This window comes from Shinella sp. BE166 (assembly GCF_051201095.1).
GTDB classification, from domain to species: Bacteria; Pseudomonadota; Alphaproteobacteria; order Rhizobiales; family Rhizobiaceae; genus Shinella; species Shinella lacus.
This window is the reverse complement of sequence record NZ_JBPEHL010000009.1, coordinates 55,041-108,011: the sequence shown is the minus strand read 5'-3', so window position 1 is coordinate 108,011 and position 52,971 is coordinate 55,041. Positions and strand designations below refer to the sequence as shown.

At 63.6% G+C, this 52,971-nt stretch carries 60 protein-coding genes (2 of these 60 running past the window's edge); 26 read left to right on the top strand and 34 right to left on the bottom strand.

The window, feature by feature from the left end:
• Positions 1–281, bottom strand: the 5' portion of a protein-coding gene (soxR, locus tag J2Y63_RS21620) for a redox-sensitive transcriptional activator SoxR (RefSeq protein WP_435267759.1). 190 nt of this gene lie to the left of the window's left edge; only the first 281 of its 471 coding nucleotides appear in the window; the start codon lies at positions 279–281; the stop codon falls past the left edge of the window.
• A 73-nt stretch (positions 282–354) separates the two neighbouring features.
• Between soxR and J2Y63_RS21615 the strand changes: the two genes are divergently transcribed.
• Positions 355–927, top strand: coding sequence for an NADPH-dependent FMN reductase (locus J2Y63_RS21615; protein ID WP_435267758.1), 573 nt, complete (start codon positions 355–357; stop codon positions 925–927).
• Complete coding sequence (locus J2Y63_RS21610; protein WP_435267757.1) at positions 924–2,132, top strand: MFS transporter; 1,209 nt, start codon at positions 924–926, stop codon at positions 2,130–2,132. Before J2Y63_RS21615 ends, J2Y63_RS21610 begins: the two co-directional genes overlap by 4 nt.
• Position 2,133: 1 nt before the next feature.
• Here the strand turns inward: J2Y63_RS21610 and J2Y63_RS21605 are convergent, their stop codons facing one another.
• Positions 2,134–2,595, bottom strand: a complete 462-nt coding sequence (locus J2Y63_RS21605; RefSeq protein ID WP_435267756.1) for a tRNA (cytidine(34)-2'-O)-methyltransferase — start codon at positions 2,593–2,595, stop codon at positions 2,134–2,136.
• Between the two features lie 351 nt (positions 2,596–2,946).
• Between J2Y63_RS21605 and J2Y63_RS21600 the strand changes: the two genes are divergently transcribed.
• Positions 2,947–4,800 carry an ABC transporter ATP-binding protein gene (locus tag J2Y63_RS21600; RefSeq protein WP_435267755.1) on the top strand — a complete coding sequence of 618 codons (1,854 nt, stop codon included), beginning with the start codon at positions 2,947–2,949 and terminating at the stop codon, positions 4,798–4,800.
• Positions 4,801–4,839: 39 nt separating this feature from the next.
• On the opposite strand, the gene J2Y63_RS21595 is transcribed toward J2Y63_RS21600, so the two are convergent.
• Together J2Y63_RS21595 and J2Y63_RS21590 are read right to left on the bottom strand one after the other, a co-directional pair.
• Positions 4,840–5,133, bottom strand: coding sequence for an addiction module antidote protein (locus J2Y63_RS21595; protein WP_435267754.1), 294 nt, complete (start codon positions 5,131–5,133; stop codon positions 4,840–4,842).
• Position 5,134: 1 nt separating this feature from the next.
• Positions 5,135–5,434: a type II toxin-antitoxin system RelE/ParE family toxin gene (locus J2Y63_RS21590; RefSeq protein ID WP_435267753.1), complete on the bottom strand. Its 300-nt coding sequence runs from the start codon at positions 5,432–5,434 to the stop codon at positions 5,135–5,137.
• Positions 5,435–5,553: 119 nt separating this feature from the next.
• Here J2Y63_RS21590 and J2Y63_RS21585 point away from each other — a divergent pair, with 119 nt between their 5' ends.
• The 5 genes from J2Y63_RS21585 to J2Y63_RS21565 all read left to right on the top strand — a co-directional run bounded on the left by J2Y63_RS21585 (position 5,554) and on the right by J2Y63_RS21565 (position 11,103).
• Positions 5,554–7,422 carry an ABC transporter ATP-binding protein gene (locus J2Y63_RS21585; protein WP_435267752.1) on the top strand — a complete coding sequence of 623 codons (1,869 nt, stop codon included), beginning with the start codon at positions 5,554–5,556 and terminating at the stop codon, positions 7,420–7,422.
• A 263-nt stretch (positions 7,423–7,685) separates the two neighbouring features.
• A complete protein-coding gene (petA, locus tag J2Y63_RS21580) occupies positions 7,686–8,264 on the top strand; it encodes a ubiquinol-cytochrome c reductase iron-sulfur subunit (RefSeq protein WP_256117523.1) in 579 nt (192 codons plus the stop codon).
• Positions 8,265–8,278: 14 nt separating this feature from the next.
• Positions 8,279–9,547 carry a cytochrome b gene (locus J2Y63_RS21575; protein ID WP_256117521.1) on the top strand — a complete coding sequence of 423 codons (1,269 nt, stop codon included), beginning with the start codon at positions 8,279–8,281 and terminating at the stop codon, positions 9,545–9,547.
• Positions 9,548–9,571: 24 nt separating this feature from the next.
• Positions 9,572–10,450 (top strand): cytochrome c1, encoded by an 879-nt coding sequence (locus J2Y63_RS21570; protein WP_256117519.1) that lies wholly within the window; start codon positions 9,572–9,574, stop codon positions 10,448–10,450.
• 110 nt (positions 10,451–10,560) lie between these two features.
• The gene (locus tag J2Y63_RS21565; RefSeq protein WP_256117518.1) at positions 10,561–11,103 is read left to right on the top strand and encodes an adenine phosphoribosyltransferase; all 543 of its coding nucleotides are present in this window, start codon (positions 10,561–10,563) and stop codon (positions 11,101–11,103) included.
• Between the two features lie 12 nt (positions 11,104–11,115).
• Here J2Y63_RS21565 and J2Y63_RS21560 read toward each other — a convergent pair whose 3' ends face one another.
• Both J2Y63_RS21560 and J2Y63_RS21555 read right to left on the bottom strand, forming a co-directional pair.
• Positions 11,116–11,583, bottom strand: coding sequence for a MaoC family dehydratase (locus J2Y63_RS21560; RefSeq protein ID WP_435267751.1), 468 nt, complete (start codon positions 11,581–11,583; stop codon positions 11,116–11,118).
• A complete protein-coding gene (locus tag J2Y63_RS21555) occupies positions 11,570–12,049 on the bottom strand; it encodes a MaoC family dehydratase (protein ID WP_435267855.1) in 480 nt (159 codons plus the stop codon). The genes J2Y63_RS21560 and J2Y63_RS21555 overlap by 14 nt, the downstream gene beginning before the upstream one ends.
• Before the next feature lie 131 nt (positions 12,050–12,180).
• Between J2Y63_RS21555 and J2Y63_RS21550 the strand changes: the two genes are divergently transcribed.
• Positions 12,181–13,299 (top strand): hypothetical protein, encoded by a 1,119-nt coding sequence (locus tag J2Y63_RS21550; protein ID WP_435267750.1) that lies wholly within the window; start codon positions 12,181–12,183, stop codon positions 13,297–13,299.
• A 43-nt stretch (positions 13,300–13,342) separates the two neighbouring features.
• Here the strand turns inward: J2Y63_RS21550 and ychF are convergent, their stop codons facing one another.
• A complete protein-coding gene (ychF, locus tag J2Y63_RS21545) occupies positions 13,343–14,446 on the bottom strand; it encodes a redox-regulated ATPase YchF (protein ID WP_435267749.1) in 1,104 nt (367 codons plus the stop codon).
• Between the two features lie 159 nt (positions 14,447–14,605).
• Between ychF and clpS the strand changes: the two genes are divergently transcribed.
• Together clpS and J2Y63_RS21535 are read left to right on the top strand one after the other, a co-directional pair.
• Complete coding sequence (clpS, locus tag J2Y63_RS21540) at positions 14,606–14,917, top strand: ATP-dependent Clp protease adapter ClpS (RefSeq protein ID WP_256117514.1); 312 nt, start codon at positions 14,606–14,608, stop codon at positions 14,915–14,917.
• A gap of 39 nt (positions 14,918–14,956) precedes the next feature.
• Positions 14,957–15,340, top strand: a complete 384-nt coding sequence (locus tag J2Y63_RS21535) for a hypothetical protein (protein ID WP_435267748.1) — start codon at positions 14,957–14,959, stop codon at positions 15,338–15,340.
• 3 nt (positions 15,341–15,343) lie between these two features.
• On the opposite strand, the gene pth is transcribed toward J2Y63_RS21535, so the two are convergent.
• The 4 genes from pth to J2Y63_RS21515 form a co-directional block, all read right to left on the bottom strand.
• Positions 15,344–16,060, bottom strand: a complete 717-nt coding sequence (pth, locus tag J2Y63_RS21530; RefSeq protein WP_435267747.1) for an aminoacyl-tRNA hydrolase — start codon at positions 16,058–16,060, stop codon at positions 15,344–15,346.
• 72 nt (positions 16,061–16,132) lie between these two features.
• Entirely contained in the window at positions 16,133–16,882 is a 750-nt protein-coding gene (locus J2Y63_RS21525; RefSeq protein WP_435267746.1) for a substrate-binding periplasmic protein, read from the bottom strand.
• A gap of 20 nt (positions 16,883–16,902) precedes the next feature.
• Positions 16,903–19,296, bottom strand: a complete 2,394-nt coding sequence (locus J2Y63_RS21520) for a putative bifunctional diguanylate cyclase/phosphodiesterase (RefSeq protein WP_435267745.1) — start codon at positions 19,294–19,296, stop codon at positions 16,903–16,905.
• A gap of 231 nt (positions 19,297–19,527) precedes the next feature.
• Entirely contained in the window at positions 19,528–20,139 is a 612-nt protein-coding gene (locus J2Y63_RS21515) for a 50S ribosomal protein L25/general stress protein Ctc (protein ID WP_256117508.1), read from the bottom strand.
• A gap of 243 nt (positions 20,140–20,382) precedes the next feature.
• Here J2Y63_RS21515 and J2Y63_RS21510 point away from each other — a divergent pair, with 243 nt between their 5' ends.
• Complete coding sequence (locus J2Y63_RS21510; protein ID WP_435267744.1) at positions 20,383–21,837, top strand: hypothetical protein; 1,455 nt, start codon at positions 20,383–20,385, stop codon at positions 21,835–21,837.
• A gap of 4 nt (positions 21,838–21,841) precedes the next feature.
• Here J2Y63_RS21510 and J2Y63_RS21505 read toward each other — a convergent pair whose 3' ends face one another.
• The gene (locus tag J2Y63_RS21505; protein WP_435267743.1) at positions 21,842–23,026 is read right to left on the bottom strand and encodes a benzoate/H(+) symporter BenE family transporter; all 1,185 of its coding nucleotides are present in this window, start codon (positions 23,024–23,026) and stop codon (positions 21,842–21,844) included.
• A 205-nt stretch (positions 23,027–23,231) separates the two neighbouring features.
• Here J2Y63_RS21505 and J2Y63_RS21500 point away from each other — a divergent pair, with 205 nt between their 5' ends.
• The 3 genes from J2Y63_RS21500 (at position 23,232) to J2Y63_RS21490 (ending at position 26,361) form a co-directional block, all read left to right on the top strand.
• Entirely contained in the window at positions 23,232–24,191 is a 960-nt protein-coding gene (locus J2Y63_RS21500; protein WP_435267742.1) for a helix-turn-helix domain-containing protein, read from the top strand.
• Between the two features lie 153 nt (positions 24,192–24,344).
• Positions 24,345–25,853: an aldehyde dehydrogenase gene (gene adh, locus J2Y63_RS21495; protein ID WP_435267741.1), complete on the top strand. Its 1,509-nt coding sequence runs from the start codon at positions 24,345–24,347 to the stop codon at positions 25,851–25,853.
• A gap of 133 nt (positions 25,854–25,986) precedes the next feature.
• On the top strand, positions 25,987–26,361 hold the full coding sequence (locus J2Y63_RS21490) for a DUF779 domain-containing protein (RefSeq protein ID WP_256117501.1): 375 nt from the start codon (positions 25,987–25,989) through the stop codon (positions 26,359–26,361).
• A gap of 55 nt (positions 26,362–26,416) precedes the next feature.
• Here the strand turns inward: J2Y63_RS21490 and J2Y63_RS21485 are convergent, their stop codons facing one another.
• The 7 genes from J2Y63_RS21485 to lgt form a co-directional block, all read right to left on the bottom strand.
• Positions 26,417–26,980, bottom strand: coding sequence for a Kazal-type serine protease inhibitor family protein (locus J2Y63_RS21485; RefSeq protein ID WP_435267740.1), 564 nt, complete (start codon positions 26,978–26,980; stop codon positions 26,417–26,419).
• 88 nt (positions 26,981–27,068) lie between these two features.
• Positions 27,069–28,001: a ribose-phosphate pyrophosphokinase gene (locus J2Y63_RS21480; RefSeq protein ID WP_256117499.1), complete on the bottom strand. Its 933-nt coding sequence runs from the start codon at positions 27,999–28,001 to the stop codon at positions 27,069–27,071.
• A 124-nt stretch (positions 28,002–28,125) separates the two neighbouring features.
• A complete protein-coding gene (locus J2Y63_RS21475) occupies positions 28,126–28,902 on the bottom strand; it encodes a hypothetical protein (RefSeq protein WP_435267739.1) in 777 nt (258 codons plus the stop codon).
• Positions 28,903–29,017: 115 nt separating this feature from the next.
• Positions 29,018–30,169, bottom strand: coding sequence for a M24 family metallopeptidase (locus J2Y63_RS21470; RefSeq protein WP_435267738.1), 1,152 nt, complete (start codon positions 30,167–30,169; stop codon positions 29,018–29,020).
• A gap of 37 nt (positions 30,170–30,206) precedes the next feature.
• Positions 30,207–30,998 carry a peptidoglycan editing factor PgeF gene (gene pgeF, locus J2Y63_RS21465; RefSeq protein ID WP_435267737.1) on the bottom strand — a complete coding sequence of 264 codons (792 nt, stop codon included), beginning with the start codon at positions 30,996–30,998 and terminating at the stop codon, positions 30,207–30,209.
• Between the two features lie 101 nt (positions 30,999–31,099).
• Positions 31,100–32,200 carry a class I SAM-dependent methyltransferase gene (locus J2Y63_RS21460; RefSeq protein WP_256117495.1) on the bottom strand — a complete coding sequence of 367 codons (1,101 nt, stop codon included), beginning with the start codon at positions 32,198–32,200 and terminating at the stop codon, positions 31,100–31,102.
• Between the two features lie 7 nt (positions 32,201–32,207).
• Entirely contained in the window at positions 32,208–33,020 is an 813-nt protein-coding gene (gene lgt, locus J2Y63_RS21455; RefSeq protein WP_435267854.1) for a prolipoprotein diacylglyceryl transferase, read from the bottom strand.
• A 242-nt stretch (positions 33,021–33,262) separates the two neighbouring features.
• On the opposite strand from lgt, the gene J2Y63_RS21450 reads away from it, so the two are divergent.
• From J2Y63_RS21450 to J2Y63_RS21435, 4 genes are all read left to right on the top strand, one after another.
• Positions 33,263–33,520 (top strand): accessory factor UbiK family protein, encoded by a 258-nt coding sequence (locus J2Y63_RS21450; RefSeq protein ID WP_117366739.1) that lies wholly within the window; start codon positions 33,263–33,265, stop codon positions 33,518–33,520.
• Positions 33,521–33,911: 391 nt separating this feature from the next.
• Positions 33,912–34,412 (top strand): YbjN domain-containing protein, encoded by a 501-nt coding sequence (locus J2Y63_RS21445; RefSeq protein ID WP_256117491.1) that lies wholly within the window; start codon positions 33,912–33,914, stop codon positions 34,410–34,412.
• A gap of 2 nt (positions 34,413–34,414) precedes the next feature.
• Positions 34,415–35,233 carry a pyrroline-5-carboxylate reductase gene (gene proC / locus J2Y63_RS21440; RefSeq protein ID WP_435267736.1) on the top strand — a complete coding sequence of 273 codons (819 nt, stop codon included), beginning with the start codon at positions 34,415–34,417 and terminating at the stop codon, positions 35,231–35,233.
• A gap of 17 nt (positions 35,234–35,250) precedes the next feature.
• Positions 35,251–35,592: a tRNA-binding protein gene (locus J2Y63_RS21435; protein WP_435267735.1), complete on the top strand. Its 342-nt coding sequence runs from the start codon at positions 35,251–35,253 to the stop codon at positions 35,590–35,592.
• On the opposite strand, the gene J2Y63_RS21430 is transcribed toward J2Y63_RS21435, so the two are convergent.
• The 4 genes from J2Y63_RS21430 to J2Y63_RS21415 form a co-directional block, all read right to left on the bottom strand.
• Positions 35,593–36,177, bottom strand: coding sequence for a DUF1349 domain-containing protein (locus tag J2Y63_RS21430; protein ID WP_435267734.1), 585 nt, complete (start codon positions 36,175–36,177; stop codon positions 35,593–35,595).
• A 16-nt stretch (positions 36,178–36,193) separates the two neighbouring features.
• Positions 36,194–37,576: an ATP-binding protein gene (locus tag J2Y63_RS21425; RefSeq protein WP_435267733.1), complete on the bottom strand. Its 1,383-nt coding sequence runs from the start codon at positions 37,574–37,576 to the stop codon at positions 36,194–36,196.
• Between the two features lie 133 nt (positions 37,577–37,709).
• Complete coding sequence (locus J2Y63_RS21420) at positions 37,710–38,417, bottom strand: response regulator (RefSeq protein WP_256117484.1); 708 nt, start codon at positions 38,415–38,417, stop codon at positions 37,710–37,712.
• 22 nt (positions 38,418–38,439) lie between these two features.
• Positions 38,440–38,874, bottom strand: a complete 435-nt coding sequence (locus J2Y63_RS21415; RefSeq protein ID WP_256117783.1) for a MarR family winged helix-turn-helix transcriptional regulator — start codon at positions 38,872–38,874, stop codon at positions 38,440–38,442.
• A 310-nt stretch (positions 38,875–39,184) separates the two neighbouring features.
• Between J2Y63_RS21415 and J2Y63_RS21410 the strand changes: the two genes are divergently transcribed.
• Positions 39,185–40,072 carry a branched-chain amino acid aminotransferase gene (locus tag J2Y63_RS21410; protein ID WP_435267732.1) on the top strand — a complete coding sequence of 296 codons (888 nt, stop codon included), beginning with the start codon at positions 39,185–39,187 and terminating at the stop codon, positions 40,070–40,072.
• 238 nt (positions 40,073–40,310) lie between these two features.
• Here J2Y63_RS21410 and J2Y63_RS21405 read toward each other — a convergent pair whose 3' ends face one another.
• Positions 40,311–40,574, bottom strand: coding sequence for a hypothetical protein (locus tag J2Y63_RS21405; protein WP_435267731.1), 264 nt, complete (start codon positions 40,572–40,574; stop codon positions 40,311–40,313).
• A 267-nt stretch (positions 40,575–40,841) separates the two neighbouring features.
• Entirely contained in the window at positions 40,842–41,948 is a 1,107-nt protein-coding gene (gene hppD / locus J2Y63_RS21400) for a 4-hydroxyphenylpyruvate dioxygenase (protein ID WP_435267730.1), read from the bottom strand.
• A 129-nt stretch (positions 41,949–42,077) separates the two neighbouring features.
• Here hppD and J2Y63_RS21395 point away from each other — a divergent pair, with 129 nt between their 5' ends.
• From J2Y63_RS21395 to J2Y63_RS21385, 3 genes are all read left to right on the top strand, one after another.
• Complete coding sequence (locus tag J2Y63_RS21395; protein WP_256117478.1) at positions 42,078–42,536, top strand: Lrp/AsnC family transcriptional regulator; 459 nt, start codon at positions 42,078–42,080, stop codon at positions 42,534–42,536.
• 118 nt (positions 42,537–42,654) lie between these two features.
• Positions 42,655–42,819, top strand: a complete 165-nt coding sequence (locus J2Y63_RS21390; protein WP_256117477.1) for a hypothetical protein — start codon at positions 42,655–42,657, stop codon at positions 42,817–42,819.
• A 74-nt stretch (positions 42,820–42,893) separates the two neighbouring features.
• Positions 42,894–43,535, top strand: coding sequence for an MBL fold metallo-hydrolase (locus tag J2Y63_RS21385; RefSeq protein WP_256117782.1), 642 nt, complete (start codon positions 42,894–42,896; stop codon positions 43,533–43,535).
• 58 nt (positions 43,536–43,593) lie between these two features.
• Here the strand turns inward: J2Y63_RS21385 and J2Y63_RS21380 are convergent, their stop codons facing one another.
• From J2Y63_RS21380 to J2Y63_RS21360, 5 genes are all read right to left on the bottom strand, one after another.
• Positions 43,594–44,079, bottom strand: a complete 486-nt coding sequence (locus J2Y63_RS21380; protein ID WP_256117476.1) for a BA14K family protein — start codon at positions 44,077–44,079, stop codon at positions 43,594–43,596.
• A gap of 137 nt (positions 44,080–44,216) precedes the next feature.
• Positions 44,217–44,432 (bottom strand): cold-shock protein, encoded by a 216-nt coding sequence (locus J2Y63_RS21375; RefSeq protein ID WP_064330734.1) that lies wholly within the window; start codon positions 44,430–44,432, stop codon positions 44,217–44,219.
• A gap of 416 nt (positions 44,433–44,848) precedes the next feature.
• A complete protein-coding gene (locus J2Y63_RS21370; protein ID WP_435267729.1) occupies positions 44,849–46,018 on the bottom strand; it encodes a PQQ-dependent sugar dehydrogenase in 1,170 nt (389 codons plus the stop codon).
• Between the two features lie 74 nt (positions 46,019–46,092).
• Complete coding sequence (locus J2Y63_RS21365; protein ID WP_256117474.1) at positions 46,093–46,293, bottom strand: hypothetical protein; 201 nt, start codon at positions 46,291–46,293, stop codon at positions 46,093–46,095.
• Between the two features lie 175 nt (positions 46,294–46,468).
• On the bottom strand, positions 46,469–47,377 hold the full coding sequence (locus tag J2Y63_RS21360; protein ID WP_256117473.1) for an EAL domain-containing protein: 909 nt from the start codon (positions 47,375–47,377) through the stop codon (positions 46,469–46,471).
• 325 nt (positions 47,378–47,702) lie between these two features.
• Here J2Y63_RS21360 and J2Y63_RS21355 point away from each other — a divergent pair, with 325 nt between their 5' ends.
• The gene (locus J2Y63_RS21355) at positions 47,703–48,905 is read left to right on the top strand and encodes a pyridoxal phosphate-dependent aminotransferase (protein WP_256117472.1); all 1,203 of its coding nucleotides are present in this window, start codon (positions 47,703–47,705) and stop codon (positions 48,903–48,905) included.
• A 118-nt stretch (positions 48,906–49,023) separates the two neighbouring features.
• On the top strand, positions 49,024–49,272 hold the full coding sequence (locus J2Y63_RS21350; RefSeq protein WP_435267728.1) for a hypothetical protein: 249 nt from the start codon (positions 49,024–49,026) through the stop codon (positions 49,270–49,272).
• Between the two features lie 19 nt (positions 49,273–49,291).
• On the opposite strand, the gene J2Y63_RS21345 is transcribed toward J2Y63_RS21350, so the two are convergent.
• The 3 genes from J2Y63_RS21345 to J2Y63_RS21335 form a co-directional block, all read right to left on the bottom strand.
• Positions 49,292–50,386 (bottom strand): calcium:proton antiporter, encoded by a 1,095-nt coding sequence (locus tag J2Y63_RS21345; RefSeq protein ID WP_435267727.1) that lies wholly within the window; start codon positions 50,384–50,386, stop codon positions 49,292–49,294.
• Between the two features lie 156 nt (positions 50,387–50,542).
• Positions 50,543–51,664 (bottom strand): alkene reductase, encoded by a 1,122-nt coding sequence (locus J2Y63_RS21340; protein WP_435267726.1) that lies wholly within the window; start codon positions 51,662–51,664, stop codon positions 50,543–50,545.
• Positions 51,665–51,693: 29 nt separating this feature from the next.
• Positions 51,694–52,005 (bottom strand): ArsR/SmtB family transcription factor, encoded by a 312-nt coding sequence (locus J2Y63_RS21335; RefSeq protein WP_435267725.1) that lies wholly within the window; start codon positions 52,003–52,005, stop codon positions 51,694–51,696.
• 18 nt (positions 52,006–52,023) lie between these two features.
• Between J2Y63_RS21335 and J2Y63_RS21330 the strand changes: the two genes are divergently transcribed.
• The gene (locus J2Y63_RS21330; RefSeq protein ID WP_435267724.1) at positions 52,024–52,536 is read left to right on the top strand and encodes a hypothetical protein; all 513 of its coding nucleotides are present in this window, start codon (positions 52,024–52,026) and stop codon (positions 52,534–52,536) included.
• Here the strand turns inward: J2Y63_RS21330 and J2Y63_RS21325 are convergent.
• A protein-coding gene (locus J2Y63_RS21325; RefSeq protein WP_256117466.1) for a LysR family transcriptional regulator VtlR crosses the window boundary here: on the bottom strand, positions 52,533–52,971 show its 3' portion. The gene runs 458 nt beyond the window's last position; 439 of the gene's 897 nt are visible here — the last part of the coding sequence; its start codon lies beyond the right edge, outside the window; the stop codon is at positions 52,533–52,535. The genes J2Y63_RS21330 and J2Y63_RS21325 overlap by 4 nt on opposite strands.

Below are 52,971 nucleotides of genomic sequence, written 5' to 3'. Positions count from 1 at the left end.
CGCCAGTCCTGTGCCGTCAGCGGGCGGTCGTGCGGCAGCACGGACAGCGCGTCCGCGATTTCCGACAGGGGAATGCCGGTGCGCTGCGCCACCTTGATGACCGCGACGCGGCGCAGGATGCTGCGCGGATAGCGCCGCTGGTTGCCGCGGTTGCGCTGGCTGCGGATCAGCCCTTTCGTCTCGTAGAAATGCAAGGTGGACACCGCCACCCCGCTGCGTTCGGCGACCTCGCCGACGCTGAGTTCCCGGGGGATGGCGTCGCGCGCGTTTTTTTCAGTCATGGCTGTTGACCTCAACTTTGCTTGAGGTTTTATACCAGCGGCTCCCTGCTTTTCCAACATGGAGCTGAACCGCATGACAGACAGACTGACCATCGCCCTCATCTATGGCAGCGGCCGCGAAGGGCGTTTCGCCGATACGATCGCGGGATGGCTGGAACCGGCGCTGGCGGGCTTCGGGCAATACACCATCATCCGCATCGATCCGGTGGAGCTGACCTTCACGCCCGGCGGCCTCGACGAGGCCTCGGCACAGCTGGTCGAAAGCCGGATCTCGCAGGCGGATGCATTCCTCATCGTCACGCCGGAATACAACCACGCCTATCCGGCGGCGCTGAAGGCGATCATCGATTGCTGCTTCAGGCCCTGGCATGCCAAGCCCATCGCCTTCGTCTCCTATGGCGGCGTTTCCGGCGGCCTGCGCGCCGTCGAGCAGCTCCGCCTGGTCTTCGCCGAGCTGCACGCCGTGGCGATCCGCGAGACGGTAAGTCTGGCGCACGCCTGGACGCAGTTCGACCCGGTCGGCAATCCCTTCCGCCCCGGCCAGCTCAACGGCCAGCTTGCCGTGCTGATGAAGCGGCTTTCCTGGTGGGCGCATGCGCTGAAGGCGGCGCGCATCGCGACGCGCTATGACGAGGTGGCGGCATGAAGCCGGACTTTTATGCGACGGCGGAAGTCGCCCGTTCCCGCGACGAACGCCGGCGCAATGCGACGCTGCTCTTCATCAGCACGCTGACCATCATGTCGGGCGCGACGATCTCCGCCTCGCTGCCGGGCATCGCCGCGCGGTTTGCCGATGTGGAGAATGTCGCGCTGCTGAGCCGGCTGGTGCTGACGCTGCCGGCGATGTTCATCGCGCTGTTTTCCCCGGCGGCGGGTTTCCTCGTCGACCGTTTCGGCCGCAAGCCGCTGCTGCTTGCCTCGCTCGGGCTGTTCGCTGTCGCGGGTGCCTCCGGCCTCGTCCTCGACACGCTGCCGGGCCTGCTCATCGGGCGCGCCGTGCTGGGTCTTGCCGTCGGCGGCATCATGACGGCGACCACGGCGCTGGTCGGCGATTTCTTCCAGGGGCCGGCGCGTGATCGCTACATGGGCCTGCAACAGGCCTTCGTCGGCATCGGGGGCACGATTTTTCTCACGGGCGGCGGGTTCCTGGCGGAAGTGCACTGGCGCGGGCCGTTCTTCATCTACACGGTGGCGATCCTGCTGGTGCCGGCCGCACTCGCCTTCCTGCCGGAGCCGCGTCGGGTTCGCCCGGCCGGTCCCGCCACGGGGGAGGGCAGGCTCGACGGGCGCACGACAGCGCTTCTCGCCCTGCTGTTCCTCGCCGCCGCCGTCAACATGATCGCCTTCTACATGATCCCGACGCAGCTTCCCTTCTATCTCGAATCCCTTGGCTTCGCCGCGCCCAGCCTTGCCGGCACGGCGATCGGCGCTGGCCAGCTCGTCGGCGTGGTGAGCGCGCTCGCCTTCGCGCCGTTCCGCCGCCTGCTCGGCATCATGGGCGTCTTCGGCCTCGGCTTCGTCTCGGCCGGGCTGTCGTTCCTGCTGCTTTCGGGGGCGGAAAGCTATGGCAGCGTGCTGGCGGCCATGGCGGTATCGGGCATCTGCATGGGCACGATCATGCCGAATTTCGCCGCCGCCGCCATGCTGCTGGCGCCGCCAGCGCTGCGCGGCCGCATCTCGGGCCTGCTGGTATCGAGCATCTTTGCCGGCCAGTTCCTGTCGCCGATCGTCTCGCAGCCGCTGATCACCGCCACGGGTTATGACGGCGCCTATATGATCGTCGGCTCGGTGGTGCTGGTCTTCGGCGTCACGGCCGCGGCTGTGCGGCTGGCGCGGCCGGGCCATGGCTAGGTCAGATGAAACCCGTCTGGCGCAGCGCCTCGCCGCAGATCATCGCGGCGGAGAGCGCGACATTGATGGAGCGCTGGCCTTCGACCATCGGAATGAGCACCCGGCCTTGCGCCGTGTCGTGCACGCGGTCCGGCACGCCCGCACTTTCGCGGCCGAAGAGCAGGATGTCGTCCGGCCGGTAGGTGAAATCCGTATAGCACTCCGCCGCCTTGGTGGAGGCGAGCACGAGGCGGCGGCCGCTTGCCGCCCGCCACGCCTCGAAGTGCTCCCAGCTCACATGTCGCGTCAGCGTCACGGCGGCGAGGTAGTCCATGCCGGCGCGTTTCAGGCTGCGGTCGGAGATGTCGAAGCCGGCCGGCTCTATAATGTCGACCGACAGGCCGAGGCAGGCGGCGAAACGCAGGATCGTGCCGGTATTGCCGGCAATATCGGGCTGGTAGAGGGCGATGTGGAGCGCGGACATGGGCTGTCGCCTATTCCAGATGTGGCGACAAGGCAACAGAATTGGCCGGAGCGATGAAATTGCGACAAAGTCACTGGCAAATTGCGTCGTTTCAGGCTAACCAAGGCGCATCTACAACGCGAGAAGAGGGAGGATCATGATGGATACCACGCATCGATTGCGCCTCCCGGCTGGAATCACGCCTCTTCTCGCTTAGGCGCCTCGCCGCACAAAATCCCATCGCATACCTTATTCAATTCGCTGTGTGACGTTTTTCATCGCCGCGCGGCAGTCCTGCCGGAACTCCGTTCCTGACCGCGCCGTTTTGCGTCGTCCGTCTCGGTTCCGTCTTTATGTATTACGGAGAAAGCCATGTTCGGCTGGTTCGAAAGACGTTTGAATCCCTATCCTTCCGAGGCGCCCTCGCTGCCGCCGAAGGGCCTTTTCGCCTTCTTGTGGCACTATACCAGGCCGGCGGGCCTGTGGCTCTTCGTGCTCGGCTTCTGCTCCATGGTGCTCGGCATCGCGGAAGTGCTGCTGTTCCAGTTCCTCGGCAACATCATCGACTGGCTGTCGAACAGCGATCCGAACACGTTCCTGTCGCGTGAGGGCGGCACGCTGATCTGGATGGCGGCGCTGCTGCTTATCGTCATCCCGGGCGTGGGCGCGCTGCACACCATGACCATGCACCAGGCGCTCGCGGGCAATTTCCCGATGATCGCCCGCTGGCAGATGCACCGCTACCTGATCCGCCAGAGCATGACCTTCTTCTCCAACGAGTTCGCCGGACGCGTCTCGACGAAGGTGATGCAGACGGCGCTTGCCGTGCGCGAAACGGTGATGAAGATCATCGACGTCTTCATCTATGTCGTCAGCTATTTCATCTCGATGATCGCGATCATCGCGTCCGCAGACCTGCGTCTCGTCGTGCCGCTGCTCGTGTGGTTCGTCGTCTATGTCTGCATCCTGCGCTATTTCGTGCCGAAGCTCATGGTGATCTCGCGCGAGCAGGCGGATGCGCGCTCGATGATGACGGGCCGGATCGTCGACAGCTACACCAACATCGCGACGGTCAAGCTGTTCTCGCATGCCGGCCGGGAGGAAACCTATGCCCGCGAAGGCATGGATGGCTTCCTGCAGACTGTGCATAAGCAGATGCGGCTCATCACGCTGTTCAACATCACAATCGACATCAACAATGTCGTGACGATGTTCTTCACCGCGGCGGTCGGCATCTATTTCTGGATGGCGGGCGATGTGTCGGTCGGCGCCGTGGCGGTGGCCGTGGGCCTTGCCATGCGCATCAACGGCATGTCGCAGTGGGTGATGTGGGAAGTGACCGCGCTGTTCGAGAATATCGGCACGGTCTATGACGGCATGGGCATGATGACCAAGCCGCACGACATCAAGGATGGTCCCGAAGCGCCGCCGCTGCCGGTGTCCAAGGGTGCGATCAGCTTCGACCACGTCCGCTTCCACTACGGCAAGAACAAGGGCGTGATCGAGGACCTGTCGCTGTCGATCGGTGCGGGCGAAAAGGTCGGCCTCGTCGGCCGCTCCGGTGCCGGCAAGACGACGCTGATGAACGTGCTCTTGCGGTTCTACGATCTCGAATCCGGTAAGATCACGATCGACGGCAAGGACATCGCGACGGTCACGCAGGATAGCCTTCGCTCGCAGATCGGCGTGGTGACGCAGGATACCTCGCTGCTGCACCGCTCGATCCGCGACAACATCGCCTACGGCAAGCCGGAAGCGACGGATGCGGAGATTATCGAGGCGGCCAAGCGCGCGAATGCCTGGGAGTTCATCGAAAGCCTCATCGACCAGCAGGGCCGTGCCGGCCTCGATGCCCAGGTCGGCGAGCGCGGCGTCAAACTCTCCGGCGGCCAGCGCCAGCGCATCGCGATCGCCCGCGTCTTCCTGAAGGACGCGCCGATCCTGGTGCTGGACGAGGCGACCTCGGCGCTCGATTCGGAAGTCGAGGCCGCAATCCAGGAAAACCTCTTCGCCCTGATGCAGGGCAAGACGGTGATCGCGATTGCCCACCGCCTCTCGACGCTGACGGAGATGGACCGTGTCGTCGTGCTCGAAAAGGGCCATCTGCACGAGACCGGCACCCATGCCGAACTCGTCGCCAAGGGCGGCATCTACGCCGACCTCTGGGCCCGCCAGTCCGGCGGCTTCATCGCCGACGACGCCGAAGCGGAAGTGGCGGCGGAGTAACCGGACAGAAGACACCCCTTTCCAGCAGAAGGGGTGTCTTCATTCCGTGCCGGCGCGTTTCGACGTCAGTTCGAGGCCGAGGGCGCGCATGACCGTCAGCATGGATTTGAGGGTCGGATTGCCGTCGCTGGCGAGTGACCGGTAAAGCGCTTCGCGGGCGAGGCCGGTTTCTTCCGCCACCTTGCTCATGCCTTTGGCACGTGCGACGACCCCAAGGGCGTGCGCAATATAGCCGGCATCGCCGCTCTCGAAGGCGTCTTTCATGAAGACGTCGACGGCTTCGTCCGAGGTCAAAGCCTCTGCCGGATCATAGATGTGCAGTGTTTCGTTCATCTCAGTTGTCCAGTTGGGCCGCCAGTGTCTTGGCGGCCGCGATATCCCGTTTCTGGGAACCCTTGTTGCCACCACAGAGCAGCACGATGATCTCGTCGCCCCTTCGCGTGAAATAGATGCGATATCCGGGTCCATGGTGAATGCGGATTTCGCTGACGCCGTCACCGACGGATTTGACGTCGCCGAGTAGACCATAGGCGATCCGGTTCAGCCGGGCAGCGATGAGCGCTTGGGCTTTCCGGTCACCAAGCGCCCGTTCCCATTTGCGAAATGTATCCGTCTGTTTGATCAGGAGCGCCATTCAGGTTGTAACTTTAATATTACAGCCGTCCAAAATCAAGGGTTTTGAAGTCGTGCGGGATATCCCCACCTTTCCAATCTTTAATTTGTCCCCCGCCCAAAACCGCCTATATCGGAGGCATGATTTTCCGCACGCTCTTCTCCTGGTTCGAGAACTGGATTCAGCCCTTTGCGCGGCGGGATGACCTTCGGCCGCCGCAGGGGCTGCTCGCCTTCATCTGGTTCTATGTCAGCCAGGCCAAGGCGCCGTTTGCGGCGATGCTGGTGCTGGGCGGTATTACGGCGGGCATCGAGGCGGCGACGTTCTGGTTCGTCGGGCGGCTGGTCGATATTCTGGCAACGGTCAAACCCGGTGACGGGTGGAGCGGGCTGATTGCGGCGCATGGGCCGGAACTGCTCCTGATGCTCGGCCTGATCGGCCTCGTGCGATTCGTCATCACCTTCCTGACGGCGCTGGTCGACCAGCAGGTCATCACGCCGGGCTTCTACAATCTGGTGCGCTGGCAGTCCTATGTGCATGTCGCGCGCCAGTCGCTCTCCTTCTTCCAGAACGATTTCTCCGGCCGAATCGTCACGAAGGTCTGGTCGGCGGGGCAGGCGACCGGCGACGTCATCACGTCGTTCATGGAAAGCATCTGGTTCGTGACGATCTACACGGCCTCGACGCTGGTGCTGCTCGGCGGGCTCGACTGGCGGCTGGCTGCCGTGCTGGCCGTCTGGCTCCTGGTCTTCTCGGTGCTCGCGCGCTATTTCGTGCCGCGCATCCGCGAACATTCGCGCCAGACCGCCGAAGCCGCGTCCATGCTCAGCGGCCGCATGGTCGATGCCTATTCCAACATCCAGACGCTGAAACTGTTCGGGCGCGACGACGCGAACGACCGCTACATGCGCAACGGCTTCGACATCTTCCAGACGACCACGTTGAACTTCACGCGGTTCCTCACCGGCGTGCGGGCCTCGATGGCGCTTGTCTCCGGCCTGATGATCGTTGCCATGGCGGTGCTGTCCATCCATCTGTGGCTTGGCGGCATTGCGAGCTCCGGCGCCGTCGCCTTCACCATGGCGCTGGTGCTGCGGCTGAACTTTTTGCTCAACCGCCTGATGACGCAGTTGAACAGCATTATGCGCAATATCGGCACGATCCAGAATTCCGCCGACCTCATCTCCCAGCCGATCGGCCTTGTCGACATGCCGGATGCGACGGAGATGAAGGTCACGCGACCGGAAATCCGCTTCGAGAACGTGCGCTTCCATTACGGCCGCCAGTCCGGCGTCATCGACGACCTGACGCTGTCGATCCGGCCGGGCGAAAAGGTCGGGATCGTCGGCCGCTCGGGCGCCGGCAAGTCGACGCTGGTCAACCTGCTGTTGCGCTTCTACGATCTGGAAGGCGGCCGCATCCTCGTCGGCGGCGAGGACATTGCGCGCGTGACGCAGGAGAGCCTGCGCGCCAATATCGGCATGGTCAGCCAGGATACCGCGCTGCTGCATCGCTCGATCCGCGACAACATCCTGTTCGGCAATCCCGATGCCACCGAGGCCGAGGTGATCGAGGCGGCGAAGAAGGCCGAGGCGCACGATTTCATCCTGTCGCTCGAAGACCAGCGCGGCCGCACCGGCTATGACGCCCATGTCGGCGAGCGCGGGGTCAAGCTTTCCGGTGGCCAGCGCCAGCGCATCGCGATCGCCCGCGTCATGCTGAAGGATGCGCCGATCCTCGTGCTCGACGAGGCGACCTCAGCGCTCGATTCCGAAGTCGAGGCGGCGATCCAGTCCAATCTCGAACGCCTGATGCGCGGCAAGACCGTGCTCGCCATCGCCCATCGGCTCTCCACCATCGCCGCCCTCGATCGCCTGATCGTCATGGATCGCGGTTCCATCGTGGAGGAGGGCACGCATGCCGAGCTCGTCTCGCGCGGCGGGCTCTATGCGGATCTCTGGTCGCGCCAGTCCGGCGGGTTCCTCGGACACGAGGAAGCGGCGCAATAGGGCCGCAAAGCGTCGTTTCGCGACTGCTTTTTCAGACGGGAAGCGCTGGATGTTCAAGGTGATGGGGGTGGCTTGTCAAGATGCCCCGTTTTTCCCGCGACAATGTGCCCACCTCCCCTTGCCAAGGCTGGACATAATTTGCGATCAAGCATAGAACGCGCCGGATTGACGGGGAATCTATGGCCGTATTGTGTCCGGATCTGACCGGTTTCCAAGGGGCGTGGCGGGTTTCCGCAGACTTTGCGTGAGAGGATGGTTTAGCCGTGAGCGAACACGAGACATCAAGCGAATCCCTGGGCGAGCCCACTCGCCGCGATTTCCTTTACCTGACCACCGGGATGGCTGGCGTCGTGGGCGGCGTGGCAGTTGCCTGGCCGTTCATCGACCAGATGCGCCCTGATGCGTCGACGCTGGCGCTCGGCGCCATCGATGTCGACGTCTCCAGCCTGACGCCCGGCATGTCCCTGACCGTCAAGTGGCGCGGCAAGCCGGTGTTCATCCGTAACCGGACGGACCAGGAAGTTGCGGAAGCCAAGGCCGTCGAGCTTGGCGACCTCAAGGACCCGGTCGCACGCAACGCCAATATCGCGACCGACGCCCAGGCGACGGACCTCGATCGTTCGGCGGGTGCCGGCAAGGAAAACTGGATCATCATGGTCGGTGTCTGTACCCATCTCGGCTGTATTCCGCTCGGCCAGGCCGGCGATTTCGGCGGGTGGTTCTGTCCCTGTCATGGTTCTCACTACGATACCGCTGGTCGTATTCGTAAGGGTCCGGCCCCCGAGAACCTCGCCGTGCCGACCTTCGCGTTCGTTACCGACACAGTTATCAAGATCGGTTGAGGGGACACCTGATAATGAGTGCTGATCATTCCACCTACCAGCCGACGACTGGCATCGAAAAATGGGTCGACTCGCGCCTGCCTCTGCCGCGCATGATCCATGACAGCTTCGTCTCCTACCCGGTTCCGCGCAACCTGAACTATGCCTACACCTTCGGCGCCATGCTGTCGGTGATGCTGATCGTGCAGATTCTGACCGGCATCGTTCTGGCCATGCACTATGCGGCCGAAACCACCGTCGCGTTCAACTCGGTCGAGAAGATCATGCGCGACGTGAACCACGGCTGGCTGCTGCGCTACATGCACGCCAACGGCGCGTCGTTCTTCTTCATCGCGGTCTACCTGCACATTGCCCGCGGCCTCTACTACGGCTCTTACAAGGCGCCGCGCGAAATCCTCTGGATCCTCGGCGTGGTCATCTACCTCCTGATGATGGCGACGGGCTTCATGGGCTATGTCCTGCCCTGGGGCCAGATGTCCTTCTGGGGTGCGACCGTTATCACGGGCTTCTTCTCGGCCTTCCCATGGGTCGGCGAGTGGATTCAGCAGTTCCTGCTCGGCGGCTTCGCGGTCGACAATCCGACGCTGAACCGCTTCTTCGCGCTGCATTACCTGCTGCCCTTCATGATCGCCGGCGTCGTCGTCCTGCACGTCTGGGCGCTGCACGTCACCGGCCAGACCAACCCGACCGGCGTCGAAGTGAAGTCCAAGACCGACACGGTCGCCTTCACGCCCTATGCCACGCTGAAGGACGCTCTCGGCGTCTCGGTCTTCCTGATCATCTTCGCCTGGTTCGTCTTCTACATGCCGAACTATCTCGGCCACCCGGACAACTACATTCCGGCTGACCCGCTGAAGACCCCCGCCCACATCGTTCCGGAGTGGTACTACCTGCCGTTCTACGCGATGCTGCGCGCCATCACCTTCAACGTCGGCCCGATCGACTCGAAGCTCGGCGGCGTCCTCGTGATGTTCGGCGCGATCATCGTGCTGTTCTTCCTGCCCTGGCTCGATACGTCCAAGGTTCGCTCCGCCGTCTACCGCCCGTGGTACAAGTTGTTCTTCTGGATCTTCGTGGCCAACGCCATCCTGCTTGGCTGGCTCGGCGCCATGCCGGCAGAAGGCATCTACGTCATCCTCTCGCAGCTCGGCACGCTCTACTACTTCGGCTTCTTCCTCGTCATCATGCCGATCCTCGGCCTGATCGAGACCCCGAAGCGCATTCCGAATTCGATCACGGAAGCGGTTCTGGAAAAGAAGAACGCCAAGCTGGCCAAGGCCTGAGAGCGAGGACTAGGAACCATGTCAATGAAAAAGCTTGTTGCAGGCCTTCTGTCGCTCGCACTCGTCGCCGGTCTCGGCGTCTCCTTCGCCACGGCGGAAGAGGCAGCGCCTGCTGCCGGTGCAGAGGCGGAACACGCCACGCCGCACTATCCGATGCATAAGCCGAAGGAACAGGAATGGTCTTTTGCCGGTCCGTTCGGCAAGTATGACAAGGGCCAGCTCCAGCGCGGCCTGAAGGTCTACACCGAAGTCTGTTCGGCCTGCCATTCGATGAGCCTGGTCTCCTTCCGCACGCTGGAAGGCCTTGGTTACTCGGAGGCGCAGGTCAAGGCATTCGCAGCGAACTACGAAGTGCAGGACGGCCCGAACAGCGACGGTGAGATGTTCACCCGCAAGGCCGTTCCGTCCGACTATTTCCCGTCGCCCTATGCCAACCACGAGGCGGCTGCCGCTTCGAACAATGGTGCGGCCCCGCCGGACTTCTCGCTGATCGCCAAGGCGCGCGGCATCACCCGCGGCTTCCCGCAGTTCGTCTTCGACATCTTCACGCAGTACCAGTCCGGCGGACCGGACTACATCTACTCGCTGCTGACCGGCTACGACGAAGAGAAGCCGGCGCATCTCGAAGTCGCAGAAGGCACGCACTTCAACCCGTACTTCGCCAATGCCGCGGCTCTCGCCATGGCCAAGCCGCTCTCCGACGACCAGGTCACCTATGACGATGGTTCGCCGCAGACGGTCGACCAGTACGCGCACGACGTTGCCGCCTTCCTGATGTGGGCCGCAGAGCCGCATCTCGAAGAGCGCAAGCGCACCGGCTTCATGGTCATGGTCTTCCTGGTGATCTTCACCGGCCTGATCTACCTGACGAAGAAGTCGGTCTACGCGAACAAGGAACACTGAGCGGTCTCACCGCTCGGCAGCAAAGGCGGCCTTCGGGCCGCCTTTTTTGTTGAGGGCCAGCGCCTCACCTGCAATAACCGGAGGAAAGCCCTCCGCAGTCGGGAATCCCCATGTCCACGCTCGAAAACGAACTCGTCGCCGCGATCCGCAACATTCCGGATTATCCCAAGCCCGGCATCATGTTCCGCGACATTACCACGCTGCTCGGCAACCCGCGGGCCTTCCGCCGCGCGGTGGACGAGCTGGTGCATCCCTATGCGGGCATCGGCATCGCCAAGGTGGCGGGCATCGAGGCGCGCGGCTTCATCCTCGGCGGCGCCATGGCGCACCAGCTGTCGACCGGCTTCGTGCCGATCCGCAAGAAGGGCAAGCTGCCGCACGAGACCGTGCGCATCGCCTACAGCCTGGAATATGGCGTGGACGAGATGGAAATGCACAAGGATGCCATCAAGCCGGGCGAAAAGGTGATCCTCGTCGACGACCTGATCGCCACCGGCGGCACCGCGGAGGCGGCGGTGAAGCTCCTGCGCCAGATCGGCGCCGACATCGTCGCGGCCTGTTTCGTCATCGACCTGCCGGATCTCGGCGGGCGCAAGAAGCTCGAAGCGCTGAACGTGGAAGTGCGCACGCTGGTGGCGTTCGAGGGGCACTGAGCCCCTCAAAGGTCAAACGAATTCCAGCACCGTGCTTTCGAAACGGATGACCGGCTCGCCGTTCTGGTTCTTGCCCGCACACAGGATCGTGTTGACCAGGCGGCCGGCGCGCGAGGTGAGTTCGCGGGATGCCAGCAGGGTCACCGAATAGGTGATCGTGTCGCCGGCGAAGACCGGCTTCAGCCAGCTTAGTTTCGTGAAGCCCGGGGAGGGGCCGAGGTTGGGGGGCGTGATGCCTTCGCGGGCGAGCCGCTTGCATTCACCCAGCCAGAACGGCACGAAACATTTCATCCAGCCGGCGCTGGAATGCCAGCCGGAGGCGCAAAGCCCGCCGAACAGCGCCTGTTTCGCCAGTTCCTCGTCGAGGTGGAAGGGTTGCGGGTCGAAGTTCTTCGCGAAGCGGATGATGTCTTCGGCAGTGAAGGTCAGGCTGCCGATCTCGACAGTCTGGCCGACGGCATAGAGTTCAACCATGCGCATGGGTGGCTCCTTCGCTCGGCGCCAGGCGCATCATGTTGATATATTCGCTGACGGCGACGATCTCGCCGCGCTGGTTCGTCACCTCGGCGCGAAAGCGCACGATGCCGATCTCCGGCCGAGAACGCGAGGCGCGGGCGTCGAGCACCACGCAATGGCCGCCGAGCGTGTCGCCGGCCAGCACCGGCCGCTTCCATTCCATGAGGTCCACGCCGGGCGAGCCTTCCGAGGTCGAGCCGTTGATATAGGCCTCGTAGAGCATGCGCATCATCACCGCGCTGGTGTGCCAGCCGGAGGCGGCGAGCCCGCCGAGAATGCTCGCGCGGCCGGCCTCCTCGTCGAGATGCATCGGCTGCGGATCGAATTCCTTCGCGAACGCGATGATCTCGTCCGCTGTCAGCGTCCGCTCGGCAAAGTCGAAGCGGCGGCCCGGCATAAAATCTTCAAAAGTGTAGCGCGTCACATCCAGATCCGTCTTGTTGCGGGCGAACAATGGCGAGCGCGGCAGGGTTTTGCAAGGTCCTGACGGGCCGATCGCTTGCCAGCAGGCCCCCCGTGCGTAAGGTGGCGCCGGTTGCGGACACGAGGAGACGACGATCCATGCAGACCTTGAAATCCGTGCTGGAGGGCGCAGCCGGCGAGGGCATCATCTCCGCCGATCAGGCCGGCAGCCTGCTGCCCTATATGGAGGCGAGGGGCGTGCTTTTGCAGCCGCCGCGCACGGCGGCACTGGATATTGCCGGTGCGGCGGAGGATCGCGCCATTGCGCCGATCGAGGATACCGAGGCGCCGCGTTTCGTGCGCGGTTTCCATGACGTGCTGATCACCATCGGCGTTGCCATCGTCATGGCGGGTGTGTGGGGCGTAGGTTCGTTCTTCGCCGCGTTGCCGGCCATCATCATTCTGGCGGAAATCCTGGTGAAGCGGCAGCGGCTGGCGCTGCCGGCCGTGCTGCTGACGCTTCTCTATGTCTACTGGGTCTTCGTCGCGACGATCATCGCCCTGGACAGTTTTCTGGGGCAGCTGGAGCCGGAACCGGTGCTGCATTTCCTGCTCGTTCTCCTGCCGTTCGCCGTCCTGCTGCCGCCCTTCTACTGGCGCTATCGCATTCCGCTGTCGCTCAGCCTGTGCTTCCTGTCTGTGGCGGCCGTCGTTCTCTCCTTGATTTTCCTCGGGCTTTCGCGCCTCACCGGAAGTGCGGAGGTGATCGCCGATCATCCCATCGTCGCGTCGGCCATCTTCCTGGCGGCGGCACTCGTGCTGTTTGCCATGGCGATGGTCTATGACCTGTCGGACCGGTTCCGCGTCACGCGCCGCTCCGACGTCGCCTTCTGGCTGCACCTGATCACGGCGCCGGCGCTGCTTTATTCGACGCTGGCCTTCGTCTTCCTCGGCGATTTCGCCAATGAGCGGCTGTTCAGCGGCAGCAAGGGCCTGCCGGATGCGCTCATCATCGTCGGCGTCGTCGTCGTGCTCATGGCAATCGGACTGGTCCTCGACCGGCGGGCGTTCGTCACGTCCGGGCTGGTTTCGCTTGGCCTGGCGGTCGCGAGCCTGCTCCAGGGCGTGGAGGCGGCGCCCAAGAATTACGGCTTCCTGACGCTGCTGATCGTCGGCCTGGTGGTACTGACCATCGGCATCGGCTGGCCGCATTTCCGTCGCTGGACGATGACGCCGTTGCCCGCAACGCTCAAAGAAAAACTGCCGCCCCTTCGGTGAAGGGCGGCAGCTTTAACGGTGTCGGGAATGTCGGGCTGTTGCTTCAGGTGTTGAAGCGGAAGTGGATGACGTCGCCGTCCTGGACGACATATTCCTTGCCTTCGTCGCGGCCCTTGCCGGCTTCCTTGGCGCCCACTTCGCCCTTGTAGGCGATGTAGTCGTCATAGGCGATGGTGAAGGCGCGGATGAAGCCGCGTTCGAAATCCGTGTGGATGACGCCGGCCGCCTGCGGGGCCTTGGTGCCGCGCACGATGGTCCAGGCGCGGGTTTCCTTGGGGCCGACGGTGAAATAGGTGATCAGGTCGAGCAGGTGGTAACCAGCGCGGATCAGCCGGTCGAGGCCGGCTTCCTCAAGGCCGAGCGCCGAGAGGAATTCGACCGATTCCTCTTCCGGAAGCTGGGCGACCTCGGATTCGATCGCGGCCGAGATGATGACGCATTCCGCACCCTGTTCCTTCGCCATGGCGGCGACGGCTTCGGTATGCGCATTGCCGGTCGAGGCGTCGGCTTCCGAAACGTTGCAGACGTAGAGGACGGGATGCGAGGTCAGGAGGTTCAGGCCCTTCAGGACCTCGATCTCTTCCGGCGCCAGCGTCTTCAGGAGCAGACGGGCCGGCTTGCCCTCGTTCAACAGCTTGACCACGGCTTCCATGATCGGCAGCTGCGCGAGCGAATCCTTGTCCTTGCTGGCCGCGCGCTTGCGGGTCTGCTCGACGCGGCGTTCCAGGCTTTCGAGGTCGGCGAGCATCAGCTCGGTCTCGATCGTGTCGGCATCGCCGACCGGATTGATGCGGCCCTCGACATGGGTGATGTCGTCGTCCTCGAAGCAGCGCAGCACATGCACCACGGCATCGACTTCGCGGATGTTGGCGAGGAACTTGTTGCCGAGGCCTTCACCCTTCGACGCGCCGCGCACGAGGCCGGCGATGTCGACGAAGGAGATGCGCGTCGGGATGATCTCCTTGGAGCCGGCGATGGACGCGAGCGCCTTCATGCGCGGGTCCGGCACCGCCACTTCGCCGGTGTTCGGCTCGATGGTGCAGAAGGGATAGTTTGCCGCCTGCGCCGCCGCCGTCTTGGTCAGCGCGTTGAAGAGGGTCGACTTGCCGACATTCGGCAGACCGACGATACCGCATTTGAAGCCCATTGAGGTGGTCCATTCGTCTCGAAATTCGTTGCCATCGCTATGGGCGAAGGACGGGGCAGGGTCAAGTGTTTGCGGCACGCAAGGCCTTGAAGTCGCGCTTCGTGCGGTGCACAATAGGTTTCTGACACCGCTCGAAGGCAAATCGCGAGGAGACTTTCGATGAGCAATGGTGATGTTACCCTCACCCCGAAGATCGACACGAAGCCCAAGCTCGAACGGCCGAAGCTCTACAAGGTCATCCTCGTCAACGACGATTATACGCCGCGCGAATTCGTCGTGCTGGTGCTGAAGGCCGTCTTCCGCATGAACGCGGATGCGAGCCAGCGCGTGATGATCACCGCGCACAAGCTCGGCACTTGCGTGGTCGTCGTCTGCGCCCGCGACATCGCCGAGACCAAGGCGAAGGAGGCGACCGACCTCGCCAAGGAGGCGGGTTTTCCGCTGATGTTCCAGACGGAACCGGAAGAGTAGTTTCACCCGATATTAGCGGTTTCTGTCTAACATGCCGTCATGTTCGAAGAAGCCTCCACCTGGCATTATGCCGTTGCCTTCGTGCTCTTCCTCCTGCTGGGGGCGGTCGGGCATGTCTGCCGCGCGGTCTTCAACGTCCTGCCCGACCGGCTGTCGGACAAGCCGATGCTCGATCTCATGATCAGCGACGGTTACAATATGGATGACCATATCCTCGGCACAGAATATGACGATGCCGGCTATTACCGGCTCGACTCCTGGCGGAATTTCCGCAACTCCACCCTCGGCTGCGGTTTTACCGGCATCGCCGTGATGCTGTGCTCCGAGGGTGCTTCCGGGGTTATCGCGCACGGCATCGAGACCGGCTTTGCCTGGCTGTGGGACTTGTTTCTCTACCGTCTCCAAACGCTGCGCTGGCTGTAGCGATCACTCGCCCTTGTTGCCGAGCAGCTTCTTCAGCATCTCCGCCATCGGTCCCGTCGTCGGGAGGATTTTGGGCTGGGCGTGGTTGCGGGCTGCGCGGATGTGGGATTGGGCGGCGGGTTTCTGTGCGGGTGCTTTTTCCCCGTCCGGCTTGCTGCCGGTGGCGAGCGCCAGCTTGTTCATCAGCTGCGAATCCTCGCCCCGCACCAGCATCTCGGCATTGAGGGCCAGTTCGTCGAGCAGCGGGTCGAGCCAGACGTGGTCGACTTTCGCGAAGTCGCCGAGCACATGGTTGGTGACGAGTTCCTTCACACCCGGATGGCCGATACCGAGGCGCAGCCGGCGGTATTCCCGGCCGCAATGGGCGTCGATCGACTTGATGCCGTTGTGCCCGCCATGCCCGCCGCCAGTCTTGATGCGTGCCTTGCCGGGGGCGAGGTCCAGTTCGTCGTAGATCGCGACGATATCCTTGGGTTCGAGCTTGTAGAAACGCATCGCCTCGCCGACGGATTCGCCCGACAGGTTCATGAAGGTCTGCGGCTTGACGAGCAGCACCTTCTCGCCGGCAATCTCGCCTTCGGAGATTTCCGCCTTGAACTTCTTCGACCAGGGCGAGAACGAGTTCTTGCGGTGGATCGCGTCCACCGCCATGAAACCGATATTGTGGCGGTTGCCCGCATATTTTGCGCCCGGATTGCCGAGCCCGGCGATGATCAGCATGGAAGGATCCGTCAAAACGATCTGTTGCCGCTTTCACCACCGCGAAAGCGGCCTAAAGTCAACCGTTGAAGATTATTTCTTCGCGCCGTTCTCCGCGGTGCGCGTGCTCGGCGGCAGGCCGTAGGCGGTGAAGATGCGGTCCTGCTCGCCGCTCATGATCAGCTTGTCGAGTTCGGCCTGCAGGCTTTTGATAAGGTCCGGCGGCGTGTCCTTGTGGCAGGCGATGCCGTATACCTGGCCGGCCAACATCATCGCCTTTTCGACCGGCTGGCCGTCCTTCACCATTTTCTCGTAGGTCTTGATGGAGGTGGGCATCAGGTCGATGCGACCGCTCAGGAGCTTGCGCACGGTGATGTCGATATCGCTTGCGAGATCGATGTCCTTGAAGCCGATCAGTTCGAGCGCCTCGACGGCGAAGTCGCCGCGCTGGGAGCCGACCCTCAGTTCGCGCGCCTTGACGATCGTCAGCCCATCGTATTTTTCGCCCTTGCGCTTCAGGAGAACCATCTGGTCCTTGAGGAGCGGATTGACCCAGACGAAGCGTTCGGCGCGCTCGCGGTTGTAGCCCGTGGTGAAGACGCAATGCATCGGCTGGTTTTCGGCCATGGCGAAGGCGCGCGCCCAGGGCATGATTTCCAGCTTGTAGTCGATGCCGGCCGCCTTGGCGATCGCCTCGACCTGGTCGACTGCGATGCCGGTGATCTTGCCGTCCTTCGTGTAGTTGAACGGGGCGTATTCCTCGGTGACGAAATGCAGCGTTTCGGCAAGCGGCGCGGAGAGGGGGGCGAGCGACAGGCTGAGCGTCAAAAACAGCGTCTTCATCGTCTCGTCCTCGTTCCTCGTCAGGAAGCGGCGGCCAGGCGCTCGGGCCTGGCCGGCATCGTGAATTCGTCCAGCTTTTGAAGCAGCGCGTCAAGCGGCAGCGGCCGGCTCAGCAGGTAGCCCTGGCCGAACTCTATGTTCATCGCCTGGAGGATGTCCCACTGTTCCTCCGTCTCGATGCCCTCGGCCACGACCGCGCAGCCCATCTGGTGCGAGATGGTGCGGATGCCCTCGACCAGCATGCGGCTCTTGCGGCGCACGTCCGGCTGGTCGGAGGAAAGCGAGCGGGTGAAGGACTGGTCGACCTTGACGATATCGACGGGGAAGCGGTTGAGGTAGGAAAGCGACGAATAGCCGGTGCCGAAATCGTCGAGCGCGATGCGGCAGCCGAGTTCGGAGAGCGCATCGAGCACGTCGCGTACCACCGGATTGTCGAGCATCAGCACGGCTTCGGTGATTTCCACGACGATGCGCGAGGGCGTGATGCCGTTTTCGAGCAGCAGGGCGGCAAGGCGGTTCGGCAGGACCGGTTCGAACTGCAAGGGCGAGAAATTGACCGCGAGATAGGTGTCGGACAGCCCGTCCAGCTGGGAGATGACGGCAAGGCTGGCGATGGATTTCGACAGGATGCAATCGCCGATCCGGCCGATCGAACCGTTCTCCTCGGCAATGCCGATGATCTCGGCCGGCGGCAGCAGGCCGCGATCGGGGTGGTTCAGGCGCATCAGCGCCTCGAAGCCGGCCACGCGCCCGTCGGACAGGCAGACGATCGGCTGGAGATAGGTGGTGAACCAGTCGTCGCGCAGGCCCTGGTCGATGAACTGCTCGGTTTCCAGGCGTTTGCGGGCGATGTCGACCATGTTGTTGTCGAAGAGCTGCACGCCGTTCTTGCCGTCGCGCTTGCGGGCATACATGGCCATGTCCGACTTCTGCAGCAGGCAGGCGGCGGTGGCGGCATGGTCGGGATAGATCGCGACGCCGATGCTGGCGCTGACATTGAGTTCCGCGCCGTTGACGACGAGCGGCGCGCGCAGGCTTGAAACCAGGCGCTCGCTGACATCCAGGGCGAGCTGGCGGGCGTTCGGCGCGGAAAGCAGGATGGCGAATTCGTCGCCGCCGAGCCGCGCGATGCGGTCATTGGCGCGCAACTGCCGGCGCAGGCGCATCGCCACCTGGCAAAGCACGTCGTCGCCGGCGGCATGGCCGAGATTGTCGTTGATCCACTTGAAGCGGTCGAGGTCGACGAAGAGGCAGGCGAGCTGGTGGCCGAGCGTGTCGACCTCGCCGATCAGCTCGTCGAGCACGCCCTCGAAGCCCTGGCGGTTGAGCAGGCCCGTCAGGTGATCGGTGATCGCCTGGCGGTGGTTGCGGTTTTCCGCCTCCTTGAGGTCGGTGACATCGGTCATGACCGAGAGCGACAGCGCCTGGCGGCCGCTGCTCGCTTCAGCACCGGTTTCGAGGATCAGCACGTCGATCACGCTGCCGTCGGCGCAGCGGAAGCGCACCGTCACCTCGCAGATGCCGGCCTCCGATTTGCTGGTCGCGTGGCGCTTGCGGTAGGTTTCGCGGCACTCCTCGGCAACGAATTCGGTGAATTCCTGGCCGATCACACGCTCGCGGCGATAGCCGGTGGCGGTCAGCCAGTAGTCGCTGACGGCGGTGATGTGGTTCGTCGCATCGATGGAGAAGAGCATGGCGGGCGTGAGGTTGTAGATGTCGGTGGCGCGGGTATGCGCCAGCTTCAGCTCGTTTTCCTCGCGCTCCAGCTTGCTCTGCATCTCGTTGAAATTATGGGCGAGCGCGCCCATCTCGTCGTTCGAGGTCCAGTCGACGTGGTGGCGCGAGCCGAGCCGGCGTGTCGCTTCGATCGCCGCCGTCAGGCGCATCAGCGGGCGAATGATGGTGATGCGGTTGCCGATGATGGCGGCGGTGAAGAGCGTTGCCACGGCGAAGAAGAAGATGGCGAAGATGCCCATCTCGTCCTTGGTGAAGCGCGAGAACAGGCCCTCCTTGCGGATCCAGATCTCCGCCGAGCCGACCTTCTTGATGCCGTCGCTGGCGCGGTAGAGGATATCGGTCTTGACGATGGAGCGCGCGTCTTTCGGATCGGGGCTGAGTTCCGGCTTGCGGATGTCGATCACATCCGACGTGTCGCGCACGCGCACGAAGCTGATATCGGCATCCGCCTGGAGCGCGCCGACGATCTGGTCGATGCTGTCCTTGTCGAAATCCCACAGCGGTTTACCCAGCGCCTGCACATTGGCCTTCAGCAGGACTTCGGTGTTTTCCAGGCGCTCGCGCGCCACGCGGTCGGACGACAGGATGAGGAAGAGCACGAAGAGTGGTGCCACGAAGACGAGCAGGGCGCCGATGACGATGGCAATGAAGCGGCTCTCCACCGAATGCATTTTCATGCCGGTTGCCCCCCTGCCATGATGCGAAGCCAGCCCATAGTGCCCCTCTTAGGCTTTGTCGTTCTTCCGGGGCTTAGCCTTTCACCAAAGTCTTAAAGGTTGCTGAAATGCCGATCCGGAAAAGTGCTGATAATTCAGACTTCCCGCAACGGTAGCGCTGGCATTTTGACAAAGAAAAACCCCGCATCCGGGCGGATGCGAGGTTTTCGAGAAAGATCCCGTTGAGGGGGATTATTCTTCCGTAGCGGCCACTTCTTCTTCTTCCTTCACGCCAGCAGCCGGAACGGCAATCGTGGCGATCGTGAAGTCGCGGTCGGTGATGACCGGGCTCGTGCCCTTGGGCAGCTTGATGTTGGAAATGTGGATGCCGTCGCCGACCTTGAGGCCAGCGAGGTCGGCCGTCAGGAATTCCGGAATGTCGCCGGCCGAAGCATGCAGCTCGACAGCGTGGCGTACGATGTTCAGAACGCCGCCGGCCTTGATGCCCGGGGACTTCTCTTCGTTGACGAAGTGAACCGGCACTTCGACGACGACATGGGTGTCGCCCGAAACGCGGAGGAAGTCGACATGCATGGTGAAGTCGCGGACCGGATCAAGCTGGTAGTCCTTCGGGAGCACCTTGATCTTCTCGCCGTTGACGTCGATCGTGGCGACCGTCGTCTTGAAGCCGCCGGCGTGGATACGCTGGGTGACGTCCTTGGTCGAGATGGCGATCGAAAGCGGGGACTGCTTGTCGCCATAGATAACTGCAGGAATAAGACCGTTGCGGCGAAGTTCACGGGAGGACCCCTTACCAACCCGTTCGCGCGTTTCGGCCTTGAGCTCGTAAGTGTCGTGGCTCATGGCTTAACCTTTCGTGTGTTACTGGAGAGCTTTGCGCAGGCGGAGTGAACCGCGGCTGCGTAAAACTTGAGGATTTTTTGAAAGCCTCATCCGCATTGCCTCCAAGGGTGTCTACGCGGACGGGGGCTCGATAAACGAGAATGCCCGGAAATGCAAGGCCCGCGCCCCGATTGACCCCCGCATTGACATGGTGCGGTCACGATTGGATGTTGGGTATAGACCAGATCGGCGAAGGAGACCACGATGCGACGACAGATCCTGATGGCCTCGGCCGCCCTTGCGCTCGTCTGCGCAAGCCCTGCTCTGGCACAGGAGGTCTCGCCATCCGGGGCCGAGAGCATGCAGCAGAAGCTGACGCGCTACCTGCCGCAGGATATGATCGACGCCGGCCTCGTGACGGTGAAGGCCGCAAGCTCCTTCTACGAGCTGCGCTTCAACCCGACGGTGCTCATCGACAAGGCGAAGACCGGCGCGGTGCAGGTCGAGGGCCTGAAGCCGCTGACGGCCTATCTGCGGCCGACGCCGGAGGGCACCTATCGCATCGAGGCGAACGACAGTCTCGACATCAAGGGCACGATCGACGCCGCACCCGGCAAGAACTCCTTCACCTATCTCGTCGAGTCGATGAAGCTCGACGGTGTCTACGATCCCGAAATCCTCTACTTCACCTCCGCCGACTGGACGGCAAAGCGGCTCGCCTTCACCAGCACCTCCTCGCAGGAGAGCGTGACGGCCAGCGTCGGCGAGACGGCGATGCGCGTCGCGGCCGAGAAGAAGGATGCAGGCACGCTCGACATCACCAGCACCGGCGTCATGAAGGCCTTTGCCGAGACGATCACCGGCGGGCCGAGTGGCCGCGTCGATATCGGGGCGGACACGGTCGATATCGATGTCAGCCTGGATGGCGCGCGCTACAAGGTGATGCAGGAGCTCGTCTTCTTCGTGCTCGACAACATGCACAAGGACAAGCTCGAAGCGCCGGATGCGGCGCGGCTGAAGGAGCTGCTGCGCGCCTCCATGCCGATCTTCGACAACCTGACGGAGACGATCAAGGCTTCGAACGTGACGGTCGGAACGGACAAGGGCACTTTCGGCGCGGCGGCCGTCAGCTACAATCTCGACATGAACGGCATCGCGCATTCGACGCGCTTTGGGTTCGGCTTCGACGTCGAAGGGCCGAAGCCGCCGGCCGGCGTGCTGCCCGTCGCCTTCGAGGGGGCGTTGCCGGAACGGGCGACCTTCAAGGCGGCCGTCACCAATCTCGACCTTGCCGGCGCCGTTACATACCTTCTCGACAATGCGGATTTCACCAAGACGCAACCGCTGACCGAGGCGCAGAACAAGGAGATCGGCCGCATCATCCTGCCCGATGGCTCGATGACGGTGGAGTTCGAGGATGTCTCGGCCGTTTCACCGATCTATGACGTGCACCTGTCCGGCACGATGCTCGTCTATCCCGAGCAGAAGGATCGCCATAGCGCCGATGTGAAGATCACCATGCGCGAGTTCGACAAGACGGTCGCCTATCTCCAGAAGAATGCCTCGACCGTGCCGGAGTTCGGCCAGGCGGCCTTCGGGCTGCTGATGATGAAGGGCCTTGCGCGCGATGCCGGCGGCGGCGCGCAGGTCTGGGACCTCAAGGTCGGTGAGGACGGCAAGGTGCTGATCAACGGCCAGCCGCTGCCGTTCCAGCAGTAAGGTTTTAGCTCCGGCCCCTCGCGGTGAGCCGGGCGAGGGCCAGCATCAGGCCACCGGCGACCAGCCCCCAGAACGCGCCGGAAATGCCGGCAAACGAGACGCCCGAGGCGGTGACGAGGAAGGTCACCGCCGCCGCTTCGCGCCCCTCGATTTCCTTGAAGGCATTGAGCGCGGAATTGGCGAAGGCGCTGATCAGCGCGAGGCCGGCGACGGCCTGGATGAGGATCGGCGGGGCGAGGGCGACGAAGGCCGTGACCGCGCCGACGAAGGGTCCGAACACCACATAGCAGACGCCCGCGACGATCGGCGCCCAATAACGTTTCTTCGGGTCCGGATGGGCGTCGCTGCCGGCGCACATGGCGGCGGTGATGGCCGCAAGGTTGACGGCGTGGCTGCCGAAGGGCGCCGACAGCAGGGAAAAGACGCCGGTCGTGGCGAAGAGGGGTGCCGGAGCGGGTTCGTAGCCGTTGACCTTCAAGACGGCGATGCCCGGAATGTTCTGCGAGGCCATGGTGACGATGAACAGCGGCAAGGCGATGCCGACGAAACCCGCCACGGTGAAGATCGGCGTCACGAATTCGGGGTTCGGCGCCAGCGAATCGGCGAGGCCGGCCAGCGCCTCCGGCGGCACCTCGACACCGAAGGCCAGCACGGCGATGAAGGCGGCAAGCGCTGCCGGCACCGCATAGAGCCGGTTGAACGCGCCGACGATTGCCCAGGCGAGCACGATCGGCAGGCCGAGCAAGGGATTGAAGGCGATCGCCTTGGCGGGGGCGAAACAAAGGCCGATCAGCACGCCGGCAAGCATGGCGTTGGCGAGCGACGTGGGAATGGCGGCGACCATGCGCCCGAGCGGCTTCCAGAGACCGGCAATGACGATCAGCACGCCGCAGACGAGAAACCCGCCGACCGCCGTCTGGAAACCGCCCTCGATGGGGCCGGAATTGGCGAGCAAGGCCGCCCCCGGCGTCGACCAGGCGATGGCGATCGGAAGCCTCGTCACGGCGCTGAGCAGGATCATGCTGACGCCAAGCGCCACGCAGACGGCCATCAGGCCGGACGTGGCCTGCGCCTCCGTGGCGCCGACGCCGGTGAGGCCGTGCAGCACGACCGCGAAGGAACTGGCAAAGCCGACGAAGGCGGTGAGGACGCCCATGAAAAGGGCCTGGGCGGAAAAATCACGAAGCATGATGAAAAATCGGTCATGGAAAGGGAGGCGCAGTCGTAACAGGCGGCGTGGTGCTTGGAAACAGCCTTGTCGGGGCAGGGCGCCGTTACCACATGGAGGCTTCGACCTTGGTGCTGCTGGACCAGCCGGCAGAAACGTGGCTATAGTCCTTGAGCGTTGTATTCTAATGCGACGATCGGTCGGAAGCTTTCGGGGAGGAGAGCGGATGCCTGCGCGTTTCGATCACGCGGATCATGTTCAGACCGTTGCGGCCCATGCCTCGGCTGCGGCGAGTTCGCCCGTTGCCGCCTCCTGGCGGCGCTGCCTTACCCTGCACGGCCTTTCCCCGGAAGAGGCGCGCGTGCCCTGGCGGCTCACCGAATCGGAATTCCGCCAGGCCCGTGCCCGTTCCATCGCCCTCATCGAGGAAGCATCCGGCGAAATCGACCGGCTGTTTGCCACGGTCGGCAAGGCCGGTTGCTGCCTGCTCCTGACGGACGAGAACGGCATTGCGCTGGAACGCCGGGGTGCGGCCGGCGACGATCGCGATTTTCGCGGCGTCGGGCTGTGGTCCGGCACGGTCTGGAGCGAGGCGAGCGTCGGCACCAACGGCATCGGCACGGCGCTTGCCGACGAACGGCCGGTGCTCATTCTCCGTGACCAGCATTTCCTCTCGCAGAACACCGGGCTTTCCTGCACGACGGCGCCGATCCGCGACCATACCGGCCGCATCGCCGCCGCGATCGACATTTCCACCTGCCGCGACGATGCCAACGAGATGACCATGTCGATCCTCTCGCAGGCCGTGCGCGACGCGGCCGCGCGCATCGAGGCGGGGCTGTTCCGCCGCGCCTTCGCCGCCGCCCGCATCCTGCTCGTACCCGTCGATGGCCGCGCGGCGCCGGCGCTTCTTGCCGTCGATCGCGACGATCTCGTGCTCGGCGCCACCCGCGCCGCGCGCCAGTTCCTGGGTCTCGACGACCGGCGTATCGCCGCCGGCGTTCCCGCGTCCGATCTCCTGCATGAGAACCGGGCGGAAGAGGGCGGCGACCTTGATGACGCCGAGCGTGCAGCGCTTCGCCGCGTGCTTTCGCGCGCCGGCGGCAATGTCAGCCAGGCGGCCGACCAGCTCGGCATCAGCCGCGCGACGCTCTACCGCAAGATGAAGAAGCTCTCGATCAACTGATGCTGCGCCGCAGCACAGCCTGTCGCATCGCTCTGTCTCAATTCTGAAACAGTCCCCGCCGCCATCCTCGGCACGCCCCTATCATGAACGCGCGAAGCGCAGCACCATCCTCTTCGACGGCCCATCCGGGGCCTTTTCGTGGGAGGAAAGTCCATGCTGCATCAGAAGATCGTCGAAAACCCTTACAAGACGAAGTACGGCAACTTCATCGGTGGCGAGTGGAAGGAGCCGGTCGCCGGCCGCTACTTCGACAACATCACGCCGATCACCGGCGGCAAGCTGTGCGAGATCGCGCGCTCCGACGCCGCCGATATCGAGCTCGCGCTCGACGCCGCGCATGCCGCCAAGGACAAGTGGGGTCGCACCTCGGCCACCGAGCGCTCCAACATCCTCATGAAGATCGCCCAGCGCATGGAGGACAATCTCGACCTTCTCGCCCGGGCGGAAACCTGGGACAACGGCAAGCCGCTGCGCGAAACCATGGCGGCCGACATTCCGCTCGCCATCGACCATTTCCGCTATTTCGCCTCGTGCGTTCGCGCGCAGGAAGGCTCGATCGGCGAGGTCGATCATGAGACCATCGCCTACCACTTCCACGAGCCGCTCGGCGTCGTCGGCCAGATCATCCCCTGGAACTTCCCGATCCTGATGGCGACCTGGAAGCTCGCTCCGGCACTCGCCGCCGGCAACTGCGTCGTGCTGAAGCCCGCCGAACAGACGCCGTCCTCGATCCTGCTCTGGGCCGAACTCGTCGGCGACCTGCTGCCGGCCGGCGTGCTCAACATCGTCAACGGCTTTGGTCTCGAAGCCGGCAAGCCGCTCGCCTCCAACCCGCGCATCGCCAAGATCGCGTTCACCGGCGAGACGACGACCGGCCGCCTGATCATGCAATATGCCAGCCAGAACCTCATTCCCGTCACGCTGGAACTCGGCGGCAAGTCGCCGAACATCTTCTTCGCCGACGTGATGAACGAGGACGACGACTATCTCGACAAGGCGCTCGAAGGTTTTGCGATGTTCGCGCTGAATCAGGGCGAGGTCTGCACATGCCCGAGCCGCGCGCTGGTGCATGAGAAGATCTATGATCGTTTCATGGAAAAGGCCGTCAAGCGCGTCGAGAAGATCGTGCAGGGCAACCCGCTCGACATGGCGACGATGATCGGTGCGCAGGCATCCTCCGAACAGCTCGAAAAGATCCTGTCCTACATGGATATCGGCCGGCAGGAAGGTGCGGAAGTGCTGACCGGCGGCGGGCGCAACGAACTCGAAGGCGACCTTGCCGGCGGCTACTACGTCAAGCCGACCATCTTCCGCGGTCACAACAAGATGCGCGTCTTCCAGGAGGAAATCTTCGGGCCGGTCGTTTCGGTCACGACCTTCAAGGACGACGCGGAAGCGCTCGAAATCGCCAACGACACGCTTTACGGCCTCGGTGCCGGCGTGTGGAGCCGCGATGCCAACCGCTGCTACCATTTCGGCCGCGACATCCAGGCCGGCCGTGTCTGGACCAATTGCTACCATGCCTATCCGGCCCACGCCGCCTTCGGCGGTTACAAGCAGTCGGGCATCGGCCGCGAAACGCACAAGATGATGCTGGACCACTACCAGCAGACCAAGAACATGCTGGTCAGCTATTCTCCCAAGGCGCTCGGCTTCTTCTGAGCGACCGCCTTCCTTCTCCCCGCCTGCGGGGTGAAGGCAACAGACGGGCGGACCGGGGCGTGACCCCCACCTTGCCCAACCGCCCGACCCTCTCCCCCAGCGGGGAGAGGGTACGCTTTTGGAGGAGAGCCGCATGACCGAGACGACTGGCGAGCCGCGCGTGGTGGCGACCGATGCAGCGCTTGCGCTGATCCGGGAGATCCAGGCGGATTATCCGAAAATCCTGTTCCACCAGTCCGGCGGCTGCTGCGACGGGTCCTCGCCGATGTGTTACCCGACGGACGACTACATCGTCGGCGACCGGGACGTGAAGCTTGGCGAGATCGGCGGGGTGCCGGTCTATATCAGCGAGAGCCAGTTCGGCGTGTGGCAGCACACGCAGCTGATCATCGATGTCGTGCCCGGCCGTGGCGGCATGTTCTCGCTCGACAATGGCCGGGAGAAACGCTTCCTCACCCGCTCGCGCCTGTTCGGCGGCGGCGAGGCCTGCCCGCTGCCGGGACGCTAAAGCCAAAGAAAAACCCGCCATTCCGGCGGGTTTTTCGTGTCATGCGATGGTGGGCTCAGCGCACCGGGCATTGACCGGGCTTGAAGACGCGGAAGCCGGCGGCTTCGGCCGAGCAGGCATTGCCGAATTCCTTCAGGTCGTCGCCGCGGCGGCCGCAGACCGGATTGAAGTCCATCGTGCAGGCGCGCTGGTCGCGCGGCCGCTCGCGGTCGCCCCGATTGTCGCGGTCACGCTCGCGCTCCCGGCGATCCCTGTCGTTGCGATCGCGGTCGCGGTTCTGGTCCCTGTCGCGGTCGGGACGGCTCCAGCCGTCGCGATCCTGATCCTGGTCCTGCCAGCCGACATTGTCGCGATCCGGACGGCGGAACTGGCATTCGCCGCGGCCGACGATGCCGTAGCCGCTGGCGCGCGCTTCGCAGGCATTGGCGAAGGTCTGGCGATCGCGGCCGCGTTCGCCGCAGACCGGCGCATATTCGCGCGTACACATTTGCGGCGGACGCGGATTGTAGCCGCTGCCGCCCTGGTCGACCTCGACCGAGCAGGCCGCAAGCGTGCCGGCGGCGAGAAGGATGGCAAGGCGACCCGCCAGCCGGCGGAAGAAAGGCGACATCGAAATCATGAATTTCCCCTAACGAATCTATGGGGAACTTAGCGCATAAAGCGAGGAGCCGGTATCGGCCGCGGGCAGAAATCGAAACGTCGGAAAATCAGTCGAACAGGCTCGATACCGACTCTTCCGCGCTGGTGCGGTTGATCGCTTCGCCGAGCAGGTTCGCCGTCGAGATGACGCGGATGTTGTGCGCCGACTGGACGGAGGTGGTCGGCTGGATCGAGTCGGTGATCACAAGCTCCTTGAGCTTGGAGGAGGTCACGCGGGCCACAGCACCACCGGAGAGCACGCCGTGCGTGATATAGGCGGTGACGCTGGTCGCGCCGTTCTTCAGCAGCGCTTCGGCCGCATTGCAGAGCGTGCCGCCCGAATCGACGATGTCGTCGATCAGCAGACAGTCCTTGCCGGTCACATCGCCGATGACGTTCATCACTTCGGATTCGCCTGCGCGTTCGCGGCGCTTGTCGACGATCGCCAGTTGGCAATCGAGGCGCTTGGCGAGCGCACGGGCGCGCACCACGCCGCCGACGTCCGGCGAGACGACCATGACGTTTTCGAGATTGTAGTTTTCCTTCACGTCACGCGCCAGGATCGGCACGGCGTAGAGGTTGTCGGTCGGGATGTCGAAGAAGCCCTGGATCTGGCCGGCATGCAGGTCGAGCGTCAGCACGCGGTCGGCACCGGCCTCGGTGATGAGGTTGGCGACGAGCTTTGCCGAGATCGGGGTGCGCGGACCCGGCTTGCGGTCCTGGCGGGCGTAACCGAAATAGGGGATCACAGCCGTGATGCGGCGCGCCGAGGAGCGGCGCATGGCATCGATCATGATCAGCAGTTCCATCAGGTGGTCGTTGGTCGGGAACGAGGTCGACTGCACGACGAACACGTCTTCGCCGCGCACGTTTTCCTGGATTTCGACGAAGATCTCCTGGTCTGCGAAGCGTCTGACCGTGGCACGGCCGAGCGGGACATTCAGATAATTGCAGATCGCTTCGGCCAGAAGCCGGTTCGAATTGCCCGCGAAAACCTTCATCTATGGTCCGCCTGTGCTTATGCTGATGGGGGGCCTTTTACCGGCAATGCCTGCGAATGCAAGGGCTTTGCCGTATGGGAAAAGCGTTTCTTCGCATTTGCCTGTGATTAAACCCCGGACGTGCTTAACCGCGCGTGGCGCCGCGCCAGTCGAGATACTGACGGATCGTCTTCTGGGCGATGCCCTCCATCGTGCGCGCCGGCACGGCCGCCCAAGGATCGGATGCCGTGCCCGCCACGCTTTCCTGCCCCTGGATGCGGTGAAGCCGCGCGCCGCTGCCGTCGAGCACGTCCCAGACATAGACGACGGTCGTCTTGCCGTTGTCGTTCATCGCGGAAAAGTAGCCCTTCAGGATGTATTTGCTGGAATTGTCGGAAGCGCTGCGGATCGTCAGGCCGTTGGTGCGTGCTTCCGCGCCCAGCCGCTTGGAGAGCGGCGTGACCGCCTCGACCGGCGCGCCGATGATCGGCAGGAAGCGGATCGTCTCGCCGGCCTCGGCAGCGGTCGGAACGGCCGCGATCTCTTCGGCGCCGACCGAGGTTTCCGCAGCAAGCGAGCGCTGCGCGGTGGTGCGGGCAAGGGCGGCGTCGGATTGCGTCGTATCGCGCCGCGTGCCGCTGTTGCGGGCGAGCGCATCGGCCTGGGCTTCGAGCGTGCCCGCGGTGTCCGCGCCGGTCGAGGTCCCGTTGCCGTTGGCGGGCGTGAAGGCGGTTTCCTGCGTGGTCGTGGTGACCGGCGTCGACTGCGCGCTCATCTGGTCGAGGTCGTTCTGGGTGACGGGCGGCGAGTTGAAGCTGCCGCCGCCGACATCGACCTGCGGCGTCAGCGCATCCGTGCTGTTGCAGCCGGCAAGGGTGGCAATGAGGCCGATCAGTGCCAGCCGCTTCATCAGCTCCTGCATCGTTTTCGTCCGTGTCCTGTGGGAGGCCTTTTTGCCTCCTCCGTCGCCGCAACGATTTATGGGTGGCGCCCGATGGCCTGTCAATTGCGGGATCTTGTGGGCCGTCGCCGGCCCGTCAGACTTCGATGAAATCCAGCCCATAGCGCGACAGCGGTTTCGGGGTGTCCGTCGTCGTGAGATACGTCTGGCCGAGCGTCATCGCGGTGCCGGTGTCGGAATCGAGAATGATCGTGTGGACGAAGAGCGACATGTTCGGCTCGATCTCCTGCGGGTTGCCGAGCAGGAACATCTGCTGGTCCATCCAGGAGGGCGCAAAGCGCGCGCCGACGGAATAGCCGCAGGTGTTCAGCCGGTGGCGCGCAAGGCCGCGCTCGTCGATGAGGCGGGCGAAGGTCTCGAAGACGGTGCCGAAGGTATTGCCGGGGCGCAGCACCATTTCCATGGCCTGGATTGCCTCGCGGCAGGCGCTGTAGAGCTCGCGGTGGCGGTTGGACGGCGTGCCGATGAGGGCGGTGCGCATCATCGGCGCATGGTAGCGGGCGCTGACGCCGGCCCATTCGAGGGTCAGCTGGTCCTCGGCATCGAGCTTGCGTCGGCCAGACTTGGAGCGGCAGAGCAGCGCGTCGGCGCCCGAGCCGATGACGAATTCGTTGGCGGGATAATCGCCGCCGCCGGCCAGCACCGCGCCCTGCAGCGCCGCCAGGATCGCCGCCTCGTCGCCGCCGGGAACGATCAGCGGCAGGGCCGCCGCCAGCGCGTCGTCGGAAAGGGCTGCGGCGCGCTCGACATAGGCGATCTCGGCCGGGCTTTTGATGAGGCGCAGGCGGCTGACGATCGCCGAGGCGTCGACGATCTGGCCAAAACTCTGGAGCTGGTTGTCGAGCAGGCGCGCATTGCGGCCGGTGAGGCCATGCGTGTCATATTCGATGCCGATGCGGCAGCCGAGAAGGTCGAGGTCGGAAAGCAGGTTCTTCAGGTCCATCGTCGGGTCCGCATTGACGCGGTCGACCCAGATCTCGATTTTCTCGATGTTGGAGGTGTGGCGGGCCTGGCGCAGGTCAGCCGAGCGCGTCAGCAGCACCATCTGGCCGTTCGCCTTGACGATGAGCGTCTGGAAGAAGCAGTAGCCGAACGTGTCGTAGCCGGTCAGCCAGTACATGCTCTCCTGCGAAAACAGCAGCATGGCCTCGATCTTCTCCTCGCGCATGCGCGACGTCAGGCGCTGGAGCCGGTTGGCGTATTCCTCGGTGTCGAAGTGAAGGGCCATGGCGGTGTTCTCCCCCGTCCTCATCTAATCTGTGGGCTTACGCCCTTATCATGATCGCCGAAATCTGGCGTCCGTAATCGGGTTCCTGCCGGTGCGTCGTGCGCCGGTAAGAGAAGAAACGATCCTCGTCGGGATAGGTGCAGATATCGAGGTTTTCTGCCGTCACCCCGGCATCGCTCAGCCGCTGCGTGGTCAGTCCCGGCAGGTCGAACATGGAATGTCCCGCCTTTTGCGAGGGCGTGAAATAGCGCTCGTAGGCTTTATCGACGGCGAGGAAACGCTCGACGAATTCCGGGCCGACCTCGTAGTTTTCCCGCCCGATCGAAGGGCCGAGGCTGGCGAGGATGTTTTCGCGTTTCGCGCCAAGCGCTTCCATGGCGGCGATGGTGTTTTCCAGCACGCCATAGAGCGCGCCCTTCCAGCCCGCATGGGCGGCGCCGACGACGCGCGCCTGCGGGTCGCAGAACAGGATCGGGCCGCAATCGGCGGCCAGCACCCCGAGCACGATGCCGGGCGTGGCGCTGACCAGCGCGTCGGCCTGCGGTCGCGCGCCGTCATAGCCGTCGTCGACCACGACCACATCGGGCGAATGGACCTGGTGCACGGTGGCAAGCCGCTCCGGTGCGGCTGCGAACCAGCGCGCGACGCGGGCGCGATTCTCCTCCACATTGCCGCGCTCGTCCTTCGAGCCGAGACCGACATTGAGGCCGCGATAGATGCCCTCCGATACGCCGCCGGCCCGCGTGAAGAAGCCGTGGCGCGCGACGTCGCCGGCGCCTTTTGCCAGCAGCGGGCTTTCGATCGGGGAGGGAAGCGCTTGGTCCTGCATGGTCTCTCGGCTGGGCTTGGGGACGGGCTGCCGGGCAAGGATTCCGCCGGGGCATTCGGGGTGCAAATCGGGCCGGATGTTGTCCGGCCCGAGGCCCGGTGTCAATCCGGCTGGCGGAAGGGAGACAGCGCGAGCTGCGTGCTGCCGACCGCTAAAACCTTGAAAAGATCGCCCATTTTACCCGCACCTGAGCCTGCCAGCCGGTCGACATCGGCAAGAATCGATTGCTGCGTCGCCTCGTCGCGGTGGCGGCCGAGCGCGGAGGCGCGTTCGCCGATGCCGAGGCCGACGAGGAAATCGCCCTGGTGCAGCATGCCGTGCACATGCAGGCCTGCGCTGAGGGCAGCGCCGGCCAGGCGTTCGAAGTCGACATGGCTCGTCAGGTCCGCCTCGCCGGGATGGGCGAGCGGCGGGTCGAAATCGTGTTTCAGCACCGCCTGGAGCGTATCGCCGAAGCCGGTGACGAAATGGCCGTAGTCGATCACCAGCGCCGTGCCGCCGAAGCGGGCGATGCGCTCGCCGATCGTCGCCATCACGGCTTCGCGGGCCGGCGCGATCTCGAAGATCGTGCCATTCGGCACGGACTTGTGGTGTTCCGGCATGAGCGCCGGGTCGAGGCTGGCGACACCGGCGGCAAAAGTCAGTTCGTCCTCGGCATCGAGGCCAACCAGGCGTTCGCGAAACCCGGCCGTGGTCTTGATGAACTGGCGGATCGGGATCGCGTCGAAAAGCTCGTTGGCGGCGAGCAGGACGAAGCCGTCGGGCAGCTCCTCGAAGCTGTCGTGCCAGGTGACGCGCGAAGCATGCGTGCCGAGCGTCTCGTGCTGGATGGTGCGCAGCTTTGGGCTCGTCTCGATCAGGTGGATCGTCGCGCTGTCATAGAGCTGCGGCGCGAGCTTGGCGATAACGCGCAGCATGTCGGCCATCATCGTGCCGCGGCCGGGGCCGATTTCGGCGATGCGCACCTCGGAAGGTCCGCCGTGTTTTTGCCAGGCATGCACGAGAAAGATGCCGAGCATCTCGCCGAACAGCTGGCTCACCTCCGGTGCCGTGACGAAATCGCCGGCGCGGCCGAAGGGGTCTCGGGTGCGGTAATAGCCGTGTTCGGGATCGGCGAGGCAGAGCGCGAAATAGTCGGTGACACTGATCGGGCCGTTGGTGCGGATCAGCGCCTTGATCTTGCGGGCGAGGGGTGTCGGCATGGCGTGCTCAGGCGCTTGCCGGCCGGGCCGCGCGGGCACGAACGATCGCCCAGAGGCCGAGGGCGAGCATGGGCAGCGAGAGCAGCATGCCCATGGTGAGCCAGCCGCCGACGAGATAGCCGAGCTGCGGGTCCGGCTCGCGGAAGAACTCCACCGTGATGCGCGACAGCGCATAGCCTGCGACGAAGATGCCGGTGACGATGCCGGGGCGCTTCAGGGCGCCGAACCGATAGATGGCGATGGCGAGCACGGCGAGCAGGACGATGCCTTCGAGGCCTGCCTCATATAGCTGGCTCGGATGGCGCGCGAAGGGGCCGGCTTCCGGGAAGATGACGGCCCAGGGCGCATCGGACAGGCGTCCCCACAGTTCGCCGTTGACGAAATTGGCGATGCGGCCGAAGAACAGGCCGATCGGCACGACGGCGGCGACGATGTCGAACAGGCTCCACATCGCGATACCGTTGCGGCGTGCGAAGAGGATCATGGCGAGCGTTGTGCCGGCAAGCCCGCCGTGGAAGGACATGCCGCCGTTCCAGACCTGGAGGGCGCGCAGCGGATCGGCCGCGACGTTCGGGAAATCGTAGAACAGGATATAGCCGATGCGGCCACCCAGAATGATGCCGACGGCGGCCCAGACGAGGAAATCGTCGAGCTGGGTGCGGTTCATCGGCGCGTCGGCCGCCCACAGCCGCGGCGTCTCGATCAGCCGGCGCGCATAGAGCCAGCCGAGCATGATGCCCACGACATAGGCGATGCCGTACCAGTGCACGGCCACGGGGCCGATGGAGAAGGCGATCGGATCGATCTCCGGGTAGGGCATGATGGCGAAGAGTTGGGCTATGTTCGTCAAGGCTAATGTCTTCCGGTTTTCGCGCGGAAGATGGAGGCGCCTTACGGCAGGGTCAAGGCGATAAATCGTGATAGGGCGCCGCCGAGTGGCCCGAACGGCCGGCGATCCACCGGAATCCGCTTGCAAGGAACGGTTCCAGACCCTACCTCAGTGCCAAGGCGCGGGCGAGGACTGCCCGCAGGACCACCATCGACACCCGAGGAGGGCAGACCATGACCACCGGTGCCAACCGCATTCTCGACGACTTCGCCAAGCTGATGACCGATGCCGCCGGCGCCGCCCAGGGCGTGCGCAAGGAGGCCGAGACGGTGTTCCGCGCCCAGGCCGAGCGCTTCATCAACGGCATGGACCTCGTCAAGCGCGAGGAGTTCGAAGCGGTGCGCGAAATGGCGATCAAGGCGCGGGACGAAAACGACGCGCTCCTGAAGCGCATCGAGGCCCTCGAAGCCCGCCTCAACACGGGCAACTGAGCCGTTTCAGGACAGGTTTTGCTACATGAGAACCGGTTGGCGTGATTCACATCGCGCCAACCGTTTTTTTTAATAAAATTTTTACCCCTGTGGACACATCCGAAAAGCCCTTTTCGCAGAGTCTCTTAAGCGTCCGACCTGAATCTTTTTCACAACCTCTGTCCACAACCGGGCGGAGAAAATGGCGGGGCGGGGGCTGGCGTCGTGACTCCGCCGTTATACACTGATTTTAAATGATGATTCGAGACGGGCAGCGCAAGGTTCGGACAGGGTAAGTCGTCCAGATTGCGTTTAGTGCCGAGCAATCATTCAGTGTTGTATCTCCGAGTATGGTTTGCAGCGTCGCGGTGTGAGCGCGATTTTGCACGCCTGCCGGTCGAGAAGGTGATGCATGAGCCTTATGGAATTGGATATCGGGCGTCAGTCCAACCCGGTCGACATGATCGAGTTCGTCGCGGCCAACAATGATTGGACCTTCGAACGCTCCGGCGAAGACGAGATCGCGATGACCGTCGAGGGCAAGTGGACGGACTACCACGTCTCCTTCTCGTGGATGGAAGAGTTCGAGGCGCTGCACCTTGCGTGTGCCTTCGACATCAAGGTTCCCGAAAGCCGCGTCGCCGAGGTGCACTGCCTGCTCTCGCATGTGAACGGCCAGGTGCTGATGGGGCATTTCGACCTGTGGCGCCGCGAGGACGTGGTGATCTTCCGCCAGTCGCTGCTGCTTGCCGGCGGTGCCGAGCCCACCAACAAGCAGGTCGAGGTGCTGCTTTCCAGCGCGCTCGAAGCCTGCGAAGCCTATTTCCAGGCCTTCCAGTTCGTCGTCTGGTCCGGCATGGCGGCCGAGGCCGCCGTCGATGCGGTGCTCTTCGAGACCGTCGGAGAAGCGTAAAAATGGCAGTTGCAGGTTCAGGGCCTATCGTTCTCATCGGTGCCGGCAATATGGGCGGCGCGATGCTGGCCGGCTGGCTGAAGAGCGGCATTGCCGGCTCCTCGGTGATCGTGATCGATCCCGGCCCGCAGCCGGCCATGGCCAAGCTGATCGCCGACAACGGTGCGCGCCATGAAACCACAGCCCCCGAGGGCGTGAAGGCCGGCATTCTCTTCGTCGCGCTCAAGCCGCAGCTCATCGATCAGGTCCTGCCGGGCCTGAAGGGGCTGGTCGGGCCGGAGACCGTCGTGGTTTCGGTTGCCGCCGGCAAGACGATCGCCAATCTCGAAGGTCATCTCGGCGAGGCCGCCACCGTGCGCGCCATGCCGAACACGCCGGCGATGATCGGCCGCGGCGTCACCGGCGCCTTTGCCAATGCCCGGGTTTCCCAAACGCAGCGCGATTTCGTGCATTCGCTGCTGAAGGTCAGCGGACCCGTCGAATGGGTCGCGACCGAGGGTGATATCGACGCCGTGACGGCAGTCTCGGGCAGCGGCCCGGCCTATGTTTTCTATCTCGTCGAGTGCATGGCGGAGGCAGGGCGCAAATTGGGCCTGCCGGCGGACCTCGCCATGCGGCTTGCACGGGAAACCGTCGCGGGGGCTGGTGAATTGCTTCACCAGTCCCCCGACGACGCCGGACGCCTGCGCCAGAACGTCACCTCGCCCGGCGGCACCACGGCCGCGGCCCTCTCGGTCCTGATGGCGGAGGACGGCATGCAGCCGCTCTTCGACAAGGCCATCGCCGCCGCCCGCACGCGCGCCGAGGAACTGGCGGGCTGAGTGGCCCAAGGAATACCATGAGCGACACCATCACCTATGCCGATTTCGAACGCGTCGACATTCGTGTCGGGACGATCATCGAGGCGCTGCCCTTTCCGGAAGCCCGCAAGCCGGCCTACAAGCTGACGATCGATTTCGGCCCCGAGATCGGCACGAAGAAATCCTCGGCGCAGATCACCGTGCACTACACGCTGGAAGAATTGGTCGGCCGCCAGGTGCTGGCCGTCGTCAACTTCCCGCCGCGCCAGATCGGCCCGGTGCGTTCGGAAGTGCTGACGCTCGGCTTCGAGGACGAGGCGGGCGCGATCGTTCTCGCCGGCGTCGGCCAGCCGGTGCCGAATGGCAAGAAGATGTGCTGACTAGTGGATATCCCGCGACACCGGCGGTCCTAGCCGGAAGTCGGTGAACTCGGCTTCAAAACCTTCGCGCTGCGGCGAGCAGGCCGTGACGCCGACCGAAAGGTCCGGAACCTCCGGCGGGAAATAGGCGAGGCGGGCCACCCGCCATTCCGTCAGGGCATCCGTCCGGTACTGGATGAAAAGCGCGTCGCCGTTGCGTGTCACCCGCACCGAGATCAGATCGAAGTCGTGATCGATGCGGAAGGCGGACCAGTCGGAATGGCCGCGCGTCACCACCACGCTGAAATGTTTCGCGCCGTCGGTGAATTCGATGCCGCATTTCACCCACAGGGTTTCGTCGTGGCGGATCATCAGTCCGGCTTGGTCGTAGAGCGTGTCGTAATGCCCGCGAAACGTCGTCTCCAGCGTGAAGTCGCCGGTCCATGATCGGTGCAGGAAATGGCCGCTGTCCGGCTGGAAGCCGTAATAGGTGCGCTGCCAGAAATCGGTATTCAGGCCGGTCTTGATGTGGAGATGGCCGTCGCGGACGGCACCTGCCGGCGGCAGATTAAACCAGGTCATGCCGTCGAAGGGAAAATCGCTCATCGGTTCCTCCTGTCGATCATGCAGGAATGCGGATCGTCGCGCGCAGGCCGCCCATCGGGCTGTCCGACAGCGTGACATTGCCGCCGTGGCTGCGCGCGATGTCGCGGGCGATGGCAAGGCCGAGGCCGGTGCCCGACGCATCGAGATTGCGCGCCTCGTCGAGGCGGAAGAAGGGCTTGAAGACGTCGTCGCGCGAGCGTTCCGGAATGCCCGGGCCATCGTCGTCAACGGTGATCGTCAGCCATTTGGCGCGATGGCGGGCCTCGACATGTACGGTCTTGGCGTAGCGCATCGAATTCGAGACGAGGTTGCCGACGAGCCGGCTGAAGGCGTTCGGGCGCACCATGACGTCCTCTTCGCCGTCGATCTCGCTGGAGAAGGCGCGCTCGTGCAGCTCGGCTTCCATGGCGAACTTGTCGAAGAGGTCGGAGAGCCGCAATTGCCCGACGTCTTCCTCGACATCGCCGCGCGCGAAGGAAAGATACCCTTCGAGCATGGTCTGCATGTCCGCAACATCCTTGTGTAGGCCCTGCAGGTCCGGATTGTCGCCAGCGAGCGCGAGTTGCAGCTTGAAGCGGGTGAGGATGGTGCGCAGGTCGTGGCTGACGCCGGTCAGCATGGCGGTGCGCTGTTCCATCTGCCGCTCGATACGCTCGCGCATGAGGATGAAGGCGAGGCCGGCGCGGCGCACTTCGTCGGCGCCGCGCGGCGCGAAATCCTCCGGCATCTTCTGGCCCTTGCCAAAGCTTTCCGCCGCCTGCGCCAGCGCCAGGATCGGCCGGATCTGGCCGCGCAGGAAGAGGATGGAGATGGTGATCAGCACCAGCGAGGTGCCGACCATCCAGAGCAGGAAGATATGGGTGTTGGAGGCATAGGCCTGGTTGCGCCGGGCGTAGACGCGCAGGATCTTGTTGTCGAGCAGGATGCGGATCTCGACGAGATTGCTTTCGCCGACGGTGTCGATCCAGAAAGGGCGGCGGATCTGGCGCACGATCTCTTCGCTGAGGATTTCATCCAGGATGTTGAAGAAGGGCTTGGTGCGCGGCGCCGGCAGCTCGGTGCCGGGCTCGATAGCGACATTCAGCTCCAGCCGCTCGCGCGCGATGCGGATGATTTCGGTGTAGTTCGCATCCTGCGGATAGGTGTCGATGAGGTCGATGATGGCGGCGATGTCGCGCGTGACGGCGGTCGACAGGCGCTGCGTCACCAGCTGCCAGTGGCGCTCCATGAAGACGAAGGCAACGACCGATTGCAGCAGCACCATCGGGATGATGATGATGAGCAGCGAGCGCGCATAAAGACCCGTCGGCAACTGGCGGCGCAGCCAGCGGCCGAGACGCTTCCAGCCGGCGGCCGGCGCGCGCTCGATATCCCGCTTGAAGGTCTCGAACGTGGTCATCGGACCGGTATTTCCCTATGGGTGCGGTGGCGTTTCTCCGAGTCGCGCCAAGAGCTTGCCTTCGGGTTTTCATGCAGAGGCGCACGGAAAACCGCGTTAAAGCTTTTGTTGAAGTGACCTCGGCAGCGCACGGTCAGCCTTGCTCCACGCTCAATCGATAGCCGATGCCGCGCACGGTTTGCAGCCAAACCGGGTTGGACGGATCGTCCTCGATCTTACGCCTCAAGCGATTGATCTGCACGTCGATTGTGCGTTCTCCCACTTCTGTTTCTTCGCCGATCAGCTCGTGGCGCGGAATGGTTTCGCCGGCGCGCAGCGAGAAGAGCAGCATGATCTCCTGCTCGCGGTCGGTCAGCCGGATGGCGTCGCTGCCGCGCTTCAGTTCCTTGCGCACGATGGAGAAGGTGTAGGGGCCGAACATGACCTGCTCGATCTTCGGCGTCGTCGGCGGGGCGTTGCGCTTGAGGATGTTGTTGATGCGCAGCACCAGTTCGCGCGGCTCGAAGGGTTTGGAGAGGTAGTCGTCGGCGCCGGCCTCCAGGCCCTCGATGCGGGCCTTGGATTCGGCGAGCGCCGTCAGCATCAGGATCGGCACGGGGCGGATGTCGCGCAGGCTTTTCGTCAGCGACAGGCCGCTTTCGCCGGGCATCATCACGTCCATGATGATGAGGTCGAAATCGAGGCCGCGCAGCTTCCGCCGTGCCTCGTCCGCATCGCCCGCGACGGTCACGCGAAAACCCTGCTCCATCAGGTAGCGGTTGAGCAGCTCGCGGATGCGGGTGTCGTCGTCGACGACGAGAAGATGGGATGCGTCGTCGGAGGGTGCGCCGGCAGCGGTCATCGTCTTCCTCCTTTTCAGTCTTTCATTCGGTCTTGGCGTTCTGCATGCCGGTGAGGAACTGGATCACCACCCGGCGGTCGTCCGCGTTCATCGCCTCAAATGCACGGGCGATGCGGCGGGATTGCGGCTCGGCAAGCGCCAGCGCCAGGTCCCGTCCGGCCCGTGTCGGGTAGAGTTTTCGCTGGCGGCGATCCTCCGGGCCTGCCACCTGCTGGATATAGCCGGAATCGATCAATTGCTTCAAGACACGCGCCAGGCTCTGCTTGGTGATCTTCAGCGTGTCGAGGAGGTCGGCGACCGTCATGCCGGGCTCGCGGTTGACGAAGTGCACGACGCGGTGGTGCGCGCGGCCGAAGCCGCTCTTTTCCAGGATCGCGTCGGGATCGGAAATGAAGTCGCGATAGGCGAAGAAGAAGCCCTCGATGATCTCGAAATCAATGCGTCCGCCGCCTGTCATGGCATCCTCGTGCAGCTCGTCTTCGCCGCTCTTGTCCGCCACCTGCCGGGCCACGTTGTCATTTCCTTTCATGCCTTGCCGTCCCCGCGTAATTTATAGCAAAATACGTCAGTTTTATTGACATATTTTTCCGCCCTTGATAGGGTCCGCGCGCATTGCGGTCCCCGGGCGCCGAAGAATTCCGGTGTTTTGCCGATCCCCAATCCGGATTACGCTCTCAATCAGGTAATCCTGCCCGTTTCTGGTTAGACCGTAACGGGCGAAACAATCAACTTGAAAGAATGGCGCGGCAGCGCCGGAGGATGACACGATGGCAGTTCCCTTTGACCAACTGGACGGACAAATCTGGTTCAACGGCGAATTCGTCGACTGGAAGGACGCGAAGATTCACGTGCTGACGCACGGCCTGCATTATGCAAGCGCGGTGTTCGAAGGCGAGCGCGCCTATGGCGGGCGCATCTTCAAGCTCACCGAGCATAACCAGCGCCTGCATGCCTCGGCCGAAATCCTCGGCTTCAAGATTCCCTATTCGGTGGAAGAGCTGGATGCGGCCACCACCGAACTCCTGAAGCGCCAGGGCTTTTCGGAAGCCTATGCGCGGCCGATCGCTTGGCGCGGTTCGGAGATGATGGGCGTTTCGGCGCAGAACAACCGTATCAACGTGGCGATCGCCATCTGGCAGTGGGGCAGCTACTTCAACCCGGCCGAAAAGCTGAAGGGCATCCGCCTCGATATCGCCGAATACCGCCGCCCCGACCCGAAGACCGCGCCGTCGAAGTCGAAGGCCGCCGGCCTCTACATGATCTGCACGATCTCCAAGCACGCCGCCGAAGCCAAGGGCTATGCGGATGCGCTGATGCTCGATTATCGCGGCCAGGTGGCGGAAGCCACCGGCGCCAACGTCTTCTTCGTCAAGGACGGCGTCATCCACACGCCGGTGCCGGACTGCTTCCTCGACGGTATTACGCGCCGCACGGTTATCGGTCTCGCCAAGCGCCGCGGCTATGAGGTCGTCGAGCGGGTGATCATGCCGGAAGAGCTTTCGGACTTCTCCGAATGCTTCCTGACCGGTTCGGCCGCCGAAGTGACGCCGGTCTCGGAAATCGGCCCCTACCGCTTCACGCCGGGCACGATCTCTGAAACGCTGATGAACGACTACATGAAGGAAGTTTATCCGGTCGCGGCCGCTGCGGAATAAGCGGCTGCGGGTGTGGAAACACCCCCCTCTGCCCTGCCGGGCATCTCCCCCTCAAGGGGGGAGATCGGATGGGGCAATGTTTCGCCCATCATAGACGTTGCATCTGAAGCTGTGGTCTCTCGTCTTGCCGATCTCCCCCCTTGAGGGGGAGATGCCCGGCAGAGCAGAGGGGGGTAAACCCCACCACAACAAAGGCGGCCGCAAGGGCCGCCTTCTCTTTTTCAAATAGGCCCGCAGCTTACCGCTTGCCGAGCACGGCGCCGACGATTGCCGTCATCACGCCGCCGCCGACGAGGCCGCCGATGCCGTCGGCGACCAGGCCGCTGAGGCCGGCTTCACCGCCCAGCATCTGCAAGAGAAAGCCGCCCCCGACCCCGCCGATGGCGCCGACCACGGTGCGCACGATCGCGCTCACGGCTGCCTGTTTCAATGCGGCACCGGCCACATTGCCGCCGATGGCGCCGGCGATGAGCTGCGTGATGATGGGTACCAATGCTTCCATGACTTCCCCTCCGAAAGGTCCGCCCGGAATGAGAGTGCCCGAGCCGGACGCTTGCCTCGCTGCCGGGCGCGGTCTGGAGCCCGCGCGCCGTTGCCGAAAAATTCGGCAGCTGCAACGTGCGAACAATTTTGGGATAAGTCAATTTACCCGTGTGCGTCCTGCACCGGAGATTTGCCCCGGAATTTCCCCTGGAGATTTGCAAATGAAAAGAGGCGGCCGCTTGCGCGACCGCCTCCTCCTTCCCCGCATGGCTTGGTGCCGCGGTTGTTATTCTGCTGCCGCGATGACGCCGCGGCGGATCTGGTCTTCCTCGATCGATTCGAAGAGGGCGCGGAAATTGCCCTCGCCGAAACCTTCGTCGCCCTTCCTCTGGATGAACTCGAAGAAGATCGGGCCGATCACGGTTTTCGAGAAGATCTGGAGGAGGATCTTCGTCATGCCGCCATCGACGACGCCTTCGCCGTCGATCAGGATGCCGTGTTTCTTCATGCGTTCCACCGGCTCTTCATGGCCGACGACGCGCACATAGGAGCGGTCGTAATAGGTCTCCGGCGGGCCGGGCATGAATTTGACGCCGTTTGCCGCGAGCTTGTCGGTGGCGTCGTAGATACCATCCGTGCCGACCGCGATGTGCTGGATGCCTTCGCCCTTGTACTTCTTCAGGTATTCGACGATTTGGCTCGTCTCGTCCTTCGATTCGTTCAGCGGAATGCGGATCTTGCCGCAGGCGGACGTGATGGCGCGCGAGACGAGGCCGGTGATGCGGCCGTCAATGTCGAAGAAGTGGATCTGCTTGAAGTTGAACAGCTCGCGGTAGAAATCCCACCACTTGTCCATGTTGCCGCGATAGACATTATGGGTCAGGTGGTCGAGGAAATAGAAGCCGACGCCTTCCGGCTTCGGGTCGCGCGCGCCCGTCCAGTCGAATTCCGCGTCATAGGCGGAACCCTTGGCGCCGTATTTCTCGACGAAGTAGAGCAGAGAGCCGCCGATGCCGACGATGGCCGGCACGTCGAGCGCCTTGTCGTCGCCGTCATAGGGCGTGGCGCCCTTGGAGACGGCATGCTTGAAGGCGTGTTTGGCATCGACCACACGCCAGGCCATCGAGGCGGCGCAGGGGCCGTGCACGTCGGCGAACTTCATGGCATGCGAGTCGGGCTCGGCATTGATGACATAGTTGATGTCGCCCTGGCGCCAGACGGAGATCGCCTTCTCGCGGTGTGTCGCGACCTTGCTGTAGCCCATGCGGGCAAAAAGCTCTTCCAGCTTTTCCGGCTCGGGATGGGCGAACTCGACGAACTCGAACCCGTCGGTGCCGGCCGGGTTGTCGGCGGTGATCACGGCCGGCGGTGCGTCATGCGGGAAAGGTCCCATGGTTCGTCCTCCTCGATTGGATGTGGGAGGAGTATGGCGCGTCTTCCATGCAATGTGCGTGCATAGTGCTTGCCTTTTGGCAAATCGATGCGATGTTCGTGCATGAATATGGATAAGGGAGGGCAATCCATGCAGCTCGACGACTTCGACCGAAAGCTGCTGATGCATTTGCAGCAGGATGCGCGCCTGACGAACAACGAGCTGTCGGAGCGCATCAACCTGTCGCCCTCGCAATGTTCGCGCCGGCGCATCCGGCTGGAGGAGGAGGGCGTCATCCGCGCCTACCGGGCGGAGCTCGACCGGGAAAAGCTCGGCCTCGGCATCGTCATCGTCGTCACGGTGACGCTCTCCACGCACAACCGCGACAATGCGGTGCGCTTTGCGCGGCTGATCTCCAACCTGCCGGAAGTGCTGGAGGCGTTTTCGCTGACGGGGGAGATGGACTACATCATCAAGGTGGTCGTGCCGAATCTCAAGGCGCTCTCCGCCTTCGTCAACGACGTGCTGCTGCCGCACGAATCCGTCTCGCATGTGAAGACGGCGATCGTGCTCGACACCTTGAAGGAAACGACCGCGTTGCCGCTCTGAGAATTGTTGCCCTTCGGCAACAGCCGTCCGCATTGCCCTGTTCCCGGCGGAACACGTTGGAGTCCGGTGCCGTTGTAGAAACCAGACACACACGGACAAGATGTCAGGGAACAGGACAATGCAGTCGAACTCCACCAGCCAGCAGAACCCGGTCGCGACGCGCCTGCGTCCCGTTGTCTACCTCTATGCCGCGGTCAATATCGCCGTCGTCGCGCTGCTCTTCTCCACCGTCTCGCCGACGCTTGCGACCGGCCCCGCCCAGGAACTGGCAAGCCTGCGCTGAGTTGGCGCTTGGTCTTCGCTCTGCCTTGCGGCTATATCAGGCGCAAGCGGCAACCGAGCGAGGACCCCATGGGCATGCTTCAGGCGGGCATCATTCCCGTCACCCCCTTCCAGCAGAACTGCACCATTCTCTTCGACAACGAGACGAAGGAAGGCGTGGTCGTCGATCCCGGCGGTGATGTCGAGGTGATCCTGCAGACGGTGAAGGACAATGGCATCACGGTGAAGGAAATCTGGCTGACCCACGGCCATATCGACCATGCCGGCGGCGCCAAGGAACTGAAGGAAGCGCTCGGCATCGACATCGTCGGCCCGCACAAAGACGATCTCTCCCTGTTGCAGCGGCTGGAGGCGCAGGCCTCGATGTTCGGCGTGCCAATGAAGGTCAGCAATGTCGTGCCCGACCGCTGGCTGGAAGATGGCGACAAGGTTTCCTTCGGTGACCATGAGTTCGAGGTCTATCACACGCCGGGCCATGCGCCTGGCCATGTCATCTACTTCAACCGCGGCCAGGGTTTCGCCCATCTCGGCGACGTGCTGTTCCAGGGCTCGATCGGCCGCACGGACCTGCCGGGCGGCAACCATCAGCAGCTCCTGGACTCGATCCGCGACAAGGTGTTCCCGCTCGGCGACGAAGTCGGTTTCCTCTGCGGCCACGGCCCGGGCGGCAAGATTGGCGAGGAGCGCCGCACCAACCCGTTCCTGCGCGGGCTTTAGAAACAAAAAAGGCGGGCGCCATGTGGCGCCCGCCTTTTGATGTGAGACCGCTTTCGCCTCAGCCGGCGGTGCAGAAGTGCTCCAGGCCGTCGTAGCCGACGAAGGTGCCGGTGTTCGGGTTGAACGACCGGTAGCGCTGCGAGCAGTAGTTATACCATGACTGGGTCCACGGCTCGTAGGTCGGCACGACGACCGGCTGGCGATAGATCACGCGCGGCTCTGGCTCCGGGTAATAATCCGGCTCCACATAGACGCGGCGTTCTTCATAACGCGGCTGGTTGGCGATCGCGTTGCCGATGATGACGCCGGTGGCCAGGCCCAGGGCGCCACCGATGACGGCATCGCGGCCATGGTTGCGACCGTGATTGCGGCCATAGTCGCGGTCGCGGTTATGGCGGCGCGGCTTGCGATATTCGTAGGGGTCGCCTTCGCGCCAGTAGCCGTCACGATTGCGGTCGCGTGCTTCAACGACGCCCGCGGTTGCGGTGAGCGTCGTCGCGGCGACGGCAGCGGACAACACGAGTGTCTTGATGAATTTGTTCATAGTGCCGTTCCTTTGGACGCCGGCCTTTGCCGGTGATGACGGGAACAAACTAAAAGAGTACGGCTGAACGGTGGCTGAACGAAAAAACCCGGCATCTCTGCCGGGCTCCAACTTGAAAATCCTGAGTGAAAGCCGGTTCAGCCGGCAATCTGCAGGTTGACCGCCTTCGGCCCCTTGCCGCGACGATCAGGTTCCGTGTCGAAGCTTACCTTCTGGTTCTCGGAAAGGCCGTTCAGGCCGGAAGCCTGCACAGCGGAAATGTGTACGAAGATATCCGCACCACCGTTGTCGGGCTTGATGAAGCCAAAGCCCTTCTCGGTGTTGAAGAATTTTACGGTGCCAGTCTCGGCCATGCGTCAGGTCCTTTTCTCTCTGCCCGTATATTTGGCGGCGGGCAGCATATAGTTTTGCCCCAAGGGGCGTTAGGCAGGCAGTTCTCGAGGTTGAGGAAAGGGTCCTGTTTTCACCGCAGCCAGCCATCCCCAGACAATCTTATGGACTGTGCGGATCTTGGCTGCCCGGAATTATTTCGCGTCTCCGGCGCGCTTTTATTCAAGGTCTTCCCGTGTTCGCAAATTGCCCGAACGGCGCAAGAGTGATGCGTTTGTGTGAAATTGGCAAGCAAAAGTTTTGGGGTGTGTTTGATGTGCCTCACTTTGGTCAAATTCCGGGCGATTGCCGAAAAATGCCGCAGGTTACAGGCGCGTCACACCGTCTGGTATGACTTATATTGTGAGGGTCAAAGCAACGTGCGCGGCGGGCGCCGCCGTCACTCCGTCGGGCTCGCGCGGGACACGCGCAGTAGTGTGCCGCTGGCATCGTCGGTCAGGAGAAGCAGGGCTCCGTCGGGGGCGACGACCACGTCGCGGATGCGGCCGAATTCGCCGTCGAACAGCCGCTCTTCCGAGACGATCGCACCGCTCTCGTCGCGCTCCAGGCGGGCGAGGAGCTGGTATTTGAGCGCCGCGACGAGCAGGTTGCCGTCCCATTCCGGGAACATCGCGCCGCGGTAGACGGCAATCGCGCCCGGCGCAATGGACGGGTCCCAATAATAAAGCGGGTCCTCGTAACCCTTGGCCGATGAGCCGAGATCGAATTCGGCGCCGGAATAATGCCGGCCATAGGAAACGAGCGGCCAGCCGTAGTTGCGGCCGGGCTGCGGGTTGTTGATCTCGTCGCCGCCGCGCGCGCCGTGCTCGGCCGACAATAGCGTGCCGTCCTTCGGGTCGATCGCCAGGCCCTGCGGGTTGCGGTGGCCCTTCGACCAGATCTCGGCAAGCCCGTCGGAGGTGCCGAGGAAGGGATTGTCGGCATGCGGGCTGCCGTCCGGGTTGATGTGCAGGATGGCGCCGGCATGGTCGCGCGGGTCCTGCGCGCGTTCGTCCTCGCCACGGTCGCCGATGCCGAAGAACAGGCTGCCGTCCTTCGCAACAGCGATGCGCGAGCCGAAATGCTGGCCGCGCGGCGTGAGCCTGCTCATCAGGAAGATGCGTGTCGTGTCTTCGAGCGCGGTGTCGTCGGCCGAGAGTTTGGCCCTGGCGACCGCCGTGCCGGCGCCGCCATCGCCCCTGGCGCTATAGGTCAGGTAGAGCGTGCGGCTGGTCGCGAAATCGGGGGCGAGCGCGATATCGAGCAGGCCACTCTGGCCGTTCGTGGCGACCGCGGGCACGCCGCTGATCGGGGCGGAAATCCGGCCGTTCTTCACGAGGCGCAGCGTGCCCTGCTTTTCCGAGACGAGATAACCGCCATCCGGCAGGACTTCGACGGACCAGGGCTGCTTCAGGCCGGTCGCCAGCGTCTCGACGACGAGCGGGGCCTTCTTGCTGGGGAATTCGCGGGTTTCAGCGGCGGCGGGGGAGGTGGCGAGCATGGCGGCGAAAAGGAATGCCGCGGTCGCGCTCTTTACAATGGCTTGCACGCGCCGAATGTCCTGTCGCATCACCGTCTCCCGTCCTTCGCCGTTAACTGGCCCAGAGCGGGGCGGCTTTCAAGAGCGCAGTCGGCGCGGTGGTGTCACTTTTGCGTGGGCTGAAGGTCGGTGGCGGTCTTTTCGATGCCGGACGTCTTGATCGTGTCGAGTGCCACGGCCGGCGGCGACATCAGGCTGATGACCATCGCGACGCAGGCGGCGAGCGCCGTCATGGCGATCAGGAACATGGCGCGGGCCTCGCGCACCTTCGGCTTGTTGCCGACCTTGTCCTCGTCCAGAAACATCGTTTTCCCCTTCGTCTTTTTCGCTTTGCCGTGACATCGAAAAAACCCGCCGAAGTCGGCGCTTGAAGGACCGAATTGCGGCAAGGCACGGCATTTATTGTGGCGAAAAGATGGCAGGGTAAAAAACCCGGATTTTCAGTGTGTTCGGCCGAATAGACCGCCCGGTTCCGCCGTTCTAGATGCCTCTTCGGCCGAACTGGCGGAGGGGACGGACGACGCGCGTTTCGGCGGGTGCGGCGCTTGCCGCCGCGGTGAGTTCGGCCAGCGCCTGCACCGGTTCGTCCTCAAGCTCGGGGTAGGTGAGGTTGAAGCTCGTCGGTGCCAGTTCCGGACGGGCGAGCAGGTAGCCCTGCATCAGCGGACCGCCCATCTCGCGGCACATCTCGATCATCTCCGGCTCCTCGATGCCGGCGACGATGGCGGTGATGCCCTTCTGGGCGAACTGGCCGATCACGACGCGCAGCAGCGCCAGGCCTGCGGAGTTTTCGGCGAAGCTGCCGAGCCAGGCCGTATCGAAGGTCACGAATTGCGGCTGCAGGCGTTGCAGGCGTTCGAGGTCGCGGTCTTCCCCGGTATAGTCGTCGATGGCGATGGCGAAGCCGCTTTCGTGCAGCCGTGTGGCGAAACGCGACAGCACGTCCGGGTCGTCATAGGGATGTTCGCGGATCTCGCAGGCGATGCGCGCCGGCGGCAGACCGGCCTCGTGGGCGGCAAGCCGCAGCCACTCAACCTCCTGGCGGATCGCCGGCTGGGTCAAATAGAGGCCCGCCTGGAAGTTGATGATGAGCGCCGCATCGCGGCGGCCGAGCGCCCCGGCATTCAGGATATGCAGGCTGCGGCAAAGGCCGTCCACCGCGGCGCGCTCCTCCGGCGGCACGCGCTGGAAGAAATCGGCGGGCGAGCAGGGCATGTCGCCCATGCTGGCGCGGATCAGGCCCTTGAACGCCGCGATCTGCAACCGGCCGTCCGCCCGTTCCGAAAAGATCGGCTGGAGGGCGGATTGCAGCAGATAGGGGCCATAGAGCGCGCTGAGGGCGCCGTCCGGTTGACGGACGAGATTGGAAAATATGCTTCTTTCGCTCATGCAGCGCACCATCCGCCGGAACGATCACGACGGGGCCAGCATAGGCGGCACCCCTTAACGGCACCTTAATCTTTCGCGTAAAAATCTTTATTGTTAAAAGTCGTTTCAACCAATTAGTGTGATGATTTCACGACGCCGCCCCAATTCATTCGCGTCGCTGATGACGTTCATGAAATTTTGCGTGCACGCCCGGCTTTTCCGCTTTTTTTGCCCTTCGCGCTTGCAAGACCGGCGCACATTCGACATAGACCTAACCGCTATGGAGCCGGGCGCTCCGGGTCCATGGCGTCAAGCCGTCTTTGAACCCGATGAGGACATCTCCATCATGGCCTTTCTTGCCGACGCCCTTTCCCGTGTGAAGCCTTCCGCCACCATCGCCGTTTCCCAGAAAGCGCGCGAGCTGAAAGCCAAAGGCCGTGACGTCATCGGGCTTGGTGCAGGTGAACCCGACTTCGACACGCCGGACAATATCAAGCAGGCGGCCATCGACGCGATCAACCGCGGCGAGACGAAATACACGCCGGTCTCCGGCATTCCGGAGCTGCGCGAGGCGATCGCCAAGAAGTTCAAGCGCGAAAACAACCTCGACTACACCGCGGCGCAGACGATCGTCGGCACCGGCGGAAAGCAGATTCTTTTCAACGCTTTCATGGCCACCATGAATGCGGGCGATGAAGTCGTTATCCCGACACCTTACTGGGTGTCCTACCCGGAAATGGTGTCGCTGTGCGGCGGCACGCCGGTCTTCGTCGCGACGACGCAGGAAAACAATTTCAAGCTGAAGGCCGAGGATCTCGAAAAGGCGATCACGCCGAAGACCAAGTGGTTCATCTTCAACTCGCCCTCCAACCCGTCGGGCGCTGCCTATAGCCATGACGAGCTGAAGGCGCTGACGGACGTGCTGATGCGCCATCCGCAGGTCTGGGTGCTGACCGACGACATGTACGAGCACCTGACCTATGGCGACTTCAAGTTCGCGACCCCGGTCGAAGTCGAGCCCGGCCTCTACGACCGCACGCTGACGATGAACGGCGTCTCCAAGGCCTATGCGATGACCGGCTGGCGTATCGGCTATGCGGCCGGCCCGCTGTCGCTCATCAAGGCGATGGACATGATCCAGGGCCAGCAGACCTCCGGTGCGTGCTCGATTGCCCAGTGGGCGGCCGTCGAGGCGCTCAACGGCACGCAGGCTTTCATTCCGGAAAACAAGAAGATCTTCGAAGGCCGCCGCGACCTCGTCGTCTCCATGCTGAACCAGGCCAAGGGCATCGAGTGCCCGTCGCCGGAAGGTGCCTTCTACGTCTATCCGTCCTGCAAGGGGCTGATCGGCAAGACCGCGCCGTCGGGCAAGGTCATTGAGACGGACGAGGACTTCGTTTCGGAACTGCTGGAATCGGAAGGCGTGGCCGTCGTGCACGGCTCGGCCTTCGGCCTCGGCCCGAACTTCCGCATTTCCTATGCCACCTCGGAAGAGCAGCTTGAAGAGGCCTGCAAGCGCATCCAGCGCTTCTGCGCGGCCTGCAAGTAACACGGCCTTTGCCACCACGATCGAAACCCGCCGGAGACGGCGGGTTTTTTGTTTTCGGGCCGTGACATTTCCGCTTTCGCTTCCGATATAGGGAAAAGACGAACATCGGAGCAGGACCATGAAAGCCAAGTCACTCCCCATCGCCGGCCTGGTGACCCTTCTCGCCGCCACATCCGCGCTCGCCGCGGACGGCTATGGCAATGCCGAGCGGGGCGAGGCAGCGCCGCATGGCAGGATCGTGGTCAACGACCGCGTCGAGGCGATGTCGATCTACGATTATTTCCTGAACAATCCGGGCAAGTCCCGCACCGTGCGCTTCGATCCGGGCGAATATTACAAGGGCCTGACCCGCGAGTATGACCGCTAAAGGCGGATCCCCCTCGGCCTTATAAGCCGATCATCGTCAGCATGATGAAGGTGGCGAAGAGGATGAAGTGCGTCATGCCCTCGATGGCGTTCGTCTCGCCGTCATTGAGGTTGATGGCGGCGGCGATCAGCGTGATCATCACCATGACCGTCTGAACGGGCGTCATCGCCATCACGAAGGGCTGGCCCGTGTAAAGCGCGATCGCCTCCATCACCGGCACCGTGAGGATGACGGTGGAGAGCGAGGCGCCCATGGCGATGTTGACGACGGATTGCATGCGGTTGGCAAGTGCAGCGCGCAGCGCCGTCAGGATTTCGGGCGCCGCTGAGATCGCCGCGACCACCACCGCCATCAGCGCCGGCGGCGCGCCGGAGCCCTTGAGGCCCACGCCGAGCAGCACGGACATCACTTCGGCAAGCGCGCCGATCAGCACGACGCCGAGAACGATGACGATAATCGAGAAGGTCGCCGGCTCGTTTTCGTCCGGTGCCTTGCTCGGCAGGCCTTCCTTCCGCTCGGCGCGCGGATAGGCATAGCTGAAGAAATAAGAGTGCGGGCCGACCTGCATGCGCAGGAAGACGCCGTAGAGCGCGATCATCGCGCCGATGGTGAAGGCGGAATAGAGATGCCAGCTTTCGCGCGGCACGAATTCCGGCACGACCATGGAAATGCCCATGGCCGTCAGGATCATCACGCCATAGGTCTTTCCCGAATCGTCATTGTAGGGCTGCTCGCCGTGGCGGATGCCGCCGAGCAGGGCCGCGAGGCCGAGGATGCCGTTGATGTCGAGCATCACCGCGGCATAGATGGTGTCGCGCACCAGCGTCGGCGAGGTCTCGCCCTGCATCATGATCGCCAGCACGACGACCTCCACCAGCACCGCTGCCAGCGTCAGGATCATCGTGCCATAGGGATCGCCGACCTTCGAGGCAAGGATTTCCGCGTGGTGCGCGATGCGGGTCGAGACGAGGATGATTGCGACGACCAGCGCGAAGGCCGCGACGAGCAGCGGCAGGCGCCCCATCTCCAGGAGGCTGTGTTCCGTCGCATAGGCGAGGATTGCGGCCGCAAGGCCGACGAACAGGACACGTTCCTTCACGAGGCTGGAGAGCATGGGCGGGCGGGCTCCTCGGCAGATGCAGCTGCCCTAGATGTAGCCGAGCCGCGGCAAAAGGAAACGCCCGCGGTGGAGGAAACCGCGGGCGTTTTACCTCCACGGGGGAGGCGGGTGCGGGCGCGCCGGATTGCGGCGACGTGCCCGCACGGGATGTCAGGCGACGTTTTCCAGGATCGGGTAATCCGTGTAGCCCTTGGCGCCGCCGCCGTAGAACGTGCCCTGGTCCGGGGCGTTCAGCACGGTGTCGTTCTTCAGGCGGTCCACGAGATCGGGATTGGCGATGAAGAGCTTGCCGAAGGCGACGAGGTCGGCCTTGCCGTCTTCGATGGCGTCGATCGCGAGTTCGCGGTTGTAGCCGTTGTTGACCATCCAGGCCGCTTTGCCGCCGGCCGCCTGGTAGGCTGCGCGCAGTGCCGCATAGTCGAACGGCGTGTCGCCCTGCTGGTGATCGCGCGGGCCGCCCGTGGCGCCCTCGATGACGTGGATATAGGCGAGGCCATACTTGGCGAGGCCTTCGACGACATAGGTGAAGAGCGGCTGCGGATTCGGATCGGAGGAATCGTTGGCGGGCGTTACCGGCGAGATGCGGATCGCCGTGCGGCCGGCGCCGATTTCCGCGGTGATCGCATCGACGACCTGGAAGAGCAGGCGGGCGCGGTTTTCGATCGAGCCGCCATATTCGTCGGTGCGCTGGTTGCTGCCGGAGCGCAGGAACTGGTCGATGAGGTAGCCATTGGCGGCGTGGATTTCGACGCCGTCGAAGCCGGCATCGATCGCGGCGCGGGCGGCGCGGCGATAATCCTCGATGATGCCCGGAAGCTCGTTAAGCTCAAGGGCACGCGGCTCGGAGGTTTCGGCGAAGGTGCCGGTGCCGTCCTCGTTGATGAGGTAGGTCTTCGACTTGGCGCGGATCGCCGACGGGGCGACCGGCTTGCCGCCGTTCGGCTGGAGCGTATCGTGCGAGATACGGCCGACATGCCACATCTGCACGACGATCTTGCCGCCCGCCTTGTGCACGGCGTCGGTCACCTGCTTCCAGCCTTCGAGCGCCTCCGGCTTGTAGAGGCCCGGCACGTCGGCATAGCCCTGGCCCTGATGGGTGATGGCGGTCGCTTCGGTGATCAGCAGGCCGGCGGTGGCGCGCTGCTCGTAATAGGCGGCGTTCAGCGTGTTCGGCACGGCGCCCGGCGAACGGTTGCGCGTCAGCGGAGCCATGACGATGCGGTTGGCGAGCTGGATATCACCGATCTTGAGGGGGTCGAAGAGCGAGGTCATGAAGGGTCCTATTCTGGCTTGGGAAGCGCTCAGAGTGCGCGGTTGATGTGGTGGAGAAAGGCCGCGATCTTTTCGTCGTCGCGTTTGAAGAACACCCACTGGCCGACCTTGCGCGTCGTGACGAGACCGGCGCGCTGCAGGGTGGCAAGGTGGGCTGAAACCGTGGACTGCGAGAGCTCGCAGCGCTTTTCGATCTGGCCGGCGCAGACGCCGAAGTCCAAAGGATGCTCCTGCCCGGCGAAATGCTCGCCCGGCTCCTTCAGCCAGGCAAGGATCTCCAGCCGCTTGGGATGGGCAAGCGCCTTCAGGATTTCGATTTCGTCGGTGTCGGGCGTGGTCATCTCTATCGTGATCTGTCGATGATTATATCGGATGTTCCCGATATTGTGTTCGCCGCTTGCCGATACAAGGGGCCGCCCAAAAAAAACGGGCCAAAAAAATCGGCAAAAAAAGAGGGCCACAAGCGAAGCCTGGGCCCTACAGTTGTGAAGGTTTATAACCTCCAGAGGGGAACAGCCAACGCGCGGCACTGGGAGGAGAAAGACCGCAAGTGCGTTGGCTGTCATAAATATGGAGAAGGGGAGCCGCTTCTTCAAGAGAAGGACGTGCCAAGTTTTCTAACAATGTTGAAAATTTTGTCTTGGTTAATGAAAGGCAAAAAAAGAGGGCCGCAAGATCAACTTGGGCCCTTTATAGTTTTGAAGGTAATAAAACCTCCAGAGGGGAACAGCTGCTGCGGTGGCACTGGGAGGAAAAAGCCACCAAAGTGCATCAGCTGGGTGCGATATGGTGGTTTTTTGGGCATACATCAATCATTTAATGTGCATGCCAGCCATGCATTGGGCGCAGGCCTTGCCGATCACCCTTTTTAGAAGTTCCAGTTGCGTGCCTTGGCGACGATGAAATCCCTGAAAACCTTGAGTTTCGCGGAGTTCTTCATCTCGCTCGGATAGCAGAAATAGGTATCGAAGGACGGGATATCGGCGCTGACCGGCAACTGCAGGAGGCCGGGATCGCGCCCGACAATATAGTCCGGCAGCATCGCGACGCCGATGCCGAGCAGGCAGGCGCGCTTGATCGAGGTCTGGCTGTTGATTTGCAGGATGGAGGGGCGGGGATTGTCCGAATCACGGCCTGCGATCTCCAGCCAGTTGACGTCGAGCAGGTAGTTCGGCGCAGGCTCGCCGAAGGTGATGATCTTGTGGTTGTCGAGATCGTCGATCGACTGCGGCTCGCCGTAGCGGTTGATGTAGGAGGGTGCGGCATAGACGTGCATGTGCACGGTGAAGAGCTTGCGCTGGATGAGG

Excerpts from the sequence above, each read along its gene's own strand:
- hppD (WP_435267730.1), bottom strand. The coding sequence starts at position 41,948 with ATGGGACCTTTCCCGCATGACGCACCGCCGGCCGTGATCACCGCCGAC.
- J2Y63_RS21345 (WP_435267727.1), bottom strand. The coding sequence starts at position 50,386 with ATGCTCTCCAGCCTCGTGAAGGAACGTGTCCTGTTCGTCGGCCTTGCG.
- ychF (WP_435267749.1), bottom strand. The coding sequence starts at position 14,446 with ATGGGCTTCAAATGCGGTATCGTCGGTCTGCCGAATGTCGGCAAGTCG.
- J2Y63_RS21415 (WP_256117783.1), bottom strand. The coding sequence starts at position 38,874 with ATGACAGGCGGCGGACGCATTGATTTCGAGATCATCGAGGGCTTCTTC.
- J2Y63_RS21570 (WP_256117519.1), top strand. The coding sequence starts at position 9,572 with ATGAAAAAGCTTGTTGCAGGCCTTCTGTCGCTCGCACTCGTCGCCGGT.
- J2Y63_RS21420 (WP_256117484.1), bottom strand. The coding sequence starts at position 38,417 with ATGACCGCTGCCGGCGCACCCTCCGACGACGCATCCCATCTTCTCGTC.
- J2Y63_RS21470 (WP_435267738.1), bottom strand. The coding sequence starts at position 30,169 with ATGGCCCTTCACTTCGACACCGAGGAATACGCCAACCGGCTCCAGCGC.
- J2Y63_RS21610 (WP_435267757.1), top strand. The coding sequence starts at position 924 with ATGAAGCCGGACTTTTATGCGACGGCGGAAGTCGCCCGTTCCCGCGAC.
- J2Y63_RS21615 (WP_435267758.1), top strand. The coding sequence starts at position 355 with ATGACAGACAGACTGACCATCGCCCTCATCTATGGCAGCGGCCGCGAA.
- J2Y63_RS21380 (WP_256117476.1), bottom strand. The coding sequence starts at position 44,079 with ATGAACAAATTCATCAAGACACTCGTGTTGTCCGCTGCCGTCGCCGCG.
- J2Y63_RS21445 (WP_256117491.1), top strand. The coding sequence starts at position 33,912 with ATGAGCCTTATGGAATTGGATATCGGGCGTCAGTCCAACCCGGTCGAC.
- J2Y63_RS21515 (WP_256117508.1), bottom strand. The coding sequence starts at position 20,139 with ATGAGCCACGACACTTACGAGCTCAAGGCCGAAACGCGCGAACGGGTT.
- pgeF (WP_435267737.1), bottom strand. The coding sequence starts at position 30,998 with ATGCAGGACCAAGCGCTTCCCTCCCCGATCGAAAGCCCGCTGCTGGCA.
- J2Y63_RS21340 (WP_435267726.1), bottom strand. The coding sequence starts at position 51,664 with ATGACCTCGCTCTTCGACCCCCTCAAGATCGGTGATATCCAGCTCGCC.
- J2Y63_RS21370 (WP_435267729.1), bottom strand. The coding sequence starts at position 46,018 with ATGCGACAGGACATTCGGCGCGTGCAAGCCATTGTAAAGAGCGCGACC.
- J2Y63_RS21550 (WP_435267750.1), top strand. The coding sequence starts at position 12,181 with ATGCAGACCTTGAAATCCGTGCTGGAGGGCGCAGCCGGCGAGGGCATC.
- J2Y63_RS21490 (WP_256117501.1), top strand. The coding sequence starts at position 25,987 with ATGACCGAGACGACTGGCGAGCCGCGCGTGGTGGCGACCGATGCAGCG.
- J2Y63_RS21485 (WP_435267740.1), bottom strand. The coding sequence starts at position 26,980 with ATGATTTCGATGTCGCCTTTCTTCCGCCGGCTGGCGGGTCGCCTTGCC.
- J2Y63_RS21475 (WP_435267739.1), bottom strand. The coding sequence starts at position 28,902 with ATGCAGGAGCTGATGAAGCGGCTGGCACTGATCGGCCTCATTGCCACC.
- J2Y63_RS21535 (WP_435267748.1), top strand. The coding sequence starts at position 14,957 with ATGTTCGAAGAAGCCTCCACCTGGCATTATGCCGTTGCCTTCGTGCTC.
- J2Y63_RS21390 (WP_256117477.1), top strand. The coding sequence starts at position 42,655 with ATGCAGTCGAACTCCACCAGCCAGCAGAACCCGGTCGCGACGCGCCTG.
- J2Y63_RS21425 (WP_435267733.1), bottom strand. The coding sequence starts at position 37,576 with ATGACCACGTTCGAGACCTTCAAGCGGGATATCGAGCGCGCGCCGGCC.
- J2Y63_RS21480 (WP_256117499.1), bottom strand. The coding sequence starts at position 28,001 with ATGAAGGTTTTCGCGGGCAATTCGAACCGGCTTCTGGCCGAAGCGATC.
- J2Y63_RS21575 (WP_256117521.1), top strand. The coding sequence starts at position 8,279 with ATGAGTGCTGATCATTCCACCTACCAGCCGACGACTGGCATCGAAAAA.
- J2Y63_RS21405 (WP_435267731.1), bottom strand. The coding sequence starts at position 40,574 with ATGGAAGCATTGGTACCCATCATCACGCAGCTCATCGCCGGCGCCATC.
- J2Y63_RS21395 (WP_256117478.1), top strand. The coding sequence starts at position 42,078 with ATGCAGCTCGACGACTTCGACCGAAAGCTGCTGATGCATTTGCAGCAG.
- J2Y63_RS21520 (WP_435267745.1), bottom strand. The coding sequence starts at position 19,296 with ATGAAAATGCATTCGGTGGAGAGCCGCTTCATTGCCATCGTCATCGGC.
- J2Y63_RS21460 (WP_256117495.1), bottom strand. The coding sequence starts at position 32,200 with ATGCCGACACCCCTCGCCCGCAAGATCAAGGCGCTGATCCGCACCAAC.
- J2Y63_RS21330 (WP_435267724.1), top strand. The coding sequence starts at position 52,024 with ATGATTATATCGGATGTTCCCGATATTGTGTTCGCCGCTTGCCGATAC.
- J2Y63_RS21560 (WP_435267751.1), bottom strand. The coding sequence starts at position 11,583 with ATGCGCATGGTTGAACTCTATGCCGTCGGCCAGACTGTCGAGATCGGC.
- J2Y63_RS21385 (WP_256117782.1), top strand. The coding sequence starts at position 42,894 with ATGCTTCAGGCGGGCATCATTCCCGTCACCCCCTTCCAGCAGAACTGC.
- lgt (WP_435267854.1), bottom strand. The coding sequence starts at position 33,020 with ATGCCCTACCCGGAGATCGATCCGATCGCCTTCTCCATCGGCCCCGTG.
- J2Y63_RS21335 (WP_435267725.1), bottom strand. The coding sequence starts at position 52,005 with ATGACCACGCCCGACACCGACGAAATCGAAATCCTGAAGGCGCTTGCC.
- J2Y63_RS21365 (WP_256117474.1), bottom strand. The coding sequence starts at position 46,293 with ATGTTTCTGGACGAGGACAAGGTCGGCAACAAGCCGAAGGTGCGCGAG.
- J2Y63_RS21590 (WP_435267753.1), bottom strand. The coding sequence starts at position 5,434 with ATGGCGCTCCTGATCAAACAGACGGATACATTTCGCAAATGGGAACGG.
- J2Y63_RS21565 (WP_256117518.1), top strand. The coding sequence starts at position 10,561 with ATGTCCACGCTCGAAAACGAACTCGTCGCCGCGATCCGCAACATTCCG.
- J2Y63_RS21430 (WP_435267734.1), bottom strand. The coding sequence starts at position 36,177 with ATGAGCGATTTTCCCTTCGACGGCATGACCTGGTTTAATCTGCCGCCG.
- clpS (WP_256117514.1), top strand. The coding sequence starts at position 14,606 with ATGAGCAATGGTGATGTTACCCTCACCCCGAAGATCGACACGAAGCCC.
- J2Y63_RS21600 (WP_435267755.1), top strand. The coding sequence starts at position 2,947 with ATGTTCGGCTGGTTCGAAAGACGTTTGAATCCCTATCCTTCCGAGGCG.
- J2Y63_RS21435 (WP_435267735.1), top strand. The coding sequence starts at position 35,251 with ATGAGCGACACCATCACCTATGCCGATTTCGAACGCGTCGACATTCGT.
- J2Y63_RS21360 (WP_256117473.1), bottom strand. The coding sequence starts at position 47,377 with ATGAGCGAAAGAAGCATATTTTCCAATCTCGTCCGTCAACCGGACGGC.
- J2Y63_RS21350 (WP_435267728.1), top strand. The coding sequence starts at position 49,024 with ATGAAAGCCAAGTCACTCCCCATCGCCGGCCTGGTGACCCTTCTCGCC.
- J2Y63_RS21605 (WP_435267756.1), bottom strand. The coding sequence starts at position 2,595 with ATGTCCGCGCTCCACATCGCCCTCTACCAGCCCGATATTGCCGGCAAT.
- J2Y63_RS21375 (WP_064330734.1), bottom strand. The coding sequence starts at position 44,432 with ATGGCCGAGACTGGCACCGTAAAATTCTTCAACACCGAGAAGGGCTTT.
- J2Y63_RS21510 (WP_435267744.1), top strand. The coding sequence starts at position 20,383 with ATGCGACGACAGATCCTGATGGCCTCGGCCGCCCTTGCGCTCGTCTGC.
- J2Y63_RS21525 (WP_435267746.1), bottom strand. The coding sequence starts at position 16,882 with ATGAAGACGCTGTTTTTGACGCTCAGCCTGTCGCTCGCCCCCCTCTCC.
- adh (WP_435267741.1), top strand. The coding sequence starts at position 24,345 with ATGCTGCATCAGAAGATCGTCGAAAACCCTTACAAGACGAAGTACGGC.
- J2Y63_RS21500 (WP_435267742.1), top strand. The coding sequence starts at position 23,232 with ATGCCTGCGCGTTTCGATCACGCGGATCATGTTCAGACCGTTGCGGCC.
- J2Y63_RS21595 (WP_435267754.1), bottom strand. The coding sequence starts at position 5,133 with ATGAACGAAACACTGCACATCTATGATCCGGCAGAGGCTTTGACCTCG.
- proC (WP_435267736.1), top strand. The coding sequence starts at position 34,415 with ATGGCAGTTGCAGGTTCAGGGCCTATCGTTCTCATCGGTGCCGGCAAT.
- J2Y63_RS21505 (WP_435267743.1), bottom strand. The coding sequence starts at position 23,026 with ATGCTTCGTGATTTTTCCGCCCAGGCCCTTTTCATGGGCGTCCTCACC.
- pth (WP_435267747.1), bottom strand. The coding sequence starts at position 16,060 with ATGCTGATCATCGCCGGGCTCGGCAATCCGGGCGCAAAATATGCGGGC.
- J2Y63_RS21410 (WP_435267732.1), top strand. The coding sequence starts at position 39,185 with ATGGCAGTTCCCTTTGACCAACTGGACGGACAAATCTGGTTCAACGGC.
- J2Y63_RS21450 (WP_117366739.1), top strand. The coding sequence starts at position 33,263 with ATGACCACCGGTGCCAACCGCATTCTCGACGACTTCGCCAAGCTGATG.
- J2Y63_RS21355 (WP_256117472.1), top strand. The coding sequence starts at position 47,703 with ATGGCCTTTCTTGCCGACGCCCTTTCCCGTGTGAAGCCTTCCGCCACC.
- J2Y63_RS21585 (WP_435267752.1), top strand. The coding sequence starts at position 5,554 with ATGATTTTCCGCACGCTCTTCTCCTGGTTCGAGAACTGGATTCAGCCC.